We start from the raw sequence: 57,671 nt of genomic DNA, 5'->3' as shown, positions 1-57,671 counted from the left end.
TAAGGCCATTCCTGATCTTTCCAACTCACGCTCGGGAAATAGGAGGACTTAAAGATATCATTATAAACAGGGAAAAATGGATTTCCCCATTCAAGCCAGACATGATAATACCAACTCGCCGTCAAACCAAAACCAATTATGCCGCCTACGGCAAAAAGGCAGAACGCTTTAAATAAAGACCACTTTTTACCATGTATAATAATTACCAACAGACTGATGATTGACGCCACCACAAATAACGCATTGGTTAATTTGAGACCAAATGCCAGGCCAAGCAAAACCCCTGCTATAAACCAATTCAGACCAGGGTTAATACTATTCTTCAGTATCAAATACAGAGCAAAAAGAACTAAAACTGCACTGCTGGAAGAAAAAAACGAAGTGCCAAGCTCACTTATCCACTGAGGTGATAATACACACAATAAAAGTGCAATATATCGGCTATAATTACTCAATTCAAGATTAAGATAAATGGCTAACTGTCTTGAAATAAGCACGACGGCGAATACGCTTAAGAATTGTAACGTGTATAACGATAAAGCATTATAGGGAAAAGAAAGATAGGTATCAGCCAAATATGAAATAACGTTAAAACCAGGATGCATGAAACTTTGTATAAACGCCGGAGCAACATCGCCCGTCCTGCCATGGAGATAGGCATAACCGGTAAAATAATGGTAGTTCAGCAAGTCAAAATTAACATCCTGCCCCCGGGAAACTACAAAAAAAGCCAAACTAATAAACGCAAGCACAATGAATGCGAAATCATATGATAATTTGATACGTTTCATATGTAATCCATTAAAATAACTTTTAAACACGAAAAGAAGATAAAATTGCTAACGGTTTTAATTTCTTAAATATTATTAGCAGTAGTTTTTTCTACCAGCTCATTATAAATTTCCTTATAACTCTCAGTCATGCAGGTCGAAGTAAAAATTTTATCAAAGCGTTCTTTGGCATTCTTGCCAAAAATCTTTGCCTGTTCCGGGTTTTCCCAGAGAAGGGTCATCGCATTTGATAATGCAGACACATTAGCTGGCTTGACAACAATACCCGTTTCATTATGGATGTTGATAAAACTGGTTCCAGTACCAATTTCGCATGAGATCAGCGGCTTACCATACATTGCGCCTTCAAGAAGCGTAATCCCAAACGCTTCAGAGCGTAAATGTGACGGAAACACAACGCTATAGCACAGTTCAAGCAAAGCAGCTTTGTCGGCATCTGGCAAAGCACCAACGAAATGCACATTTTTTAATTTATTAACCTTTGCCAGGTTTTTAAGTTCATTTTCTATCGGGCCGCTACCAATGATAACCAATGGATAATCGAGTTCTTTTAAAGACTGAATGAGGAACTGTAACCCTTTATAATAACGGAATGCACCAATAAACAGGAAAAAGCGTTCACCCACCCGATTCCGCCAGTATTCTAAATGCTCTTTATCAGCCACCGGATATGAAGACTTATCTAAACCATAAGGTATGACTTTGACCTTTTGGCTGTATCTTTGCAAAATCGGACTAGACTGAACATAATTAGGTGACGCTGCGACAATACAATCAACCGCGTTGAGAAAGCGGTGCATGAGCGGAGCGTATACTCGTAGAGCAAGTTTTTGCTTAACAATATCCGAGTGATAGGAAACTATGCAGGGCTTTTTGATCCCTACCATAAAATGGAGTAAATCCATAAAAGGGTAAGGAAAATGATAATGAATAATATCAGCCTGCTTTGCCAGTTGCTTAAAACGTTTGATTGCGCTTAGCGAGAAAGGCGTGGAAGCCATTTCAAAACTCGTCGCGGCATAATTAGCGCAATGGTTTCCTATTTTTTCATTATCAATATTGCCACGTTTGCTTAAAGAAAGGGTGGTAGAAGCAATACCATACTTTGAGCCGGCTTCACTAAGCTGAAAAATAACCTGCTCAATGCCGCCAAAAGAATCGGGATAATAGGTTTTATATAAATGAAGAACTTTCAGCATGAAATTAATATACCTGCTTGTAGGCAATAATTGTCTCTTGTGCGCAACGCTGCCAGGAGAACGTTGAGGCGCGCTGTAGTCCTTTAACACGAGCTTGTTCACGCCATACATCGTCATCGATACTTTTGAGCATCAGCCGACTCAAAGTATCAACATCCATGGCTTCACACGTTAATGCACATTCACCTACGACCTCGGGCAAAGAAGAACTTGTTGAACATACGACAGGAACACCGGAGGCCATTGCCTCCAGAACCGGCAAGCCAAAACCTTCATAAAGTGAAGGGAAGAGAAAACTTTTAGCACCGGCAAAAAGCGAGGGTAAATCGGAAGAAGGGGTATAGCCAAGATAACGCAACCACCCTTCTCGTTCACCACGTTCAAAACGATGGTGCAATTCTTCGCTACCCCATCCTTTAAAACCGCTGATCACGAGGGGAATGCGTTGCCTGATTTCCAGAGGCAGCATTTGATAGGCATCGAGAAGCGTTGTTAAATTCTTTCGAGGTTCTATAGATCCGGTAAATAAACAATATTGAGAGGCGCTTAGCTTATATTTTTGGAGTACAGGCGCGACCTCTTGTGCCCCGGCAGGATAAAACTCACCGCTGCTGGCAAGACTCGCCGTATAAACTTTATTTTCCGGGAGATTAAAATATTCAATCAGTTCACGACGCGTAAATTCGGAGTCGGTAATAAAAATTTGTGCTCGCTTAAGCGTCTGCATTAACTCTTTTTGCATAAACTTAACGCGCTCTACAGGATGGCATTGTGGCCAGGTAAACACCGAAAGATCATGAAAGGTAACGACACAGCGCTCAACATGAGGCGGTAAATAAAAATTAGGGCCGTGATAGATTGCATCTTTATGATGACGAAGAACCTGCGTTTTTAGCCAGGGAGCAGTCAGGCGATAGATTTCAGCGGCAAGCGGGTTTTTACGTAATCGCTGAGTCAACCCATGAGCAGTAGTTTTGTTTTCTACTACCTCTGGTAGTTGGCTGGATAATGTGCGCCCTTTAAGAAACAAAAGCTCAGAGATCTCTGAGCTTTTTGATAAACATTTTGCTAACTCATAAGCATACCGACCAATACCCGTTAAGGGATATTTTATCGAGTCGGTACCAAATATGACTTTCATTCGTTTTCCAACATCCAGCGCAGCGTTTCTTCCAGGGCAGGTACTTCCCAGTCAGGTATGAGCGCGCGTAATTTCTCTGGATTACCGCACAGTGTTTTCACTTCATTTGCACGCACAAAAGCCGGATTAACTTTAATTTCAAGATGGTGACCTGTGATTTTTTCACACAGCTCTACCACTTTTCTTAACGAGTAGGTTCTACCAGAGCATATATTTACGATTTCACCACGTGGTTGTGCTTTAACCAGTTCCACATATGCCTTGCTCAATGCTCTTACATCTGTAAAATCACGCCATACGTCGATATTACCCAGTTCAATCGTAGGTGATTTTTCTTTAAAGTGCTTAACGATTTTTGGCAATAAGAAATTATCCGCCTGACCCACGCCGGTATAATTGAATGGTCGAGTAATAAATATGGGTAATTTATCCAACCAGATCTTCGCCATATATTCCATTGCCAGCTTACTGACAGCGTAGTCATTAGCCGGGTTGGCAGGCGTCGTTTCAGCTAGCTGGCCCTCAGTACTGTTGCCATAAATGTTAGCGCTGCTGGCCAGTAAGACTGCATCCATGGGATGACTGCTATCATAGAGCGCCTGCAATAGATTGCGAGTTCCGACGATATTCACATCGTAAAACGCTTTCGCGTCGCCATGACCCACAAACGCAATGGCGGCTAAATGGATAGCGACATCAGGCTTTATATTTTTGACAACATCCGAGAGCTGAACGGTATCAAGCAAATCGACATGAAAATAGTCAGCTTCATCTGAAGGGGCTGAGCCCAGGCCGTAAACACGATATCCGGCAGCGGAAAGTTCCGCTGCCACATAGCGACCGGTAAACCCATTGATGCCTGTTACCAGGGCTCGTTTGCCGGTGCCTGTCATTAGAAAGAAAATCCTTGCTGATTACGACGCAGGTCTTCTTCTACCATCATCTGGCATAATTGCTCCAGTGTGGTTTTCGGTTCCCAACCCAGAATTTCTTTTGCACGAGCGGGGTTGCCAATAAGTAAATCAACCTCAGCAGGGCGGAAAAACTTCGGATTAACACGCACCAAGGTTTTACCGGTCTCTACATCAATACCCACTTCCTGTTCGTCTTTCCCTTCGAAACGTAACGTGTAGCCCGCAGCTTTGAAAGCCATTGATACGAAATCACGTACGGTTTCAGTACGGTTAGTCGCCAGGACAAAGGTATCCGGCTGATCGGCCTGAAGCATACGCCACATACCTTCAACGTATTCTTTAGCAAAGCCCCAGTCACGTTTCGCGTCCATGTTACCTAATTCAAGCACTTCAGCCTTGCCAAGTTTGATTTTGGCAACAGTATCAGTGATTTTACGGGTGACAAATTCCTGCCCACGCAGCGGAGATTCATGGTTGAACAGGATACCGCTGGAGGCAAAAATGCCATAGCTTTCGCGATAGTTCACTGTCATCCAGTGAGCATAGAGTTTCGCTACGCCATACGGGCTACGCGGGTAGAACGGCGTGTCTTCTTTCTGCGGCACAGCTTGAACCAAGCCGAACATTTCTGAAGTGGACGCCTGATAAAAGCGAATTTTCGGGTTAACAATGCGAATTGCTTCCAGCAGATTTACTGGGCCAATGCCTGTAATTTCTGCGGTAGTGACTGGTTGCTCAAAAGAAACACCCACAAAACTCTGAGCTGCCAGATTATAAACTTCGGTCGCACCCGTATTTTGCAGCAAACGAATGCTTGCGGACAGGTCAGTCAAATCATATTCAACCAGATGAAGATTAGGGTTATTTTTAATACCCAATTCTTCAATACGCCAAAAATTAACTGAACTCGTCCGGCGGTATGTTCCATACACCGTGTAACCTTTATTCAACAGAAGCTCAGCTAAGTAGGCGCCATCTTGGCCTGTAATGCCCGTTACGACTGCAGTTTTCATTTCGTCTTTACCATTATGTTTACTGATGGAAGGGGTTAATTAAAATAATTATTCAGATAATTGTATACGGTTCTGGGTTTCTTATCGCTATAGTAACAAACCCTGTCGACATAATTAAGACCTAAAGCCGAAGAAACACGTGTACTAAGCGGCGATTTTTCCACATCCAAAACGCGATCAAGCTCTTTGTACATTGCATTAGGGAGCTCCTGCCAACCTAAACATTTAAAAATTTGGTTGACGTAAAAAAGAGCTAAATGGCCGCGAGGATGATTGATGGTATAAAAAAGCGGATGATCCCGGTAGTGGTTGCGTATATAGTCCGCAATGCCCTTGACATCCGTCGTCGATTCTTTGCTCTCAAGGGTGCTGAGCGATTTTTCTGCATTTTCCCTGATCGCGTCTTCAGATACATCATCCCAGATAGTCGCAACATCGTCAGGGGCTTCAGAATATTTATCCAGCCAGATATTGCAGTATGCGCTTTTAGTAGGTTTTAAAATCTCACCGCCTAGTGCCCACGGGAAAAGGCCTGTCCAGGCAATATAGGGCACGGTCACAAGTTGCACATCAGGGCGAAGCCGCGTCTGAATAATATGCTCTGGCATTAAAAATTCAGGGTAATCACCGGCTAACTGTTGATAAATGAAAATGTCGATATCATCGTAATCCTTTGACAAAGGCTCGTTACTGGCAATCTGCCGCCAGTTTTCTGTTAAAATAATCTTATAGTCAGGATAGGTTAATTCGATTGCTTTTTTTACCAGAAAACCTTGGCAAGTAAGATAGATACCTACTTTTTTCATTTTTTAATCCCGTGAGGGATGCAGCCATTGACAAAGTTGATAAAATCTTGTACGCCATGCGTATTGAGATAATTATCAATATCAGCGGTGCGCCCACCAATATGTAGTAACTCATCGTTAATGACTGAAGCTAATTCATCTGCAGTGAGGGAATCCTCTACCATGCGAACCGCTTCACCGTAATCCACGAAAGATCCAATTCTGGTGACAATAACATTTTTCTTTAATGTTAAAAGTTGCGGCACGACACCAGAGCTTTCACCAAGACTTTTTTTACGAAGCTGGAGAGCTAAATCAATACTTGCCATTAGACGAAACAGTTCATCTTCATCTGGCGAATCATGAATCTCAATAAAGTCAGGCACTGAGCTGTAGTTATTTTTAAAGAAATCCTCTGCAAGGTAGCCTGCAATGATTAACTTTATTTTTATACCCTTATCGACTAATTTTTGAACCGCTTTAATGATCTTTGGCGTATCTTTACCTGCGTTAGGAAGACCAAATGAACCAATACGAATGTAATCTTCGTCAAGATCATTACTACGTTCAAGTTTAATAGTTGGAACAGGCAAAAAAGTTTCTTTAATAACGATCGGGGTCACAGATCCGAGGTCGGTTTCAGCTAACTGACGCGCCGCTGAGGAGTTAACCCACATCTCATCAACCAACCCGCGATCAACGAAAGGTTTTAATGCATAAATACCATTATCTATTAAATGATGGATATCAAAGACATTTTTGTCATTTAAAAGCTCTGGATCTTTATGCGCATAAGCATCCCGAAGAACTTGCACATAACTCAAATTCAATTCGATACAAACAAGGAATAAGAGATTAAATAAACAAAGGTCGTGAAGATATAATGCACGTGGTGCTGAGGTTTTTTTTGTCGTTAATAACGACACAGCCATTTTAAGGTTATGATCTGAATTCCCTAATACAAAAACCTCTAAGGAATAATCAACCATTTTGGCTGCGTTGACATACGTATCAACAGCAAAAAATTGGGATGGATTATCCTGACTTAATGCTTTTTTGTGTTCAAGCATCACATCAATATCAGGATAATCACCATAAAAATGTGTTTCAATATTATTATTAACAAACGAGATTAATGTGTAATCTGCAATGCCCGTTTGTGCAGGAGGCATTGGTGAAATAACAGCAATTCGTTGGGTCTTTTTATCAACCGCATTTAAAATATTATGGTAGCTCACCAGCTCCATAATATTCATTGCACTGCTATGGACTAGAGGCTCTTGAGTGGTATGAACAGCAGTCGTCTGATGCGCATAAATGGCACGTATCACACTTGCTGCCTTTGGAAAGAAATAACGCAGCACCTTAAAGCCGAACATCTCAATTCTTCTAAACAAAACCCGACTCCTTTATACGGTAATTTTTATTTTGGTAATAACTTGTCAATTATTCTTTGTAATAAAGATGGTTTTTTTGTATTAATAATTTCAATCTGTTTTGTTAACAGGTTGCACTGCTGTTCCAGCATCACTATTTTTTCCGTAAGCTCTTTTCGGTTATTTTCTGAACTAATATTATAAGCATCAGAAAAAGAATTAAACTTATTATCGAAAGTATTTAATTTATCATCGATAGTGGCAACCGAGAAACCATTCCCCTCATTTAGTTGATCAATCCTTTTATCAAGATAACCCACTGTATCATGATATTCTTTATACAATTGACTCAGTTTATCTTCGATAGAAGACAAGTTTTGTGAATTCTCTGATTCAAATTGTTTGACTTTAGCATCAAGGGAATAAATAAAATTAGATGTTTTTTCAACCTGCCCTGACAATTGGTAATGAAAATCAAAGAAATTTTTCTGAAACAGAGAATTTATGAATTTTTCTTCGCGCGGATTGAAAACTAAAAAGGTTTCAATCAGCTTCATCCAGTATTTGATATTAACTGGATGCATATCAATATTACTCGAATCGCTAAGCTGTTCGGCTTTATTCCATAAATCAAGGAATAATTTGAAGTTCCAGCTTGTGTGCGGCGTACTCCAAATTAAAGAAATCCATACTTTTACCTGAGATTCATCATACCAGGTGTCTTGTAAGAATGGATAACGAACCGCAGTAATTTCGTCAGAATGCGCTTTAATGACATCCTGAACAAGAATTATAAAATCGACAAAAACGTTAAAAGGCCAACTCGTTGTACGGATATCAGTCGTGATCGATCCAATATCAATGAAATTCAGTTGCGTATCGTTAGCAAGGAAAATATTCCAGATGCGAAGGTCAGTATGATAGAGGCCATTCTTCTCTAATTCGGTCACGTTTGTTAATAAATTAGAAATTATATCCTTATGAGAAAAATCTCCGCCTGACGCTATTCTGCTGGAAAGCAGTTCGCCTTCAACTTTTTCAAGAACCACGACGCCTTGCCATTTATTTTGAGTACAACTCACAATGGCTGGAATAAAACTGGGGAAAGTATGTCCCGATTTGAAATAGCTGTATTCTTTTTGAAATTCTTGTAAATTATTTTCTTTTTGACCGTTATTGAAGTAATAACATTTAATGACGTTGCTCTCTGAAAAGAAATAACGTCTACTATTCAAATGATATCCATGAGAATATTCATGGGGTTCATCTTTCCATGAAGTAAACTCACCAATATTCACTCCATCGCACCAGAGGTAGTTGCTTGAAAAAATTAAGGGACGCTCAACATCCGATAAATGTGTTGCAAACATCTGAAGCGTATATTGATAGGCGATATTATCAAGATTAGAATAAACATTATCAGGTAATGATTCTGCCCAATATAATGGTTCTTCTTTTAACGCAAGTTCTGTGAGCAATACTTTAGAATTTAGCGCTATTTTATTGATAATTCTTTTCGTTTCATCATAGCCTATTGCATGGCAGACATGATGGAAAACATTTAAGCCCAGAACTAAATCATAAGAATCAGGTTCAAGGGTACTAACAAATGAAGCGATATCATTTTCATAAAATTTGACATGCTCAAAATTATGAAACTCAGCTAACCCCGTACACAATTCAACGTTTTTATCTAAGTAATCGATCCCGACGATTGATTCACTTATTCCAGCCAGATTCAGACTAAAGAAACCCTGGGCGCAGCCCAGGTCAAGCACCCGAATCGGGCGCTGTAAATGCTTTACCAGCAGATTAGCAATATTCATAACGATGGCTAATCTATCACTGGATTCTCTTTCGGCCTCAGAGGTAAAATCCTCGAACCCGAAAATAGGTTGATAGCGCTCGGGAAGCGCTTCAACCAGTCTGTTTATTTTATCACTCACGTTATTGTTCCCAATCGAATTCAGCATTTAAATTACTCAATCCTATGCTCGCCTGCTCGTTAACGACCTGAATCATGATCGAATCATAGCGGCGATCTAAAGGTTTGTCTTCACCATCAATTGAAAACTCAGAAACACCAAGAGAAATAAGATAATTCCCTCTGTTGAGGTCAAGCGGACATCTGAATGAACACTTAATTACTTGACCACTTTTATACGTCCCTGTTGTAACGTCTTTATCAGAACTGATTTCAGAATTGGTACCATACATGATAACCCCATCATGGGTTTTTATCATGATACCAAACACCGGGTGTGTTATATCGCGTTCGAATAACACGTTAAAAACGAAATCGACTTTTGACCCGGTAGTAATAGAGGTTGGGTACATTTTTTCATCAGCGACCACGGCAAAATCAATAATCTTCGCACCGCCAGCACCCCAGCGATACTCAATTTTTTGATATAGCGGGCGCGTATGATAAAGATCTTCGGTTGAAAGTTGTACTTCCAACTTTTTATTATCATCCGACTTTTTAACTTTCTTACTCTTGCCAAATATTTGATCGCGAAATCGATTAACGACATCGCGCGGCTCACCGATCATATCGATGGTGCCATGACGTAATAAAATGGCTTTTTGGCAATGTTTAACGATGTCATCAAGTGCGTGAGTCACAAATAACAGCGTCATGCCTTCCCGGCGATAGCGGTTAATGCGCTGGAAACATTTTGCCTGGAATGCCATATCGCCAACCGATAATGCTTCGTCAACGATAAGCACATCAGGTCGAACAGCCGTTGCCACACTAAAAGCGAGTCGTACCTGCATCCCACTGGAATAAATACGCAACGGTTGATCAATAGCTTCGCCAATTTCTGCAAAGGCTTCTATCTCTGGCATCAACACCTGGATCTGTTCGATGCTGAGTCCCTGTAACTGGCATGCCATAAATACGTTCTGCCGCCCAGTAAAATCAGGATGGAATCCCATGCCTAATTCCAGCATTGCTGCAATGCGCCCGTTTATGGTTACTGATCCGGTGGTCGGTTGTGACGTACCCGTAATGAGTTTGAGTAACGTACTTTTTCCCGCGCCGTTGACGCCAATTATGCCAACGGTCTCCCCTTTGCCTACCGTAAAGGAAATATCTTGCAACACCCACTTAAGATTATGATGCGCTCTTTTTACAGGTGATATCCACTCTAATAACCGTCCAAAACGATTAAAATAAATCTTATATGCTTTTCCAACTTTATTTACAGATATGCTGTCCATTACAGTTCGTCCACCATATCAGCTGAAAATTTTCTAAACATATACATTCCCAATGTACAAAGAACAACCGCTGAAACCGCGACTGGAAGAACAAGTTGCCAATCAGGCCATTTTTGATAAACCATTATCGATTGGTACGAGACGACCAGCTTTGATAATGGATTCAACATAATAATATCTTTAGCCCATTCCGGTACGATATTTACGGTATAAACAATCGGCGTAAACCAGAACCAGAACTGTATCAGGATGGCAATAAATTGACCGATATCCCTGAAGAATACGTTCATCACACCCAATACCATACCCAGACCGATGGTGAACGCAATCTGGATGATGAGTAACGGTATAATGGCGACAATCACTTCATAGGGAAATTGCCCTGTGACGATCAGGAAAATCGAAAATAAGGTAAAGATGATAAGAAAGTTTAAAATTGCCGAGACAACAACAATGACTGGCAAACATATTCTGGGGAAATTCAGCTTTTTCAGCATATTAGCATTTTCAAGGAAAACGCTAACGCTTCGCCCCAAAATCTCAGCAAATAGCCCCCATGTTAACACCCCTGAGCAGAGATAAATGCTGTAGGCAAACGCACCGGTTACGTTCGGCAACTTAGCCTGCATGATCTCAGAAAAGATCAGGGTATAAACAAGAATCAACGATAACGGTTGTAATATTAACCATGCCGCTCCCAGCATACTGGTTTTATAACGCACCTGAAATTCACGCTTGACGCTACCGAGGATAAACCCCCGGTAACGGTATATTGACAATAAAAGGTCTTTCATTTATTACTTTCCAAGCATTAATGTCAAAATTTCAGAGGTTTTATCGTTCATCAACTTAGTATTATTTCTTGATTCAACGTTGAGACGTACTACGGGTTCAGTATTGGAACTACGTAAGTTAAAGCGCCAGCTATCGAACTCAATGCTCACACCATCGGTCAAATCAACATGCGTTGCTTCTGGCTCATAAACTGCCCGGATTTTTTCGATTGCGGCTTTGGCATCATCCAGCTTGTTATTAATCTCCCCGGAAGCAGGAAATGCTGCCATTCGGTCAGCAACCAAGGCTTTCAGGCTGGTATTTTTTACACACAGTAATTCAGCGACCAATAACCAGGGAATCATTCCACTATCGCAATAAGCAAAATCGCGGAAATAATGGTGAGCACTCATTTCACCACCATAAATCGCGTCTTCTTTACGCATACGCTCTTTAATAAAAGCGTGCCCAGTTTTGGACATGACAGGAACACCACCTGCTTTTGTAACGATATCCATGGTGTTCCAGGTCAGGCGAGGATCGTGGATAATCTTGGCGCCAGGCTCTTTTTGCAGGAATGCTTCTGCCAGTAAGCCAACAATATAATATCCTTCAATGAATTGCGCTTCGCCATCAAACAGGAAACAGCGGTCAAAATCTCCATCGAACGCAATACCCATATCGGCGTGATGTTCACGCACAGCATCGGCTGTGTCCTGACGGCATTCTGGCAATAATGGGTTAGGAATACCATTAGGGAAATTACCGTCAGGCTGGTGATGCACTTTGATAAACGTTACCGGCACATTGGCTGCCTGAAAGCGCTTTTCAATTGCATCAATGACATGGCCTGCCGCCCCATTACCGGAGTTAATAACCAACTTCATCGGGCGGTTAAAGTTCTCCAGATTCACATAGCTCATTAAATGATCTACATAGGCATCCAGAATGGTGATTTGCTTATAGCTGCCCCGCTGGCTTTCATCGACTTTTGAAAAATTATTTTCTTCAGCAAGCCGTTGAACATCGCGCAGGCCAGTATCACCACTGATAGGTTTTGCGTTTTCACGAACCAGCTTCATGCCATTATAATTCATCGGATTATGGCTGGCAGTGACCTCAATACCCCCATCAACACCCAGATGGAAAGTCGCGAAATAGATTTCTTCGGTTCCGCTCAGACCAATATCAAGCACGTCTGTCCCGGCATCTCTGAGACCATTGGCCAGAGCTAATTTCAGCGCTTCGCTTGTAAGGCGAACATCACCGCCTACTACGATAGTTTTGGGTTTTAAAAATTCGCCATATGCGCGACCAATACGATATGCAATATCTTCATTCAGCTCTGTGCCCAATTCGCCGCGAATATCATATGCCTTAAAGCAAGTTAATGATGACATCTTAATTAATCCTTAAAATTAGCAACGACCGTATTGGTCAATAATACGAATAATGTCGTCATCGCCCAAATAAGAGCCTGACTGAATTTCTAAAAGTTCCAGAGGTATTTTCCCTGGATTCTCAAGGCGATGCTGAGATCCAATTGGAATAAAGGTTGACTGGTTTTCAGTCAATAAAAACGATTTATCCTGGATTGTGACTTTTCCCGTGCCCGAAAGCATGACCCAGTGTTCTGTACGATGATGATGCATTTGCATTGAAAATGCGGCGCCGGGTTTAACAGTAATTCGGTTTACGTTAAAGCGCTCCGATTGTACAACCACATCGCAACGGCCCCACGGGCGGTAAATTTCTCGATGGCGTTTATACTCACTACGGTTTTGCGCTTTAAGATGTTCAACAACTTTTTTAACATCCTGTACCTGGTCTTTATTTACAACCAGAACGGCATCTTTAGTATTAATAATAACGAGATTATCAACGCCTATTGCAGCAACAAGTTTTTCATCGGTGTTAATGTAGCAGTTGTTGGTATTATGCGTGAACGTATCACCAGTAAGAACATTACCGCATTCATTCTTGTTGCTCACTTCCCACAGAGCAGACCATGAGCCGACATCGCTCCAGTCAGCATCCAGGCTAACAACGACGGCATCTGATGTTTTTTCCATAACGGCATAGTCAATGGACTCATCCGGGCATGCAACGAAGAGTTCTTTATCGACATTAATGAAATCATCACCGTCTTTTGCGTTCAGGATAGCGGCTTTACATGCATCCAAAATATCCGGGCGGAATTTCTCCAGCTCTGAAAGATATTTTTTTGCCCGGAACATAAACATCCCGCTGTTCCAGTAATATTCTCCTGATGAGATATACTCTTCAGCAGTTTCACGATTGGGTTTTTCAACAAAACGGTTAACTTTGAAAGGCGAATCTGACTCAGGGGTGACTTGCTCACCTCTATGGATATACCCATAACCTGTCTCAGGGCCGGTTGGAACGATTCCAAAAGTGACCAGACTGCCTTTTTTAGCATATTCAAATGCCGCCTGTACCGCTTCATGGAAGGCTGCTTTATTATTAATAATATGGTCAGCGGCCAGAACTAATAAAATTGGATCGTCGCCATTCTCGATAGCACTGAGTGCGGCAAGCGCGATTGCTGGCGCAGTATTGCGGCCAACGGGTTCAAGAATAATATTATGAGAAAGTTTATCGATTTGTCTGAGTTGCTCCGCAACCAGGAAACGATGCTCTTCATTGCAAATTACGACGGGTTCTCTTGCATTCACACCATCCAGGCGTACCACTGTTTCCTGAAGCATCGATCGTTGTCCATACAAACGAAGAAACTGTTTAGGATACAGTTCACGTGACATTGGCCATAAACGACTACCGGTTCCACCAGCCATAATCACAGGAAGTAGCATTTTGCAATCCTTAATATTAGTGAATTTGTCAATAACGAGGTATAAATATATCAATCAGGTACGCTACCGCCCCTGGCTTTCGCAACCAGAGCGCGTACGGCTTCGTTGTTTGTTAGTACTCTTGGTAAAAGTTACTGGCGAATCCTCCTGGCCCGTATGCAACGCGGTCAGGAAAACAAGAGTCAGGAATTTTTTACGAAGTGCACTGCACCTGCTGAAAAGTGACAGCGATAGGATAGAACATTTTTTTGCGGAGACAGGACTGATTTCATTTAAGGACCATAAATACTTCTGATATCGGCGCTAACTCAAATTTTAACTAAGCGGTAGATTGCCCGATAATTAAGCCAAACTTATCTACGAAGCGTCTAAATAATGAACGATCGCATTATATGTTGATTTGCAACCGTTCATTTTTAAACGAAAAGCACTGATTATGACAGCATCTTCTTAATGCTTTCCCTAAATTTTTGACCTTCTTTCAGGTTACGTAAACCGTAGTTGACAAAGGCCTGCATGTAACCCATTTTTTTACCGCAGTCGTAACTGTCGCCAGTCATCAGCATCGCTTCAACCGGTTGATTTTTATTCATAGCGGCAATGGCATCCGTTAGCTGAACGCGCCCCCAGGCTCCCGGTTCAGTACGTTCCAGTTCAGACCAGATATCGGCTGAAAGCACATACCGCCCTACTGCCATCACATCAGAAGCCAGCGTCTGCGGCTGATCCGGTTTTTCGATAAAATCGACGATACGCGCCACTTTGCCTTCAGTATCGAGCGGCTCCTGCGTCGTAATAACGGAATACTCGGAGAGATCCCCTTCCATACGCTTCGCGAGCACCTGGCTGCGGCCGGTTTCCTGGAAACGCGCCACCATTGCAGCAAGGTTGTAGCGCAGAGGGTCGGCGGATGCGTCATCCAGCACAATATCCGGCAGCACGACAACAAACGGATTGTTACCGACGACAGGTTGCGCACAAAGAATAGAGTGGCCAAGGCCCAGCGGTTGAGCCTGGCGGACGTTCATGATGGTCACGCCCGGGGGACAGATTGACTTCACTTCCGCCAGCAACTGGCGTTTAACACGTTGCTCAAGCAGAGCCTCGAGTTCATAGGAAGTATCAAAGTGGTTTTCAACCGCATTTTTCGAAGAGTGAGTAACAAGCACGATCTCTTTGATGCCAGCGGCTACGATCTCGTCGACGATGTACTGAATCATTGGCTTATCGACGATAGGAAGCATCTCTTTCGGAATCGCTTTGGTGGCAGGCAACATATGCATGCCCAGACCGGCAACCGGAATTACTGCTTTCAAATTAATCATTATCAATCCCACCTCAAAATGGTCGATGAATTATAGTCTTTTCGCGCTCCAACGCCAGCACGTTTTGTTAAGCGAAACGAACACCCAATTCTACCTCTCCGCTTAGCAGCTTGAAATGTATAAAAAACGTAAAAAACGCAGCGGAGGCCAGGAATATTCGCAAAGTCGCGCATTAAAAAGTCACGGTGATTTTTTGGGTAACCTGAAATTGAGCGCCGAGACATTGATATATTTTTGGTCGATTCGGTCGATATCGACTGATACCTGCCCCTTTTTGTTCACTGCGTTAATATTGCGCAACGAAAGCAATGTCTCATCCCGCGCCATAAACCGCCCGCGAACGTCCTTTCGCAAGTCAAAGTGTAGTCTAAGCGCCGGCCCGTCGCTGGCAGCCTGCATTACATTGATATTACTTAAAAAAAGATGTTGAGGCTTGTTGTGGATTTCCAGCGAAGCGGCTTTCAGGTCAAGGTTGGTTACCGAAACAAATGACGTCGCGTTACCGGATGAAATTTGGATGCCGCGCAGTTTTTTCTCGCTTCGCTGATTATCTAAAAAAACGTTATCCAGCCGGAAATTCTGCGGAATCGACAAATATTTCCCTTTTACCACCCCATAGCCTATTAACAGGCCTGCGCTATTGACCATTTTAATATTTTCGATGGAAAAATTATCGCATCCATATATGGCGACAGTGGCATTGTCAATTCCCGCTTTTTTACTGTAGTCCGGGGTAATATTTTGCGCAGTAATATTACGAATGACAAAATGTTTACCGTTTTCCACATGGACTAATTGCCGGCAGTTTTTGCCGGTTATATTCGCAACGACAAAATGCTTTACCGCCTGGCTTTCCGGGTAGTCGTTGTCGTAAGTACTGCCCGCCAGTCCGATACCAATCCCCCAGTTAGTTTTCCCATTGGTGCAATTGATGTCCTCAACGATGTGATCGGATATCAGTAAGTCGCGATCGTTGATAGCCACGTTCCACTCTATCGCGTCGCCCTGTAAACGGCTGAAATGGCCGTTGGTAATGCGTACGCTTTCGATCTTATTGTGGAAGCCCTGGCGCAGAATCCCATAGTTGGCGTCCTGCACCGTCAGATGGTCAATCGTCAGATTACGCATGGTTTCCGGGGCGCGTCTGCCAATAAAGACCAGCGCGACCGGCCCGAAGCCGCTCATCTTCAGCTGAGTTATCCGGCAGTCCGAGCCGCGGATATCGAGAATCACATTATGGATCTCCGCCCTCCCCTCGCCCGTGACCTGGCAGCGATCGGCTAAAACAAAACGCCCGTTGCCATTGCCTTCGATACGTCCCTTTACCCGTAACGTCTTACCTGCGGGTATAAAGACAGCGCTATTGACGTTGTTGCAGACGACATTCTCAGGCACATCGACAGTCTGCGCCGCCTCAAAGGCGCGCCTGAACGCGTCCGGCCAGTCAGTACGAAAATAGCGTTCGACATTCACGGCGGCGGGGTTTTCAAGCGCACGAGCGACAGGGCTATGGAGAAGGGGAAGAAGCGCCACGGAGCCTGTGGCTTTAAGCAGGGTGCGTCGCGTCCAGGTCTTTTGGTTACCCATAAATCCTCAACGTAATGATAGGGTCTGCAACAAATTCACCAGCTGGTGTTGAATAATTTGCTGATTAAATACGGTTTCTACCTTTGCCCGCGCGCGCTGGCGCAGCGGTTCGAGTTGCGCTTCGTTCAGACTGGCGACCTGCTCAAGCCGGTCTGCCAACGCCATGGCGTCGTTTTCCGGCACCAGCCAGCCGGATTGTTCGCTCTCTATCAGTTCCGGAATGCCGCTGTGCAGGGTCGAGATAACGGGTATTCCTACCGCCATCGCCTCCATCAATGCCACCGGGATCCCTTCCATATCGCCGTCTGCGCCGGTTACAGAGGGCAGTAAAAACAGATCGGCGTCATTCAGCATCGCCCTGACCTCATGGCTGGGTTTAAATCCCGGCATCACAATCTCGTTTTCAAGCTGATACTGCCCGATCAGGGTTCGCAGTCTGCGCTCCCAGGGGCCCATCCCCAGGATGTGATAGCGAAACGGTACGCCGCGCGCTTTAAGCTGACGGCAGGCTTCAATCGCCACATGCAGCCCTTTCTTTTCCGTTAACCGCGCGACGGAAACGATCTGTAGCGGCGAGCCCAGCGTTTTAGCCGGGCGCAGCGTGAAGTTATCCATATCCACGCCCATACGCGACACGGCCAGCTTTTCCTGCGGGCAACCCATCGCCGCCAGCCTTTGCGCCCAGAGTTCGCTAATGGGCAGCATCAGGTCGCCGCGTTTAAATAATTGTTGATACTCCCGGGTATAGTGCTCCAGCACCTGGCGATGCGACACGTCGATCCCGTGGAAAACGGTGGCGATTTTTCCCGCCAGCAACCCCAGTTCGCGGAGCTTAGCGGCGGTGACGCCTGCCGGTCCAAAATGGGCGATAAACACATCCGCCTGATGGCGTCGCGCGCCGGCGCACATTGCCGACAGGATCAGATTGCGGGCCTCATCGCCATAACGCGCCATATTCATGGCCCGCCATACCGAGGGGCGATGCAATCCTTTGGCCGTCCGGAATGCGCGATACTTCAGCTTATTGATCCTGCCTTCCGGCTCATCCAGCAGCCAGGTGGTTTTGTTAGCCAGTTGATACTGTTCAAACGCCGCATGGGTGTGTTGCAAATCCCCTTTATGGATAGCGACGATCTCCACCTCATAGCCCATCCTGATAAAACCGACGATCTGGTTAAGAACAAAGGTTTCCGACGCCACCGGGAATTTCAGTAAAAAGAAGCCGACCTTCATGCTGTCTCCTCAATACGCGCCAGCACCGACTGCACCATACCGATCCCTCTGGCGCGCTCCGCCGCCACCGCGTTGTTAAGCCGTTCATTGATGGTCGGTAACTGGCCTAAGACATCGGCCACCAGACCTTCCAGCGAGCCATCCAGCAGTTGGCGGATATCCACCGCCATTTCCGGCATGCCCAGCTGCTGCATAATGCCAGCCGATTTGTGCTCGTAATTGACGGCGATGGCCGGCGTGCCGAAATTCATTGAGATAATCGCCGAGTGCAGGCGGGTGCCGACGGTCAGTTCGCAGGCCGCGAGCAGTTTGCCCATTTCAAGGTCGTTCAGTTCATCCATCACCACGTGATAGCGCGATGCGTCTTTGATCAGCGCGCGCAATTTCAGCGCCACCATCCGGTCGTCTTTGTTGTAGCTATCGATACCGGTGCAGGTTGACAACGCCAGCACCTGATACCCGGCGTCAATCAACCGGTTCGCCACCCCGGCAAACGCCTGTTCATAAGCCTGTTGCGTAGTGCCAAGCCGCTTATCAAAGGGCGCTAAGTCGCGCAGGGTAATGGCGACGGTTTTGCGCTGCGCCGCCACGCCAAGCCAGTGCTTAACCGCATAGCTGGCGACAAAATCCTCATCATGGGGCGCGACCAGCCAGGCGGTATCCACGCCCTGCTCGACCTTTTGGCTGTCGATCTGGCTTTGGGTCATCAGATCCAGCGACACTTTTTCACGCAGGATCAGGGCGTCGCACTGCCCAAACACATAATTGGCGAGCTGATTGAACTGCGGATCGTGAAAAGGCCCGACGCTGTGGCCGACGATAAACAGCGGCTTATTGGCCATAAAGGTACACAGCGCGTGTTCAAACTGCGGCGTGCCGTACAAATCAACAAAGAACGATCCGCCAACCTGGATAATCGCGTCGTACTGCGCCAACTGCTTCACAAAATTCAAAAACCCCTGCGGAATGGCGATATTGCGCAGTTGCCCATCCCCGGAGGCTTTAGACAGTAAGACCTGGTGCTGATAACGTCGACGCAGCACCTTTTTCACTTTCCCCATCAATCCGGTCGCTCTGTTATGGCGTTTCATCTGCTGATGCAGCGGATCGCTCAGCACCGGGCGATCCAGCAGCCAGGCGGAGCTCACCGGGTAGCGGCTCATGACGTCAACATCCGCGTCCGGCGCCAGCCGGGTAATGGCATCCACGAGGCCGCGCAGGATTGCGCTGTCGCCACGGTTGCCACAAGTATGATTGCCAAGAATTAATAATTTCATAAAGACCTCTTAATGGGGTTGTATGCAGGCCAGACGTCAGCCTGCACGCAGCAGCACTTTGAGTGTTTTGTTGCGACAAAAAGGGCGTTTTACTTCAACAACCAGCGGATGGCGGGAGAGCGCGAGGGTCAACGCCCAGGCCACAATGCCCGCCGTGATTTGCGCGGCGAGCACCATCGCGGGCTGCCAGTGAGGCGCGAGCAGGATACCGGTGAAGTAGCTTGCCGCAACGGTGGGAATAACCAGGCGCAACGGCAGCCACAGGCTGTGTAGATACTCCCGGTAGCTCGGGCCCAGTACGGGTTTGAGCAGCACAAAATAGGTCAGGAACACGTTGACGCTCTGGATAATCAAAAAACCCAGCGTCACGCCGATCACGCCGTTCATCTTGCCGCCGACAATAATCGCCGGAATAAACAGCAAGGTTTTGAACACGTTGAACTTAAAGCTTAACTCTACGCGCGATGTCGCCATCAGCAACGAGCCGACCGGGTTGCCCACGGCGCGCAGGAGGCCCACCACGCACAGCAGTTGCAGCACCGGCACGATATCGATCCATTTTTCGCCAAACAGCAGCGGCACCACCCGTTCAGACACCACCAACAGCCCCAGCAAGGCCGGGAAATTGATCATCCCCACCAACGAGATCAGCTTATAAAAATTGACCCGTAGCCGGACGGTGTCTTCCTGCATTTTGGCGAAGGCAGGAAACAGCACCCGGGTAATGATCGGGTTCAGCTTCGCCGGCGGTACCACCGCCAGATTCCAGGCCAGGTTAAAGCCCCCTGCCGCCGCCGCGCCTAAAATACGCGCCAGCACCAGGGTCGACAGATTCGTGTTGAGATAATTAATCAGGCTATCGGCGGTAAGCCACGCGCCGAATTTCAGATTGGGCGCCACGGCGCGCAGAGAGAACTGGAAGCCGGGGCGGTAAATGTTGCGGCCAACAAAACCAAACAGCGTGGTGCGGACCAGCGTGTTCACCAGATAACCGATAATCGCCATCATGGCGTCAGGCCAGAACCCGGCGCCGAGGGTGGTCACGCTAAAGCCCGCCAGCACCGAACAGGTTTCGATCAGGCCGATTTTGTTGAACTCCAGCTCTTTTTGCATCAGCGCGCGGTACTGCAGGCCGTGGGGAATGACGATAAACGCCAGCGACAGCGTTTTAATCAGCGGGGCTAAATCGGGATTGCGCAGCACCGCCGCCAGGGTGTCGCTGAGCAGGAACATGCCCGCGCACACCGCCCATCCGAGGCCGACATTCAGCCAGTAGAGCGTCGACAGCTCCAGCCGGGTCATGTTTTTACGCTGAATAATGGAATTGGCGATGCCAAAATCCGACAGCGTGTCCGCCAGCGCGATAATCACCAGCGAAATGGTCAGCAAACCAAACTGATGCTCATTCATCATCCGCGCCAGCAACGTCATCTGGATCAGGCCGAGGGCGATAATCGCCACGGTGGACATCGCGGACCACTTGGCCCCGCTAATGGTTTTTTCTCTCAGGCTCATGGACTTTCCTTAGTACGCGGCTTTATTCACGAAGCCTTTAAAAACTGTGAGAAAAACAATGCGGATATCGAACCACAGGCTCCATTCGCGGATGTATTCCAGGTCGAACTCAATGCGCTTTTCCATTTTTTCCAGCGTGTCGGTTTCTCCGCGCCAGCCGTTGATTTGCGCCCAGCCGGTGATGCCCGGCTTCACTTTGTGGCGCAGCATGTAGCCTTCAATCAGCTCGCGATACTGCTCGTTATGCGCCACGGCGTGCGGGCGCGGCCCGACGATGGACATACTGCCGGTCAGCACATTGATGAACTGCGGAAGCTCGTCCAGCGACGTGCGGCGCAGAAAGTTACCCACCGGGGTGACACGGGGATCGTTTTGCGTGGCCTGGGTGACCACGGCGGCGTTCTCCATCACCTTCATCGAGCGGAATTTCCACACCATAATCGGCTTACCGTCCATGCCGTAGCGGGTCTGGCGGAAAATCACCGGGCCTTTGGAGGTCATTTTCACCGCCAGGGCGATACAGCACAGCACCGGCGAGATCAGCAGCAGGATCAGCGAGGCGAGCACGATATCTTCCGCCCGCTTCAGCAGGCGGTTAATGCCGTTAAGCGGGGTATCGAACAGCGGCACCACCGGCACGCCGTTGACCTCATCGGTGCGCGAATGAAGGATATTGAAGGTGAACACGTCGGGGATCAGCATCACCGAGCAGGTGGTGTCGGAAAGCTGGCGCACCAGCTGCCTGATGCGGACCTCGTCGCTCATCGCCATGGCGATATAGATATTGTGGATTTTGCCGCCTTTGGCATCGTCCACTAACTGTTCCAGATTGCCGGCCCAGTATTGCGATACGCCGCCCGGCTGCGGGTCGTGGTACACACCGGCCACGTCAAAACCAAGCCACGGCTCGTTCCGGAAGCTTTGCACCAGCTCCATACCGACCGGCAGCGTCCCGGCGATCGCGACCCGACGGGTGTTATAGCCGCGATTGCGCAGCCAGCCTGCGCCGAAGCGGATGCAGGAACGGCAAACCACCAGCCCAACGGTCGACAGTAAATACCAGGCGAACCACACAGCAAACCGGGTACTAAAATCATCGTTAAAGGCCAGCAGCCCGGCGCTGAATACCAGGCTTAGCGTCCAGTTTTGCAGCAGCAGCGTCAGCTCGGTGGTGATTTTCACGCCACGCCAGGAGCGATAGAAGTCCGTGATCCCGCCGATCATCTGGAACACCACCAGCGTCAACAGCGCAATCAATAAGTACAGGTATAAAAATGGCAAGCCGTTGATTTTGCAGATTATCCATAATCCACCAAACATAATGGCGATATCAGAAAACCGCTGCACCATTGAGATTAACGATGCATTTGTTTTGGCTCGCTCGCGCTTTTTTAGCGTTGTCATCGTTGGTCCTGTTAGTCGCGCTTACGCGCTGGAATGGGGATAAGCGGGGGCGCATATCCGTAAATCACGCTTACGGACATGCGCGAGCAGACTCGCTTTGCTTAAACGCCTCTCCCGTCGCGATCCTCAAAACGCACGATATCGTCCTCTTCCAGATAGGCGCCGGAACGCACTTCAATGAGATCAAGGGGGATCTTTCCCGGATTTTCCAGACGGTGTGGCGTACCAAAGGGGATGTAAATGGATTCGTTTTCACCGAGCAAACGGACTTCACCGTTCATGGTGACCTGGGCTGTCCCCGCTACGACAATCCAGTGCTCGGCACGATGATGGTGCATTCTGAGAGAGAAACCCTCGCCCGGTTTTACCCGAATGCGTTTCACCTGATAGCGCTCGCCTTCGTCGATAGAGTCATATTTTCCCCACGGACGAAAAACTTCGCGGTGGATGTGATGTTCGTGGCGACCATCGGCTTTGAGTTGTTCCACCACTTTTTTCACATCCTGAACCTGGTTGCGGTCGGCGATCAGCACCGCATCTTTGGTTTGCACCACGACCAGATCTTTAACCCCTACAGTGGTAACCAGCCCGGATTCAGCGTAGACATAGCTATTCTCGGTTCGATGGCTGATCACATCACCGTGATGCACATTACCTTCCGGGGTACGGGAGCTGATTTCCCACAGTGAGGACCACGATCCTACGTCGCTCCATCCGGCATTCATCGGCACGACTACTGCGTCATCAGTATGTTCCATTACCGCGTAATCAATGGATTCGTCGGGGCAGGAAAGAAAGGCCTCTTCATTAATGCGCACAAAATCAAGGTCGGGATCAACGGTTTCCATCGCCTGCTGGCAAACCGCCATAATGTCAGGACGATATTTTTCCAACTCTTCAAGATAGCGGCCGGCACGGAACAGAAACATGCCGCTGTTCCAGTAATAATCCCCGCCTGAAAGATACGCTTGCGCAGTGGACAAATCGGGTTTTTCGACGAATTCCGCCACGTCAAAAGCCACTGCATCAACTTTGATTTCTGCCTGGCAAACGCTGCCGCGACGGATATAGCCATAACCGGTTTCCGGGGCGTCAGGCACAATACCGAAGGTCACCAGTTTACCGCCCACCGCCAGGGGGATTGCCGCCTGAACCGCATCATGAAATGCCTGTTCTTCCTGAATGATATGATCGGCGGCTAACACCAACATCAGGGGATCTTCATTTGGGCTGGCGCGCAGCGCCGCAAGAGCCGCTAATGCCACAGCAGGCGCAGTATTGCGGCCAACGGGTTCCAGGATGATGTTTTCAGCCAGTTTCCCCAGATCGCGTAACTGCTCCGCCACAATGAATCGATGTTGTTCATTGCAAATCACCACCGGGTTTTTACACGCCACGCGATCCAGTCGGGAAACCGTCGCCTGAAGCATCGTAAGTTCGCCTTTCAGGCAAAGAAATTGCTTGGGATAAAGAACGCGGGACAGCGGCCATAAGCGGCTACCTGAGCCTCCCGCCATAATAACCGGATAAAGAGTGGACTGATTCATGGCTTAACCCCGTATATGTTCAATAAATTGGCTTAGCACGTTCTCCTTTTCGAGCGTGCGTTCGGCATATTCACGTGCCAGCGTGTTGTTTTCCGGCATTTTTAAAGCGCTCAGAATGCCCTGCTCCAGCGCATCCACCGATTCCGGCTCCACGCACACGGCAATCCCCGGCGTGGTCAGGCAAAGTTGACCGAGTTCCGTGTGCGGTTCGGCGGTGATCACCGCGTTACCGCCCACCGCCAGAATGTTGGTTAGCTTTGAAGGCAATACCGCGTCCGCCGCGCCGCGCCGCTGGATCACCAGATGGCAGTCGGCCAGCGCCAGCAGCGCCGGCAAATCCTCATACGGCTGCAATGGCATAAACTGCACGTTAGTCAGCCCGCGCTGGGCGACCAGCGCTTCCAGCCGCGCTTTACCGCCGCCCTGCCCGACGATCAAAAACAGCCACGGCTGCGAGCGGGCGCGATCCGCCACCGCAATCAGGTTCTCCAGCCCCTGCTTTTCACCGATATTGCCGGAATAAAGCACAATCTTTTTCTCCGCCGGGAGCGCCAGCCGTTGACGCAGCGCCGCCACGTCAGTGGCAGGCACATCGCGAAAGCGCGCCACTTCGGACCAGTTAGGGAAAAAAATGGTGCGTTCGGGCGGCACGCCTTTCTCAGTGGCTTTGTTGATCATGGAATGAGAGATGGTCGAGACGTTATCCACGCCCAGCAGGCCGCTGCGTTCAAACGCGGCCGCCAGCTTCGCCACCGCGCCGCGTTTGCCGCCCGCCATGCCGAGCCCCAGCATGGCGTCCACTTCATAGTCCTGAATATGCAGCAGGGTTTTCGCGCCAGAGAGTTTTGCCAGCAGACGCATACCCGGCGTGCAAAACAGCGTCGGCACCACGCCGATGATGCGGTCCGGCTTCCAGCGGCGCTGGGACAGCAGCGGGAACAGCGAGCTGAGCGCAAAACTGCCGAGGTGCAGCAGACGCTTCACCGTCGAAGGCTGTTTCGGCACATACAGCGGGCAGCGCCACACCGTGGCCGCGCCGGTTTCTTTGCGCCAGCGCCAGGCCGAGTAGTTTTCGCCTACCTGCCAGGCTGGGTAGTACGGCGGCGCGGTAATGACGCGCACGTCATGCCCCTGACGCGTCATCCACTCCACCATCTCGCCGGTGTATTTACCGATGCCGGTTAATTCGGGGGAGTAATTGATGCCGTACACCAGAATTTTCATAACCCCAGCACTCCGTCCTGGAGCGCCTCGTTGAAGTAGGCTCGGGTGTTGTAATGCACCTGTTCATCCTCCGCCAGCGCGGCGGATTTTCTCCAGCAATAGGCGTCATGCTGCTGCACCGGCAAACTGAGCTCGTCTTTACGAACCCGCAGGCGAAAACCCAACACCACGTAATGGGTGGAAAAATCGCCGCCGGAAAAATTGTCATCATAGAAGTGTTGCCAGACACCAAAGAATCGCGCGTCACTCAGACAAAACCCCTGGCCTAATTCTGCCTGGGTTAGGCGACTGAATGCCTGCTCCAGCGATTCGTCTTTTAGCACCCGCCCGCCAGGCACAAACCAGTAGCCCTGGGCGGGGCGGTTAGTGCGTTTGCCCACCAGAAAATCGCCATGCTCGTTTTCTACGATCAGATCCAACGAAATCAGCGGCGTTAAACGCACCACGGTGGAAAACTGTTCATGATCGAGAAACATGATTACCCCCGGAACTGCTGTTGATTTTCCTGAAACCACTGGTAGGTACTGGCAAGCCCTTGCTCCAGTGATACCTCATGAAACCAGCCGAGATTGTGGAGCCGGGAGACATCAAGTAGTTTGCGCGGCGTGCCATCAGGTTTGGTCGCATCAAACACGACACGGCCCCGATACCCGGTTACCTGAGCGACCGTTTGCGCCAGTTCACGAATGGTGCAGTCCACACCAGTACCGACGTTAATGTGCGACAGCATCGGTTCGGTGTTTTCTTCCCATACCTCTTTGTCCAGTTCCATCACATGAATACTGGCTGCGGCCATATCATCCACATGTAAGAATTCACGCATCGGCGTACCGCTGCCCCACACCACCACATCCGGCGCATTACTGATGGTCGCCTCGTGGAAACGGCGCAACAATGCCGGGATCACATGAGAGTTGTTGGGATGAAAATTATCGTTCGGACCATAAAGGTTGGTGGGCATCACCGAGCGGTAATCGCGGCCATATTGCCGGTTATAAGATTCGCAGAGCTTGATGCCGGCAATTTTAGCGATAGCATAAGGTTCGTTTGTCGGTTCCAGCGTCCCTTGCAATAACTCGCTTTCTTTAATGGGCTGGTTAGCCAATTTGGGATAAATGCAGGAGGATCCCAGGAAAAGCAATTTCGCCACGTTATGCGTGTGCGCAGCGTGGATCACATTGCTTTCCATCATCATATTTTCGTAAATAAAATCAGTAGGATAACTATTGTTAGCCACGATTCCGCCCACTTTAGCGGCCGCCAGATAAACCTGATCAATCGCTTCGCTGGCAAAAAACGCGTTCACTGCCTGGGTATCCAGTAAGTTCAACTCATCGCGGGTACGTAAAACCAGTTCGATATCGTCACGCTGCCCCAGCTGGCGAACAATTGCTGAACCCACCATGCCACGATGGCCTGCAACATAAACTCGTTGTTTTTTCATTATCAGGACTCCAGCGCGAGGGCGACTTCATAACCATGAGATTTAAGCAATGCATGCTTTTTGGCCGCCTCGAGATCGGTTTCAATCATATCGGCCACCATTTCCTGAAGCGTAATTTCCGGCTTCCAGCCCAGTTTCTCGTGGGCTTTGGTCGGGTCGCCCAGCAGGGTTTCCACTTCCGCCGGACGGAAATAACGCGGATCGACGGCGATAATCACATCGCCCGGCTTCACGCCCGGCGCGTCATCCCCATTCACCGAGACCACAATGCCCTTCTCTTCCACGCCCTTGCCTTCAAAACGCAGTGTGATGCCGAGCTGCGCGGCGGCCATTTCCACGAATTCACGCACGGAATACTGCACGCCGGTGGCGATCACGAAGTCTTCCGGCTGCGCCTGTTGCAACATCATCCACTGCATTTTCACGTAGTCTTTGGCGTGGCCCCAGTCGCGCAGGGAGTCCATGTTGCCGAGGTACAGGCAGGATTCGAGGCCCTGGGCGATATTGGCAATGGCGCGGGTGATTTTGCGGGTCACGAAGGTTTCGCCGCGGCGCGGGGATTCGTGGTTAAACAAAATGCCGTTGCAGGCGTACATGCCGTAGGATTCACGGTAGTTCACGGTGATCCAGTAGGCGTAAAGTTTGGCGACCGCATACGGCGAGCGCGGATAGAACGGCGTGGTCTCTTTCTGCGGGATCTCCTGCACCAGACCATACAGTTCAGAGGTCGATGCCTGGTAGAAGCGCGTTTTCTTTTCCAGCCCCAAAAAACGGATCGCTTCTAACAGGCGCAGCGTGCCCATGGCATCCACATCGGCGGTGTATTCCGGCGATTCAAAGGAGACCGCCACGTGGCTCATCGCCCCGAGGTTATAAACTTCATCCGGCTGCACTTCCTGGAGAATACGCGTCAGGTTGGTGGTATCCGTCAAATCACCGTAGTGCAGGTGGAATTTGGGGTTGCTGGCATGCGGATCCTGATAAATATGGTCCACCCGTTCGGTATTAAAAGAAGAGGCGCGGCGCTTGATGCCGTGAACTTCGTAACCTTTCTCCAGCAACAGTTCGGCCAGATAGGATCCATCTTGTCCGGTTACCCCCGTAATGAGAGCCACTTTACTCATGATTTACTTTTCCTCTGTTTAAATCGGGCCTGGTGTTAACTCGCCAGACTGCTGTTTACACGCTCGCGAATAATTTCCGCTGGATTACCGCGACAAATCACATTGCCGGGTAACGATTTAAATACGCTGCTCCGCGCGCCGATTACGGTGCCCTCGCCAATCGAAACGCCGGGCGCGACAAACACATCGGTCGCCAGCCAGCATTTGTCGCCAATCACAATCGGTTTGGCATAAATATCAAAATGGGCGCTCAAATAATCATGGCTGCCGGTACATAAATAACTTTTCTGGGAAATAACCGCATTCGCGCCGATGGTAATATCGCCGAGGGTATATAACACCGCGTCATCGCCAACCCAGGCATAATCGCCCAGCGTTAATTTCCAGGGGTAAGTAATTTTTACCGAAGGACGAATCACCACGCCCTTACCAATTCGCGCACCAAACAGTCGTAATAAAAAAGCGCGCCAGCGATAGGCGATTTGCGGCGACCAGGAAAATAAGGTTTTCTGAACCGCCCACCATAACTGAACTTTAACAGGATGCCCGCCACGGAAATTTTTTGGAACCGAGAATTCTCTTAATTCTTGCATCGGTTTTCCTTATCTTTTAATTCACTATTGCGAGGGATTAGAAATTCAGGATGCAGATCTCCCCGCCCTGAAAAGAGCGTAAAATTAATTTCCCTTCGTTAATTAAAATTAATTTTTTTGGTAAAGCGCTTTGGTTTTACCGGTAGTACGTACCCGTAACCAATAAGAAAGCTCAGCCCAAAAACCGGGCACACCTAAAATAGTGCGCTGAACGTTTTTCGCATCCCGGCATAATTCCAGATTATTGGCGGTGGAGACGCCGCCCATTGAAAATTCCGACACCAATCCCTCAAGGCGTTTAAAGGGATAGCCGGCTTTATACAGTTTTGCCGCCAGCGCATAATCAGACGAGACTTTATATTGCAGATCGTAAGGGTGAGATTTTAATCCCTGCATCGGGAAAAATATCGCCTGATGGCTGGCCGGTAAGCTGTGGTAAATATACCAGCCCTGTTTAGCGCTACGCCGGGTTTTACGACCGTTGCCGAAATCCAGCAGCGCATCGCCAATGATCATCGACGGCCGCTGCATCGGGAGCGTCGCCAGCTGGCGCACAAATTGCGCCACGTCAGGGTGAAACACATCCCCGGAGTTTAAAAACAGGGCGTAATCGCCGTGAGCAAGCTGAATGCCTTTGTTCATGGCGTCATAAATGCCGCGATCTTTTTCGCTGACGTAACGTAACGCGTACTGCCCGTTGCGGCTTTTCAGGAATTCCTCCGTGCCGTCTGCGGAGCCGCCATCCACCACAATCCATTCAAAATCGATAGTGGGGTCGACTGCCAGATGCGCCAGCGATCGCCATGTTTTTTCCACCCCGGCAAGATTTTTCCAGGCCACCGTAATGACGCTTAATCGCATTATTCTCTCTCCTGCACGTGAGGCTGCCCGATGGCCTTGCGTAGAATAAACGGGCAGACAATTAAAAAGGCATATTCGGGGCTAAATATCGAACCGGTAAAGAACAGGGAAATCGGCGTAAATAACCATAGCTGCACCCGGAAATTAGGATTATCGCCAAAGGCACGCGCTATCATTTTGCCGACTTTCCACAAATACCAGCCGGTTAAAATAACCGCCAGCCATGAAAAATAAATAATCAACAGATACAGACCATTGTCTATGGTTTTACCGACGTCCGCACCGTTAAATATTCCGAATGACGCCACATATTCGTAAAGCGAACCGAAACGCACCACGCCATCAATATGGGTTAAAGAATAACCGACCATCACCAGTGGGCCGATAATGCGATAATAGGATGACGAGCCTTCTGTCCCTAAATCGCCAATACGGGTGGCAATATAGGGAAACGCAAAAATCAGGCCCACCATAAACACCGCCAGGGAAATAATCGCCAGCGGCAGTTTTTTACGCAGCGCATTTTTGTTGAGATAGTGAAACGCCCACTCCAGCAGATAAAACAGGATAAAGGTCATTACCCCGGAGAACGACCCTGAAAGAATGATACCTGACAGGATCATCGCGTCGGCTTTCGGCGTTTTGAGGCCAAACTGTTTAATGCACAGCCAGATTGAGATTAACGCCAGCGCGAAAAATGCCGGTTCAAAATAGAGCGCCGTGGTTCGCCTGCCGCCAAACTTAATAAAGTTCATGACATAGCTGTTGCTGTAGATCAGATATTTTGAGATGGCCTCCATTAACGAGCTGCCGCCGCTCAAAATAATCTGCGCCATTTCCACACAGGCGATGGCGACAATAATACCCGTCACCAGATAAAACAGCCGCAGCACCTTGCGGTAATTGCGCGGCGACAGGGTCTTAAAGCGAATGCTCCAGGTCATACCGATAATAATCACGATATAGACAAACAGCATGGTCGAGGTGACGTATTTCGAGGCGTCCAGCGACTGACCAAACAGATAGTTGAATAGCGTCAGCCCAGCCCCCAGCCCCAGCGCGATCATCAGTTTCTTCAGGTTGATGCGCTCGACGTACAGCAACAGCAAGACCGGCAAAAACGTCACCACCGTCACGGGAAAGCTCTCGCCCAGTTGCAGCAGCTTGACGTTAACCAGCAGATAAATCAGCGGCAGCAACAGATAGCTACAGACTCTGATAGAACGAGACATACTCCTCCAGCATCTGTTTGCCGCTGTAGGCCTCGCGACTGGCGGTTTTAAACGCCTCGAGAGACAGACCAAAAATGGATCCTGCGATCTGCGCGCGGTTTTGCTGCGCCAGCGCGATCGCGTCCTGCTCATCCACCGTCCGCCCGCCGGATTTTTCCAGCACTTCCCGCGCCGCATCGCTGTGGGTGGCAATCACCGGCACGCCGATGGACAAGGCTTCGCACAGGATCAACGGGTAGTTATCCACCCGTGAGCTAAACAGCAGCGCATCCATCTGGTTCAGCTCGCCCATCAGCTGCCGCTTATCGGTGAGAAAACCGTGGTTCACCACATTGCTGCCTTCAAACGGCGAGAATTTACCGAAGGTGTGGACTTCCACCTTATCCCCCAGCGCGACGATATCGCGCACCAGCTGCTGGCGGGTTTTCCCGTCGTAGCGCAGGTCGTGAGCCACTACGGCGATTTTCGGCGCGCCGCTGGACGGCGGCGGCGGCGGCAGCTCGGCGAGGATCGACTCGGTGGCGACGTCGATGCCGTTATTAATAATCTGGCAGCGGCCCACGCCGTAGATCTGGTTAAATGCCCGGGCAACGTGCTGGCTGGGGGAGATAAACAGGCAGCCAAGCGCCAGCATCTTGCGGAACAGAAAGCGCTTCGCCGCGATTTGCTGATGCGCGCGGTCGATTTTCACCGGCGGATAGTTGGTAAGCGTCGGGCATTTACCGCAGCCGCGCGTCCAGCCGTCGCAGCCGTCGAGAAAGGCGCAGCGCCCGGTCACGCTCCAGTGATCGTGCAGCGTCCAGACCAGCCGGACATCCGGCTTATGGGCGGTGACGCGCTCGGCGAATTCCACCACCTGTTCCAGATTCAGCCAGTAGCTGTGCAGCACGTGGAAATGCAGCACCACCGGTCCGCTGGTACGGGTCACCTTGCGGTATAACCCATTGAGGTTGCCGAACAGGTCGCGGTTAACAAACCGGAACAGCGCGATATTAGCCACCGACGTCAGGCGCGGGGTGTGCTTTTCCACCTGAGCGTACTGCTGATGGCTCACGCTTTTCCTGCCGCCCTTGCCGTAGCCATAGATGAAGCGCGAGGCCAGCCCCTGCTGTAAGGCGCGCTGATGCAGATCCAGCGCCACGCCCGCCGCGCCGCCTTCAGCGAGGCGCACGTTAAATTGCATAATATTCATTTGATTACCTTCACGCGGGCCTTCTCGCCCGTCACCAGCGCGTTATCCGGCACGCTGTCCATCACCACGCTGCCCGCGCCGATGGTGGCGTGATGACCAATGGTGATATCGCCAATCAGGATGGCGTTCGCACCCAGTTCCACGCCGTTGCCAATCACCGGGCAGGCCAGGCTGTCGCCGCCGCGATTGCCGATGGTGACGCCGTGGCGGATCACGAAATCATCCCCCGCCACCACGTTTTTATTAATCACCACCGCGTAGCCGTGATGAATGGTGAAGCGTCGGCCAATGGTCGCCGCCGCCTGGATTTCATAGCCGAACAGGCATTCGGTGACGATCCGGTACAGCACCAGCACCGGCGCGGCCCAAAGATTGTTGATGACGTTTTTCTTGCGCCGCACTGAGCAGAAATGCGCGATGCGATAGGCCAGAACCATGCAGCACGGACGCAGGCTCCAGCTATTAGCGCGGCAGTCTTCCAGCAGCATCATTTCCCCCGCAGGCTGTAGGCCAGCCGTTTGGTATTGCGCAGCGACAGCAGCCTCAGGCAGGTGCGCCAGTTCATTCGCTTATTGCGGATCTGGTACAGGGTAAACAGCTGATACTTCTTGCTGGCCCGATCGAAAATCCCTTTGTGCTTGCGGTAAAACTGGAAGTAACCGGAAAACTGCTTTGCCGATTTGGTGATCTGCATTTCACCGTGGTTGATGTGCAGAATTTGGGTTGCGGCCTCGACTTTCCATGGCTCGCCGTAGCGCAGCACCATGCGCAAAAAAATGTCGTAATCCTGAGCCGCCGCCAGCGAGGTATCGAACAGCGACGCTTTAAAGCGCCACGCCCAGCTGAATACCTGGTTGCCGATGATGTTGCGCTTGTAGAACAGCTTTCGCGACCATGGCGATTTCGGGTACAACGGCAGGCTGGCCGGCTGGGTATACACCTCGCCTTCGCAGACATAGTCGTTGGCGTAGAGAAACGCGTGATCGTTTAGACGATGAGCCTCGCGCAAAAACACCGACAGGCGCTCCGGCGTCCACTCGTCGTCGTCGTCGATGCCGGTAATAAATTCACCGCGCGCCTGCTGGATCGCCTGATTGCGCACCGCACAGGCGCCGCTGTTGATCTCATTGCGCACATAGGTCACGCGCGGATCGTTAAGCTGCGCGACAAACTCGCTGAGCTGCTGCCAGGAGGCGGAACAGTCGTCCACCACAATCATTTCCCAATGGTCGTAATCCTGGCGCAATACCGATTTGATGGCGCGGATCGCCAGCTGCTGGCGGTTCCATGTCGGCATATAGATTGAAATTAAAGGCCGTTGCGCGTGTGCCATGTTCCATTCCCCTGGCGTGAAAAAAAAGCGGTTGATGACGAAAGGCCCCGGCGCGAACCGGGGCGCGGGTTATTTACTGTCCGACTGGTATTCGTACTCGTAATAGCCGTAATCCTGATAGCCGGTGGCGCGGCGGAAGATGGAGTTGAGAATGACCCCTTTCACCGCAATGCCGTTCTGCTCAAAGCGGTTCAGGCTGGTTTCCACCTCTTTCAGGGTGTTAACGGCGTAACGCGCCACCATCAGCGTGGTGCCGGCATGACGTCCGGCAATTGCGGCATCGGTCACCGCCAGGATCGGCGGGGTGTCGATGAGCACCAGGTCGTAATGTTTACTGGCCCAGGCGATCAGCGCGCCAAAGCGCTCGCTCATTAACAGTTCCGACGGGTTGGGCGGCACCTGGCCGCGCGGCACCAGATCGAATCCGGCAATCGAGGTGGGACGCGCGCAGGAGGCGATATCCCCCTGCCCGGCCAGCACGTCCGACAGGCCGTTGACGTTGTTGGTGCCCAGCAGTTCATGGGTGTAGCCCTTACGCATGTCGCAGTCGATCAGCAATACCCGTTTGTCGGTCTGGCTGATCACCGCCGCGAGGTTGGCGCAGACGAAGGTTTTACCGATTGACGGGCTGACCCCGGTGAGCATCAGCACGTTATTGTTGGCCTGCATCATGGCGAAATGCAGGCTGGTGCGCAGGCTGCGGATGGCCTCAATAGCCAGATCTGTCGGGTTGCCCACCGCCAGCAGTTGGCTCTGCTTAAAGCGCTTCACGCCCCTGACGGTTTTGACGCTATCGCGGGCTTTCTGCCATTCCGACAGCGGAATGCTGGCGTATACGCTGATGCCCGACTCTTCCAGCACCTGCGGGCTTTCAATGCCGCGATTAAACAGCGAGCGCAGCAGCACCCCGACAATCGACAGCATCAGGCCCAGCAGAATGCTGCCGAGAATGATTAAGCCTTTTTTCGGTTTCAGCACCCCCGGCTGGGCGATGGCCGCATCGACGATGCGCACGTCGCCCACGGTGCTGGCCTCGGTGATTTTCAGCTCCTGCTGTTTATTCAGCAGTTGCATATACACCTGCTGACCAGATTCCACATCGCGGGTCAGACGCACGATTTCCTGCTGGGTTTCCGGCATGGCGGTAACGCGGTTGTTCAGCCGCCCTTTTTCGTCCTCCAGCGCGCGGCGCTTTTCCAGCAGCGTGCGGTAGGCCGGGTGCGCTTTGGTGTACAGCTTGGAAATTTCCGCCTCTTTAAAGGTCAATTCATTGAGCTGGGCGTCGATATTGACCATGGAATCCAGCACCGCTTTGGCTTCCAGCGGCAGATCGACGGAATCTTTTTTCTGGCGATAGGCGTTGAGTTTATTTTCCGCCTCGTCCAGCCGGGCGCGCACTTCCGGCAACTGCTTCGCCAGGAACGCCAGGCTTTTTGATGCCTCTTCGGATTTGCGCGCGACGTTCTGCTCGAGATAGTTGCGGGTGATGCTGTTTAAAATCGCGCGGATTTGATCCCGGTCTTCGCCGGTAAAGGTCAGGCTCAGGACCCCGGTGTCTTTGCCGTTTTCAGTGACCGTCAGGCTGTTCTTCAACTGATTGATCATGCCGAGGGTGGAATATTTGGTGATCGTAAACTCGCTGCCGGTTTGCGCCTTAATCGCCTTCACCAGCAGGGTTACGCCCTGTTTGTTCAGCGGCTCGCCCACTTTCCCCCGGGCGCTAAACCCGTCGTCGCTGGTCAACTGGTACTGCTGCGGCCCCAGCACTTCGAGAGTAAAGGTGGCTTTCGCCATCCCGGCGGGCAGCGTAAAGGTCTCGACCGCGACCGTATCGTTCTGGCGGCCCATCAGGCGATCCCAGCCCGCGCCAAACAGCGGGAAACTGTTTTTCTCGACCGCGATGTCCAGGTTGAGATCGTCAACGGTTTTGCCCAGCACCAGCCGCGACTGGATCAGCTGGATTTCGGCGTCCGAGGCGGGCGGTTTGTCCGATAACGCGCTGTTGATGTCCTGCACGATGGAGTTGCCGGTGTTTTGTTCGATTTGCACCAGCGCGTCGGCGCTGTAGATGGGCGTGGCGAACATAACGTACACCGTCGCCAGCAGCGCGAACGCGGCGGTGATGCCCAGCACCCACCAGCGGGCTTCGATCACGGTGCCGATCAGGCGCCCGATATCAATTTCATCGTTGCCTTCGGTCGCGGAGGCGGCATTCATTTTTGCTGTCATGGTTATCCCTGCTGAGGTTTCAGTGCCTGCGCCCAACGCCGGGCGGAATCGTCCAGCATCGTGTAAACCGCTTCGAATGCCTCGGCGCTTTTACGATACGGATCGGGGATTTCACGCGCTTCATCCCAGTGACCAAACAGCATCACTTTGCCGCGCATCTCCGGCGCCATATCGCACAGCCGCGCGATATGGCGCTTTTCCATGGCGAGGATCAGATCGTAATCACGGCACATCGCCCCGGTGACCTGGCGGGCGCAGTGCCCCTCCAGGGAAAGCGCATGATCAGCAGCAACATGCGCGGCACGTTCATCAGCGCCTTTACCCACCAGCGCCCCAAGCCCGGCGGAAGCGACTGTTAACTCGGGCTGATAGTGTTTCAGTAGCCGCTCTGCCGTGGGGGAACGGCAAATGTTCCCCACGCACACCACAAGAATTTTGTTGAACATAACGGTTACCAGTTGTGGATATCGCTGGCCGTGTCCGTCATATAACGGACGCCACTGATGGTCGGCAGCAATTGGTTGATCAGACGGTTCCAGCGTGCGACCGGCGCGGTGGTCACGTACACCACGTCATACGGCTGGAGGCGGAATTCCGTCGCCATCACCAGCGAGGTGGCATCGGACATATCAAGCTGGTAGATATTGGCGATTTTGCCGTTCGCGCTGCCCTTGCCTTTCAGCGGACGGATCACGAAGATGCCGCTGGCGTTGGAAGTGGTGAGGTCTATGCCCTCCGCCTGGCCGAGCGCTTCGGTCAGCGTCATGCCGCTGAAGTCCATTTTGAGCGTGGACTGTTTCTTCACTTCGCCCATCACGAAGACTTTCAGATCGTCATTACGCGGTACGAACAGAATATCGCCGGGATACAGCAGGTGATTCTGGCTGAGGTCGCCGTTTTGCATCAGCGCCTGCAACGAAAGGCGCTGCTCTTTGCCGTTATGGGTCAGCACCACGTTGCGCCAGTCGGCGTTTTCGGTCAGGCCGCCTGAGGCGTTGATGGCATCCAGCACCGTCAGCGGCACGTTGGTGATCGGCTGCTGGCCCGATTTATTGACCTGCCCGGAGATGTAGGCTTTTTGCGAGCGGAACGCGGCGATATTAACGTCCACCTGCGGGTCAGCGATGTACTGCGCTAAACGGCCGGTAATATCACTACGGATTTCAGACAGGGATTTCCCCGCGACATGCACTTTACCGATATAGGGATAGAACATGGTGCCATCCGGCTGAACCCAGTTACCCGCGTCGCTGGAGCTGCGGTACTGACCGGCGGGAGTGGTAAGTTCCGGGTGATCCCAGACGGTAACGTTGAGCACGTCCCCTGGCCCAACGCGGTATTGATACTGGGCGATCTCCTGGTCAAGGGACATATTCGGCTGCGCGACAGTCGGGCGCGGGCGCAATTGCTCAACCAGTCTCGGCGTCAGCGGGTAAACGTTAACCATTTTATCCAGGTCAAAATCGGCATCCTGCTGGCGAATAACATCTTTGCCCATTGTCGACATATTACTGCCGGGTAACACCGTACACCCGCTCATTAAGGCGACCGACATTAATAATGGCATCAATTTCAATCTTGGTTTCGTCATTGATTATTTTCACTTTGGCAGAGTATTAATTCCGGTCGGATAAATAAGTGGCTTCCCAACACGCCGATAAACCATGCGCGGAATTTACAATAAAAATAATTGGAATCATTCCTAAAAGCGGACTTAATTAAACGAAGGTTTCGACAGCGTAATTAAAGCTTACCGGGGGCCTCCAGGCACGCTACCGCCCCTGGCTTCCAGCTACCAACTCACTGTAAAAACAGAATGTTAATGAAAACCCTGCGCTAACTGGAATTATCCGAATTGGCGAAAGTTATTTATTGCAGTTTGATGAAAAGGCGTAATGGCAATTAATAAAAAGGCTCCATCACCCCTGATAACCGCAAGGATTGTTACAGCTAAAATTTTGCCAGGCAAGCCTGTAAATACGCCAGAAGCTTTTTTAAGATTAATATGAAGCGCCACAAAAAGTCGTTTTTAGGATTAGCCTCACATTGACACGCCCATTATTTAATATGCCGCTTTATTTATTATTAGGAATATCCTCAGGCTTATTTCTTCGAAAGCAAATAAATAATAAAGGATCAACAATAATAAACCTGAGTAATAAAGCGCCTTATCACCACGGCGTCACGGGGGTGACGAATCACGCTTTTTCATCGGTACAGCCAGTAACAGGCTGCTGTACGCCCTTCATCAGGGGGCTTCGCATTGCATTTTTCGGCGTCATTAACCATGATCGGGTTATCTTTCATTGTTTCATTACAGGTAAACGTTTTTCTATGGAATGGATTGCCGATCCCTCGATCTGGGCGGGGTTAACCACCCTGGTCGTGCTTGAACTGGTGCTGGGTATTGATAACCTGGTGTTTATTGCCATTCTCGCGGAGAAGCTGCCGCCAGGACAACGCGACCGCGCGCGCATCACCGGCCTGATCCTCGCGATGGTGATGCGTCTGGGACTGCTGGCCTCCATCTCCTGGCTGGTAACGCTCACCCGCCCGCTGGTGGTGCTCTACGGCCACGGGTTCAGCGCCCGGGATCTGATTATGCTGTTTGGCGGGCTGTTCCTGCTGTTTAAAGCCACGGTGGAGCTCAACGAGCGGCTGGAAGGCAAAGACCATGAAAACCCCACCCAGCGGCGCGGCGCGAAATTCTGGGCGGTGGTGGCGCAAATCGTCATTCTCGACGCCATATTCTCGCTGGATTCGGTGATTACCGCCGTGGGTATGGTTGACCATTTAGGCGTAATGATGGCCGCCGTGGTGATTGCCATTTCGCTGATGCTGTTAGCCAGCAAGGCGTTGACGCGCTTTGTGAATAACCATCCCACGATTGTGATCCTGTGCCTGAGCTTCCTGTTGATGATTGGCTTCAGCCTGATTGCCGACGGTTTCGGCTTTGCCATTCCGAAGGGTTACCTGTACGCGGCGATTGGTTTTTCCATCATGATCGAAGGGCTCAACCAGCTGGCGATGTTTAACCGCCGCCGCTTCCTGTCGGCCAACATGTCGCTGCGCCAGCGCACTGCCGAAGCGGTAATGCATCTGATCAGCGGAAAACATGAGAAAGCCGAGCTGGACGCGCAAACCGCCTCGCTGGTGGCCGACGCCGCCAGTGTGCCGGTGTTTAACCGCCAGGAGCGGCTGATGATTGGCCGGGTGCTGAACCTGAACCAGCGCAGCGTCAGCAGCATTATGACCTCGCGGCATGATATCGAGCATATCGACATTAACGCTCCCGAAGAGCAGATCCGCCTGCTGCTTGACCGTAATCAGCACACCCGCGTGGTGGTCACCGCTGACGATGAAATTCTCGGCGTGGTGCATATCCTCGACCTGCTCCAGCAGTCGCTGGCGGGGAAACCGCTCGATCTGGGCGCGCTGGTGAAACAGCCGCTGGTGTTCCCGGAAACGCTACAGCTGCTGCACGCGCTGGAGCAGTTCCGCAACGCCCGCACCCACTTTGCCTTTGTGGTGGATGAGTTTGGCTCTATCGAAGGGCTGGTGACGCTCAGCGATGTGATGGAAACCATCGCCGGGAACCTGCCTAATGAGGTGGAAGAGATCGATGCCCGTCACGATATCCAGCGCAACCAGGACGGCACCTGGACCGCCAATGGCCATATGCCGCTGGAGGATCTGGTGCAGTTTGTGCCGCTGCCGCTGGATGATAAACGGGAATACCACACCATCGCCGGGCTGCTGATGGAGTACCTGCAACGGGTGCCTGCCGAGGGAGAAGAAGTCGAGGTAGGGGATTATGCGATTAAGACGCTGGAAGTGGATAATCATCGCGTCCAGAAAGTGATGATTTACGCCCGGGATCCTGCCGAGGCGTCATAACGGCGAAAGGCTGGCCTGCGCAGGCAGGCCAGCCATCAGATTAGCTGTCAATCCCTTTGCTGCGCAGGTACTCTTCGTAACCGCCGGAGAAGTCGATCACTTTCTCAGGCGTGATCTCCACCACGCGCGTCGCCAGCGAGCTGACAAACTCACGGTCGTGAGAAACGAAAATCAGCGTGCCCTGGTACATTTCCAGCGCGGCGTTCAGCGATTCGATGGATTCCATATCCAGGTGGTTAGTGGGTTCATCCATCACCAGAATGTTCGGTTTCTCCATCATCAGCTTGCCGAACAGCATCCGGCCCTTCTCACCGCCGGACAGCACCTTAGCAGGCTTCCTGATATCGTCCTGGCTGAACAGCAGACGGCCCAGAATACTGCGCACCACCTGCTCGTCGTCGCCTTCCTGCTTCCACTGGCTCATCCAGTCGAATACCGTCAGATCGTTGTCAAAGTCCGCAGCGTGGTCCTGGGCGTAATAGCCAATGCGCGCGTTTTCGGACCATTTCACGGTGCCGTGCTCCGGCTCCAGTTCACCTACCAGCGTTTTCAGCAGGGTCGATTTACCCACGCCGTTGGTGCCCAGCACCGCCAGCTTTTCCCCCACTTCCATCAGCAGGTTGAAATTCTTGAACAGCGGGCCCTGGTCGAAGCCTTTGGTGAGCGCTTCCACTTCCAGCGCGTTACGGAACAGTTTCTTGTCCTGTTCAAAACGGATGAACGGATTCTGGCGGCTGGAGGCCTTCACTTCTTCCAGCTTGATTTTGTCAATCTGACGGGCGCGCGAGGTCGCCTGGCGGGATTTAGAGGCGTTGGCGCTAAAGCGGCTGACGAAGGATTGCAGATCGGCGATCTGGGCCTTCTTCTTGGCGTTGTCCGCCAGCAGGCGTTCACGGGCCTGAGTCGCCGCCGTCATGTATTCATCATAGTTGCCCGGATACACGCGCAGTTCGCCGTAATCCAGATCCGCCATGTGGGTGCACACCATGTTCAGGAAGTGACGGTCGTGCGAAATAATGATCATGGTGCTGTTACGCTCGTTCAGCACCTGCTCCAGCCAGCGAATGGTATCGATGTCGAGGTTGTTGGTCGGTTCGTCGAGCAGCAGAATGTCCGGATCGGCGAACAGCGCCTGGGCCAGCAGCACACGCAGTTTCCAGCCCGGCGCGACTTCGCTCATCGGGCCGTAATGCTGTTCAACCGGAATACCGACGCCCAGCAGCAGTTCACCGGCGCGCGCTTCGGCGGAATAGCCGTCCATCTCGCCATACTGCACTTCCAGATCGGCCACTTTATAGCCGTCCTCTTCGCTCATTTCTGGCAGGGAATAGATGCGGTCGCGCTCCTGCTTCACTTCCCACAGCTCGCCGTGCCCCATGATCACCGTATCGAGCACCGTGAACGTTTCGAAGGCGAACTGATCCTGACGCAGCTTACCGATGCGCTCGTTAGGATCGAGAGACACATTGCCGAGGGACGGTTCCAGATCCCCGCCGAGGATCTTCATAAACGTGGATTTTCCGCTACCGTTGGCGCCAATCAGGCCGTAACGGTTGCCGCCGCCAAATTTGACGGAAATATTTTCAAACAGCGGCTTACTGCCAAACTGCATAGTGACGTTGCTGGTAACTAACACGACGATATCCTGCAAGAAATTGTGATAAACGCCGCATTATGCCATAAGTCCGAATTTAAATCGCCCCGCAACGCCCCTGCTATGCTTAGCAGGGTAAGCAAAAAAATGTGATATCATCCACATCCGATTTCCCAGCGCGCAATAATCCACCTATAATGCGCCCCGAAATCGCTAATCTACCGCCGAGTAAGGCTCGACTACACTGCACAAGATGAACATGAAATTACGCACGCTTTTAGTAGCAGCTTTCGCTGTGATCGGTTTTTGCAAAACCGCCAATGCCGTGACCTACCCTCTGCCGACTGACGGCAGCCGTGTTGTCGGGCAAAACCAGGTCATCACGATTCCGGAAGGCAACACCGAGCCGCTGGAATATTTCGCCGCGCAGTACCAGATGGGTTTTTCCAATATGACGGAAGCCAACCCGGGCGTGGACCCTTACCTGCCTAAAGGCGGCACCATTTTAAATATCCCGCAGCAGTTGATCCTGCCGGATACCCCGCACGAAGGGATTGTCATCAACAGCGCTGAAATGCGTCTGTACTACTACCCGAAAGGCTCCAGTACCGTGATCGTTCTGCCGATCGGTATCGGCCAGCTGGGTAAAGACACCCCAATCAACTGGATCACCAAAGTTGAACGTAAGAAAGCAGGCCCGACCTGGACGCCGACCGCCAAGATGCACGCTGAATACGCAGCTGCGGGCGAGCCGCTTCCGGCTGTGGTCCCGGCAGGCCCGGATAACCCGATGGGTCTGTACGCGCTGTACATCGGTCGCCTGTATGCCATCCACGGCACCAACGCCAACTTCGGCATCGGCCTGCGCGTGAGCCACGGTTGCGTGCGTCTGCGTAACGACGACATTAAATTCCTGTTCGAGAACGTGCCGGTCGGCACTCGCGTTCAGTTTATCAACGAGCCGGTGAAAGCCACCGTTGAGCCAGACGGCAGCCGTTATATTGAAGTCCACAACCCGCTGTCCACCAGCGAATCTCAGATTGAAAACAACGAAGTGGTGCCGATCACCCTGACCCAGGCGGTCCAGACGGTGACCACCCAGCCGGATTCCGATCAGAGCATCGTTGAACAGGCGCTGCAAAACCGTTCCGGTATGCCGGTACGTTTGAACTGATTCATCGGTAACGAAAAGAGCGGCTAATCAGCCGCTCTTTTTTTATCCCTGCATGAACACCACCTCCTATGGAGGTGGTTAGCAATAAGTTGGCTCTGCCAATAATGCTACTCATGGGAAAATCCGAATCTGTTATCCCCATAACTGATAAGGATTTAACCATGAGTAGATTCCAGAAAGCATCTCATGTGCTCTGGTGTTGTCAATATCATATCGTATGGACGCCCAAGTACCGATTTCGCATCCTGAGGAACAATGTAGGTAAAGAGGTCTACAGGCAGATAAGGATCTCAAGTGAACAGCTCGGGATAGAAGTGGTGGAATTGAATGTACAGCTGGATCATGTCCATCTGCTGGTAAAAGTACCGCCGCGACTTTCGATTTCGCATGTAATCGGTCACTTAAAAGGTAAAACAGCCCTCCGCTTATTTAGCAAATTCCCCTATCTAAGGAAAAACAAGCTATGGGGAAATCACTTTTGGGCACGAGGTTACTGCGTAGATACCGTAGGTATAAACGAAGAAATGATCAGGAAGTACGTGAAGTATCAGGAAAAGCATGAAATAGAAGAGAGCCAACTTTCACTAAAAGAGGTGTGAAGGGAAGGCTCTCAGAGTCTGGACTTAGTACGCCCCTATGGGGCGAAATCAATGCCACCTGCTATGCAGGTGGTTTTTTACGCCCTGCGCTAGCGCAGCAACGTGAGTAACCCCCATCCTGCCAGCATCCCCCACGCCAGCATCGGCAGCGACCAGAGGTGAAAGCGCCACCAGATGCGGCGATCGCCCGCCATCCGCAGGGCGATCAAATTCGCCAGCGATCCCGGCAACAGGCCGAACCCGCCGATATTGACCGCCCAGGCCAGCAGCATTGACGGCGGTACATAGTTCAGCAGCAGAATGGTGGACGGCACGTTGCTGATAAACTGCGACAGCCCCACGCCCAGCAAAAATAACCCGCCGGGAGCGAGCTGAGTTACGCCAGGCAGATTTTCGCGCAGCGCCGGTAGCTGGATCAGCAGATGCACATCGATAAACATCACGATAAACACCAGCAGCAGGCTCCAGTCGATGTTCACCAGCACATTGCGCGCCATCAGCAAAAAACCCGCTGCGACGACCAGCAATCCCCAGCGCTCGACGTGAAACTCCAGCGAAGCCAGAAACACCAGGTACAGCACCAGGCAGCTCCACACCAGGCGCGGCTTCCACTGATGCTGCTGTTCACGCGCCTGGTAATGCAGCGCCCTGGCCGGGAAAAAGCACCAGCACAGGATCAACAGGCTGAGCACCAGTACCGCGGCCAGCGGCAGCATTTGCCAGATAAATCCGGCAAAAGACATGCCCGAGCGCCCCCACAGCAAAATATTTTGCGGGTTGCCGATGGGGGTGAGCAGCGAACCGGCGTTTACCGCCAGCGCCTCGAAAATAATCAGCCGGGTAACCGGGATGCCGCACAGCTTTTTCAAGGTAATGGTGAGCGGCACCACGATAAACAGCGCCACATCATTGGTTAAAAAAGTGGACAGCAGCGCCGCGCCGAACACCATAAACATCGCCAGTTGACGCTCGCTGGCGAAGCCTTTCACCATGCGCCGCCCCAGCACGTCAAAATAGCCGCTGAGTTCGACGCCTTTGGTCAGCATCATTAATCCGCTCAGGGTAATGATGGTGTGCCAGTCAATCGCGTCAGGCCAGCGCGCGGGGGCAAAGGGAACAAAAAAGCTAACAATCAGGCCAATCAGTAATAAGAGGTGTAAGAAACGGTCGCGTAAAAAGGGACGGAGAAATTGCCGCAGCATTTAGTGTCCCTGGCCGTGTTGTTCGTTGAAACGCTGGAATACCCCGAGGGTCTCTTCGCTGACGTGATGTTCCATGCCTTCGGCATCGCGCCGGGCGGTATCCGGGCTGACGCCGATATTCAGCAAAAACTGCTCGACGATGTGATGCCGTTCGCGGCTCGCCTGGGCAAGTTTTTCCCCTTCCGGCGTTAAAAACACGCCGCGCCAGGGAATTTGCTCAATCAATCCGACCGTTGCCAGCCGTTTGAGCATTTTCGCCACCGTCGGCTGCGAGACGCCTAACCGCGCCGCCATATCTACCTGGCGGGCCTCCCCCACTTCCCGGATAAGATCCGAGATCAATTCGACATAATCATCAATAAGTTCACGGCGGTGGGCTTCGCGAACCTGACGAAACCCTTCAACATGTTCTTCGACATTGACCAGTTGCGTCACTTTTTTACTGTTTGGCTTACCTGCGCGACGACTCATTGTGCTTCCTCATTACTGTGGCGCGATACGGTTATCTCGATCGTAACGCTCATTGTAAACCACAGCCTCGCCAGCACAAAAAATTAACGAATTAGCCATAGCTATAGAATATAGCCTATGCTATATCTGTATGTATTCGCATCAGTGATGGATTTACCGATGTCGGAACCGAGGAGGTAGCCCATGAACGAATTCAAGAGGTGCATATCCGTGTTTAGCCACTCCCCTTTTCAGGTCCGCTTGCTGCTGGTTGATTTAATCTGTGATTATTTCAGGCGTCCGGAACCGAAAGCCCCTGCCAAATAACGGCGTCAGGCTGTTATCTGGCAGCGCCCCTTATGATGAAACTGTCATCATTTTGTAAATTTTTTTGTCTATTTTATTTCCCCCTTTGTTGCCGCTTCTGGCTTGCGCCCCGTCGCTGAGCAATTTTGTAATCCGTCTCGCAAAACAAACCGTTAGCGCCAGTTGATCTTCTTATGACAAGGCTCTATCTTCTTGCAGCCCTGCAATCAAAGCGGCTCGCAGATGCGGTCACGCCCTCTTCTATCCAGCTCCCAGGCAGGCTCTCAATACCCTTAACGCCAGGGTTCACGCATGGCGTTTTGTTGAAGTTGCGATATGAATGTAACGCTAAAAAAATCCTTAACCGCCCGTGGATTCATGCCCGATCCGTGGATGGCTTTCTACTTCCTGCAATCCTTACTGATTAATTACGCGCTGGGTTATCCGTTCAGCCTGCTGTATGCGGTGGCGTTTACCTGCGTCTTACTGCTGCTGTGGCGCGCGATGCCGGTGGGGCAAAAAGTTCTGATCGGCACCTGTTCACTGGTGGCGGCGATGTATTACCCCTTCGGCCAGGCCTATGGCGCGCCGAATTTCAACACGCTGCTGGCGATGCACTCCACCAATATGGAAGAGTCCACCGAGATCCTGACCATTTTCCCGTGGTACAGCTATCTGGTGTCGGTGTTTATTTTCGCGCTGGGCGTAGTGGCGCTGCGTCGTAAAGCCATCGCCAAAAATTCGCCCTGGCGGCATGTTGACAGCTTGTGCCTGGCGGTCAGCGTGGCGGCGGTGTTTGTTGCGCCGTTACAAAACCTCGCCTGGGGCGGCGTGTTTAAGTTAAAAGATACCGGCTACCCTGTTTTTCGCTTTGTTAAAGATGTGATAGTCAACAATCAGGAAGTGATCGACGAGCAGCAGCGTATGGCCCAGCTGTCGCAGATGAAAGACTCCTGGAACGTGCTGGCCGTTAAGCCGAAGTATCATACTTATGTGGTGGTGATTGGCGAGAGCGTACGGCGCGACGCGGTGGGTGCATTCGGCGGCCACTGGAACAACAGTCCATTCGCCAGTTCGGTTAATGGCACGCTGTTCACCGATTATATCGCCGCCAGCGGGTCTACTCAGAAATCCCTCGGATTGACGTTAAACCGCGTGGTGGATGGCAAACCGCAGTTTCAGGATAACTTTGTTACCCTGGCCAACCGTGCCGGCTTTCAGACCTGGTGGTTTTCCAATCAGGGGCAAATCGGCGAATACGATACCGCTATCGCCAGCATCGCTAAACGCGCTGATGAAGTGCAGTTCCTGAAAAGCGGTGATTTTGAAGCGGATAAAAACACTCGCGATGAAGCGCTGCTGAAGATGACCGCCCAGGTGCTGGAAACTGAACGCACACAGCCGCAGCTGATTGTGCTGCATCTGATGGGCTCGCATCCGCAGGCCTGTGATCGGACGCAGGGAAAATACGCCGATTTCGTACAGTCGAAAGAGACCTCGTGCTATCTCTATACCGTGACCCAAACCGATGCGTTGCTGAAACAGCTTTATGGCCAGCTCCAGAACAGCGGCCAGAGCTTCTCAATGGTCTATTTTTCCGATCACGGGCTGGCGTTTAAGGAGCGCGGCAAAGAGGTGCAATATCTGGCTCACGATGACCAGTTCCAGCAAAATTTCCAGGTGCCGTTTATGGTGCTGTCCAGCGATGATAAAGCGCATCGGGTGATTAAAGCGCGCCGCAGCGCTAACGATTTCCTGACATTTTTCTCCCAGTGGACGGGGATAAAAACCAAAGAAATCTCCAGCCGCTACCGGTTCCTGTCAGACCAGAAGGCCGGGCCGGTCTACATCACCAATTTCAAGCTCAGTAAGGTCGATTACGATCATCTGGGCAGCGATGTATTTGAAACCCGCGCCCGCTAACCGTTTACAGCAGGCAAAAAAAATCCGCCCATCAGGCGGATTTTTTATTATCACCGAAGTGATTAGAAGCGGTAACCCACGCCAGCGATCCAGGTGCCGACGTCAACGTTACGGATGCGGCTCTGCTCGTAGGAAACGTCCAGTGCAACGTTTTCCATCGGGTTGAACTGCATACCCGCGCCGTAGGAGAAACCGTAATCGCTGGTGTTGTTGTCAGCGGTGGTGTAGTTACGATCCTGGTATTTGCCGTAGCCAACACCTACAACGCCGTAGATGCTCGCCCAGTCGTTCAGACGGTAAGCCGGACCTGCGGTGATGCCGTAGTACTGGCCTTTACGGTATGCATCGCTGTCGGAACGGTCTTTTTCGGTGTAGGTAAAGGAACCGATGTAGCCCAGCGGGGTGTCATTTTCATAACGATATTTCAGGTTGAAGCCGTTAGCTTTGTTCATTACGCCCTGATAATCGCTCTGAGCATAACCACCGGTCACGGTGCTGGTTGCGGCGCTAGCTGTACCAACGGAAACGGCCAGAACACAAGCCAGTGCTGAAAGACATGCAATTTTTTTCATAACCACCTCAAATGTGCTTCAAGTAAAACTAAAGTATTAAATATACCAAAAACTGATGGGAAACTCTTTGCGATTCAGGCTGTCTAAGCGGGCCGACATGTAACGGAACGTTTCCGACATCCTTTATCTCACTAATAAAACAATTAGTTAACGAAACCGATTCATTATGGGCCCCAACGAATCTTTCAGACATCCAGATAATTCTTAAAACATTCTGTAGCTTTTCTCATCACTTTCCCTACATTCTAGGGCCTGGCGCGCCGTTTTTTTTCAACAAAGCCTCAACCATTACGCATTATTTACATTACACTGCCAGCTTTACTGATAGCTGACACAAATTGACAGGTGCAGGATGCCAACGTTGCCCCGTAAAACGCCCATCTGGGTTCCGATTGTTACCCTCCTTATCGCCATGATTTCCATTCAGAGCGGCGCTTCCCTGGCTAAAACGCTTTTTCCGCTGGTCGGCGCACCGGGCGTGACTGCGCTGCGCCTGGCGTTGGGAACGCTGATCCTGGTGATTATCTTTAAGCCCTGGCGGCTGCGCTTTTCCCGTGAACAGCGCATTCCGCTATTGATGTACGGCCTGGCGCTGGGCGGCATGAACTACCTGTTTTACCTGTCTATTCGCACCGTTCCGCTGGGTATTGCCGTTGCGCTGGAGTTCACCGGCCCGCTGGCGCTGGCGCTGTTTTCTTCACGCCGCGCCGTGGATTTCATCTGGGTGATCCTGGCGGTGTTGGGGATGTGGTTTTTGCTGCCTCTCGGACAGGACGTAACGCATGTCGATCCGCTCGGCGCAGCCTGCGCACTGGGCGCGGGGGCCTGCTGGGCGTTATATATTGTGACCGGCCAGCGCGCCGGGGCCGATCACGGCCCGGCGACGGTTGCGCTGGGTTCATTGATCGCCGCGATTGTTTTTGTGCCCATTGGCGCCTGGCAAGCGGGCGAGGCGCTCTGGCACTGGTCATTGCTTCCATTAGGGATTGGGGTCGCTATCCTGTCTACCGCCCTTCCCTACTCTCTGGAAATGGTGGCGCTGACCCGCCTGCCTACCCGCACCTTTGGCACGTTAATGAGTATGGAACCGGCGCTGGCCGCGTTTTCCGGGATGATTTTCCTCGGTGAAACCCTGACCGGGACACAGTTTCTGGCGCTGTGCTCGATCGTGATCGCCTCGATTGGCTCCACGCTGACCATCAGGCGTGAGCCGCAGATAAAAAGCGTCGATATAAATTAAGGGCTATTATTCCGCATCGTTAAAACAGGTTGCGGAATAATCTTAGTTTTTTGTGAGGATTATTGCTCCCGCCGTTCTGGTTGCGATTGAGAATAATTACCCGGCGACTACATAGTTATTTACGTCTAATTTGAAAATTGCCCCCACAAACATAAAAGATTGATTTTATTGCAATAATGCTGCGCAACGCGTCTCTCGCTATTTAACCGATAGGTATATTCAAAACAGCAGACTTAAAACCCGGTGCTATACTTATTCCCGGTAATTCAATTGGGACATAACATCAAGAGGATATGAGATTATGAGTACCGCTAAATTGGTTAAAACAAAAACTTCTAATCTGCTATATACCCGCAACGATGTGGCAGATAGCGATAAGAAAGCGACTATTGAGTTGCTGAACCGCCAGTTAGTCCAGTTCATCGACCTGTCTTTGATCACCAAACAGGCACACTGGAACATGCGCGGCGCAAACTTTATCGGCGTTCATGAAATGCTTGATGGCTTCCGCACAGCGCTTACCGATCACCTTGATACCATTGCAGAACGTGCTGTCCAACTCGGCGGCGTTGCGCTGGGCACCACCCAGGTTATCAACAGCAAAACGGCCCTGAAAAGCTATCCGCTGGACATCCACAGCGTACAGGATCACCTGAAAGAGCTGGCCGACCGTTACGCCGTGGTCGCTAACGATGTGCGTAAAGCCATCGAAGAAGCGAAAGACGAAGATACCGCAGATATCTTTACTGCCGCCTCCCGCGACCTGGATAAATTCCTGTGGTTCATTGAATCCAACATCGAATAAGCCAGACGTTTTTCTTATTTCACCCCCTCCCTCGCGAGGGGGTTTTGCACTCTTTTGGAGCATCCCTTTTACTTCCCTTCCCTTCCCCTGAGGCGAAACGTTATTTTTTTGTAATAATCCCCTCACACAATCGTTAATGAAAGATTGTTTTCTGGCCATTTTGACCGCTTAATAGGGCGTCTCAACCTGACATCCTGTGACCGCACCAATTTGGAGCACCAAAATGGTGCATTAAGGGCAAATTGCTCCGTAACGTGTGCAAGCCGCCTTTTTCAACTCCATTTAAATCAGCAGGTTGTAATGTTGGCATGAATTTTTCATACTAAGGCTGTCTCGCTGGGGATCGTCCCGTGGATTTAAAAAAGGAAAAGCTATGAAGTCGATTTTGAAAGTGTCACTTGCTGCACTTACCCTGGCTTTCGCCGTCTCTTCTCAGGCTGCTGATAAAAAATTGGTCGTGGCGACCGATACCGCATTCGTTCCCTTTGAATTCAAGCAAGGCGATAAGTATGTGGGCTTTGACGTAGATCTGTGGGCTGCCGTTGCGAAAGAACTGAAGCTGGATTACGAACTGAAGCCGATGGATTTCAGCGGCATCATCCCGGCACTGCAAACCAAAAACGTCGACCTGGCGCTGGCTGGCATCACGATCACTGACGAGCGCAAAAAAGCGATCGACTTCTCCGATGGCTACTACAAAAGCGGCCTGCTGGTGATGGTCAAAGCCAACAACAACGACGTGAAAAGCGTGAAAGATCTGGACGGTAAAGTGTTAGCCGTGAAGAGCGGTACTGGTTCTGTAGATTACGCGAAAGCGAACATCAAAACCAAAGACCTGCGCCAGTTCCCGAACATCGACAACGCGTACATGGAACTCGGCACTAACCGCGCTGACGCGGTGCTGCACGATACGCCAAATATTCTGTACTTCATCAAAACCGCGGGCAACGGCCAGTTCAAAGCGGTAGGTGACTCCCTGGAAGCACAGCAGTACGGCATTGCGTTCCCGAAAGGCAGCGACGAACTGCGTGATAAAGTGAACGGCGCGCTGAAAACCCTGCGCGACAACGGCACTTATAACGAAATTTATAAAAAATGGTTCGGTACTGAACCAAAATAATAATACGCAGACTGAATAACAGCGCCGAACCGTCGGCGCGACTCTGAGGGGCGGCCATTCGCCCCTCTCATTTTGAACCACGGTACAACAGGATATCATCATGCAGTTTGACTGGAGCGCCATCTGGCCCGCCATTCCCCTCCTGATTGAAGGCGCCAAAATGACCTTGTGGATTTCGATCCTCGGTCTGGTCGGCGGCCTGATTATCGGCCTGGTTGCAGGCTTTGCCCGCACGTACGGCGGCTGGATCGCCAACCACATCGCCCTGGTATTTATCGAAGTGATTCGCGGCACGCCGATTGTGGTGCAGGTGATGTTTATCTACTTCGCCCTGCCCATGGCGTTTACCGACCTGCGCATCGACCCGTTCAGCGCGTCGGTGGTGACCATCATGATCAACTCCGGCGCCTATATCGCCGAAATCACCCGCGGCGCGGTGCTGTCTATCCATAAAGGATTCAAGGAAGCAGGCCTGGCGCTGGGGCTGTCGCGTCGCGAAACCATTCGCCACGTGATTTTACCGCTGGCGCTGCGCCGTATGCTGCCGCCGCTCGGCAACCAGTGGATTATCAGCATCAAAGATACCTCGCTGTTTATTGTTATCGGCGTCGCCGAATTAACCCGCCAGGGCCAGGAAATCATCGCCGGCAACTTCCGCGCGCTGGAAATCTGGAGCGCCGTTGCGGTGTTTTATCTGATCATCACCCTCGTGTTGAGTTTCGTACTGCGTCGTCTTGAAAGAAGGATGAAAATCCTGTGATTGAATTTAAAAACGTTTCCAAGCACTTTGGCGCAACCCAGGTGCTGCACAATATCGATTTGAACATTACCCAGGGCGAAGTGGTGGTGATTATCGGGCCGTCCGGCTCCGGGAAATCCACGCTGCTGCGCTGCATTAACAAACTGGAAGAGATCACCAGCGGCGATTTGATTGTCGACGGGCTGAAGGTCAACGACCCGAAAGTCGATGAGCGCCTGATCCGCCAGGAAGCGGGCATGGTGTTCCAGCAGTTTTATCTGTTCCCTCACCTCACGGCCCTTGAGAACGTGATGTTCGGCCCGCTGCGGGTGCGGGGCGCGTCGAAAGCGGAAGCGGAAAAACTGGCTCAGTCGCTGCTGGCGAAAGTGGGGCTGGCGGAACGCGCCCATCACTATCCTTCTGAGCTGTCTGGCGGCCAGCAGCAGCGTGTAGCCATTGCCCGCGCGCTGGCAGTCAAGCCGAAAATGATGCTGTTTGATGAGCCGACCTCAGCGCTCGACCCCGAACTGCGCCACGAAGTCTTAAAAGTAATGCAGGATCTGGCGGAAGAAGGCATGACGATGGTGATCGTGACCCACGAAATCGGCTTCGCCGAAAAAGTGGCGTCGCGGCTGATCTTTATCGATAAAGGCCGGATTGCTGAAGACGGCAATCCGCAAACGCTGATCGAGAACCCACCCAGCCAACGTTTGCAGGAATTTTTGCAGCACGTCTCCTGATACTAACCCCCTCATACGAGGGGGTTTTTTATTGCCCCCGGATTAATCCCCATTTCCCGCCAGGCCCGCACCGGAAACTATACTTAGGTTTTTTGTGTCACTTTCTCAATCCGGAGGAGCCTGTGTCGCGAATTCTTTTGCTGATGCTGATGTTGGTATGCGCCCCATTGCAGGCCGTTTCGCTGCCCGCTGCCGCGGTGGGTGCGGCGGCAACCACGGAAAATAAAACCGACACGCCGCCTCCCGAACCCGATCTGGCAGAGAAAAAAGCCGCCTACGGTGCGCTGGCCGATGTGCTGGATAATGAACAGTCGCGCGCCGAGCTTATCGACCAGCTGCGGCAGGTTGCCGCCACGCCGCCGCCGGAGCCCGTTCCCACACTGACCCCGCCGCCGATTGAAGAAGAAAAAACCGTTCTGGAAAATGTCACCGACATCACCCGCCATTACGGCGGCGAACTGGCGTCGCGTTTCGCCCAGCTGCATCGCAATATCACCAGCGCGCCGCACAAGGCCTTCAATCAGCAAACGTTTATTAACGCTTTTACCCACTTTATCGGGCTGGCGATGGCGGTATTCGCGTTTTACTGGCTGGTAAGGATGGCTGCGAGCCCGCTGTACCGCAAAATGGGCGCGTGGGGGCGGCGCAGAAATCACGACCGCAGCAGTTGGTTCCATCTGCCGCTGATGATTATCGGTGCCTTTATTATCGACCTGGCGCTGCTGTCGCTCACCCTGTTCGTCGGGCAAATTCTTAGCGATATGATGAACGCGGGCAACCGCACCATCGCGCGTCAGCAGGGCTTGTTTCTTAATGCCTTCGCGCTGATTGAATTCTTTAAGGCCATCCTGCGACTGATTTTCTGCCCACGCTTTCCTCAGTTGCGCCCCTTCAATATTAACGATGAGAGCGCCCGCTACTGGAGCTTGCGGCTCAGCGCGCTGAGCAGCCTGATTGGCTACGGTCTGCTTGTCGCCGTGCCGATTATCTCGAACCAGATCAACGTCCAGGCGGGGGCGCTGGCTAACGTGGCGATCATGCTCACCATCACCGTCTGGGCGCTGGTGCTGATTTTCAAAAATAAGCGTCGGATCCAGGAGGATTTAATTCATCTTGCCAACCGCTCGCTGGCGTTTTTTAGCCTGTTTATCCGCGCCTTCGCGCTGGTATGGCACTGGATCGCCAGCGCCTACTTTATTGTGCTGATGTTTTTCTCCCTGTTCGATCCGGGCAACAGTCTGAAGTTCATGATGAGCGCGACGCTAAAAAGCCTGGCGATCATCAGCGTGGCGGCGTTTGTTTCCGGGATGCTGTCGCGCTGGATCGCTAAACGCATCACGCTTTCACCCGAGGTGCAGCGTAATTATCCGGAACTGCAAAAACGCATCAACGGCTGGCTTTCCGCTTCACTGAAACTGGCGCGGATCCTGACGGTGGTTGTGGCAATGCTGTTGCTGCTCAACGCCTGGGGGCTGTTTGACATGTGGCAATGGCTGACCCAGGGGCCGGGCGAAAAAACCGTGGATATTCTGATCCGCATTTTGCTGATCCTGTTCTTCTCCGCCGTTGGCTGGACCCTTCTGGCCAGCCTGATCGAAAACCGCCTGTCTTCGGATATTCATGGCCGCCCCATGCCCAGCGCCCGTACCCGCACCTTGCTGACGCTGTTCCGTAACGCTCTGGCGGTGGTGATCAGTACCATCACCATTATGATTGTGCTGTCGGAAATCGGCGTGAACATTGCCCCGCTATTGGCGGGCGCGGGCGCGCTGGGGCTGGCGGTGTCATTCGGTTCGCAAACGCTGGTCAAGGATATTATCACCGGGATCTTTATCCAGTTTGAGAACGGGATGAATACCGGCGATTTAGTGACCATCGGGCCGATTACCGGCACGGTGGAACGGATGTCGATTCGCTCGGTTGGCGTGCGCCAGGATACCGGCGCGTACCATATTATCCCGTGGTCATCGATTACCACCTTCGCTAACTTTGTGCGTGGAATTGGTTCGTTTGTCGCTAACTATGATGTCGATCGTGGCGAGGATGCGGATAAGGCTAACCGTGCTCTGCGCGATGCGGTGGATGAGGTCCTGCAAAACGACGATATTCGTCCGCTGGTAATAGGTCAGCCGTCGTTTGCCGGAATCGTCGGCCTGACCAATACCGCCTTTACTATTCGCGTCACCTTCACCACTCAACCGCTGAAGCAGTGGACGGTGCGGTTTGCGCTCGACAGTATGGTGAAAAAGCACTTTGATAAAGCAGGGATCCGGCCACCGGTGCAAACCGTCCAGGTGATGCAGCCGGGGCCGGATGCGGCGATGATTAACAGCGAGGCGGCGGCAGGCAGCGCATTGCCGCCTGCCAACCCTACGGTGTAATCAGCGAGCAGCGGACGATGCCCGGCGGGAGCGTTGGGCATCGTTGTGGAAAGTCCAGGCGATAAAGCGGCTCTGCTTCTGGCCCTGCGCCATTTCCACCTTCACCACTTTTTCGACGCCCGCCTGTTGCAGCACGCGATACAGCCCCGGTAGATTGTCCCCTTTCGAGACCAGCGTGGTAAACCACATTACCTGGCGGGCAAAGGCTTTGCTTTCCTCAATCAGCGTGGTGATAAACGCCACTTCCCCGCCCTCGCACCACAGCTCCTGCTGCTGCCCGCCAAAGTTGAGCTGCGCGTTGTCATTCAGCCCCAGGTTGCGGCGTTTGCGCTCGCTGCTGGCGGCGGCGGCGGCCTGGGAATCATGAAACGGCGGATTGCAGAGTGTGGCGTCGTAAAACTCATTCTTATGAATGATGCCGTTGAGGATCGCCCCGGGCGTTTTCTGACGGCGCAGGCGAATCGCTTTATTGAGCCCCGGGTTGGCAAGAATAATCGCATTGGCGCTTTTTAACGCCTCGTCATTCACTTCGCTGCCGGTAAAACGCCAGCCGTATTCATGGTGACCAATCAGCGGATAAATACAGTTCGCGCCGACGCCGATATCCAGCACTGTGGCGTTACGCGGGATCTGACCCTCATTGCTTTGCGCCAGCAGGTCGGCCAGGTGATGGATATAATCGGCGCGCCCCGGCACCGGCGGGCAAAGAAAACCGTCCGGAATATCCCAGTTTTTGACCTGGTAATGGTGGGCCAACAGCGCCCGGTTAAGGGCTTTAACCGCCAGCGGATCGGCAAAATCGATTGTCGGCTCCCCGGCAGGCGAGCGGCGCACAAACGCCGTCAGTTCAGGGCTGGCCTGTTGCAGAGCGGTAAAGTCATAGCGGTTTTGGTGGCGGTTGCGCGGGTGCAGGCCGGGTTTGGTAGTCATCGATTTTCTCCCTGGTGGGCGCGTACAATACCCGCTCGCTGACGCAGGGTAAATATCACCATGCTATTTTCCCGCTCAGGGTGGTGAAAATCGTGGAGTCGGGGCATAACCCCCATGTCAATGTTCAAAAAATGCCCTGTTCGCCAGCAAAAAATGCACATTTACGGTGCGTTTCACCAGGCATGGCGAGATGAATGAAAATTAATCTATAAATTCAATGAATTAAATTTCATTTTACTGTCATGCTTCGTCAAGATATGTTGTTCAAAAAATAAGCACAAGACCGTCAATTTTTTGCGTTGTGTCACATAATTAGCCTCCTACACTTAAAAAGCTGAATCACTAAATCAGCGCTGTGACACTCCAGAGGATGTAATTATGAAAAAATTGCTCGCGTTATCTACCGCCCTTGCCCTTTCTTCTTTCGCCTTTGTGACGCACGCTGCGCCTGTCATGCTGGACAGTAGCTCAAATCAACTCCGCCCCGCCGGTACCGTTTCGGTAAGCGGCGCCCGCGACCTCAGCGATCTGGAAGACAAACTGGCCGAAAAAGCGCGTGAAGAGGGCGCGAAAGGGTACATCGTTAATTCCGCCAGCGGTGATAACACCATGTTTGGTACCGCCACCATCTACAAATAACGCGTCACTCAGTCGGCGATGTCGGCTGCTTTCTTCTCTCCATGACGTTCAGTCAGCCCTGAAATCTCCACCCGTACTGCAGATTTCAGGGTAACCCCTTACTCAGAAGCCCGCGCGACGCAGCGGGCTTTTTTTATACAACCGCGCAAGCGATTGCTATTCAGCGCACCAATATTTGAAACGATGTTGGCAATAAATGCCCTCTTGAGGATTGAGGGTCGAACTGGTTGATGAAACAGCAAATCTCTGAGAGATATGGCTTATAAATCAGTGGATTATCGAATGTTCAAATTTTTAGAACGACGCCGTCAATTTGTTTAGATTTTCTCTCTCGCAAAAAACCGTGATACTTATCACATCGACGGAACAACGTCACATTTACAGAATAACCTACGAGGAATACCTGATGAAAACCACTAAATATGCTGCCGCCGCTCTGATTCTTTCAACTTTATCTTTCGGTGCTTTCGCTGCGCAATCCATCAACCCGGCTGATACCCACGGTTTAGACAAAATCGGCGTAGTCTCCGCTGACGGTGCAACCACGCTGGATGGTCTGGAAGCGAAACTGGCTGCTAAAGCAGCCGCCGCTGGCGCAACCAGCTACGCCATCACCTCTGCAAACACCAACAATAAAATCAGCGGTACTGCGACCCTCTACAAATAATTCAGGTTCGCCAACACATTACCCTCACATTTAGACTCTGCTGTTACCCTTGTTTGCCCGTCCGGCCCTGGACGGGCTTTTTTTTAATCAATAAACGCGATCTTAAGCGCAAACAGCAGCGCCACCACCACCACGCATAAATTCAACTCACGCCAGCGACCGGTAAACACCTTCATCACGCAATAGCTCATAAAGCCCAGGGCGATCCCTTCGGTAATTGAGAAGCTGAACGGCATCATCACCGTGGTAATAAAGGTGGGCACCGATTCCGTGAAGTCATTCCAGTCGACCCGCGCCAGGCTTGCTGTCATTAACACGCCAACAAAAATCAGCGCCCCGGCGGTGGCGTAACCCGGCACCATTTCCGCCAGCGGCGAAAAGAACATCACCAGTAAAAACAGCGCGCCGACCACCACGGCGGTCAAACCGGTTCTGCCGCCCACCGCCACGCCTGAGGTGCTTTCGATATAGGCCGTCACCGACGACGTACCGATGAACGCCCCGGCGACCGAACTTAAGCTATCGACGTACAGCGCCTTATTCATATTGGGGAATTTTCCCTCGCGGTCGATTAATCCCGCTTTATCGGTAACGCCAATTAACGTTCCTGAGGAATCGAACAGGTTAATTAACATAAACGAGAAAATAATCCCCGCCAGATCGAGCGATAACGCGCCGGATAAATCCACCTGCCCCATGACGCTCATTACGCTGGGCGGCGCGGAATAAATGCCGGTAAAATGGACATCGCCAAAAAACAGCCCGCAAAGCGAAGTTATAACAATAGACACTAATACCGCAGCGTGAAACTGGCGCGAAGAGAGCACGGCAATAATAAAAAAACCTAATACGCCCAGTAACACGCCGTGAGAACTTAAATCGCCAATCGTGACCAGGGTGTCTTTATTAGCGACAATCACGCCGGCATTTTTTAATCCCATCATCGCGATGAATAACCCGATCCCGCTGGTAATACCGATACGTAAACTGATGGGAATATTGGCAATCATCCAGTAGCGGATGCGAAACAGGGTCAGTAAAAACAGCCCGACCGCGCCCCAAAATATCGCCCCCATCCCCACCTGCCAGCTCACGCCAATGGCGCCCACAACCACAAAGGCAAAGAAAGCGTTTAACCCCATTGCCGGTGCCAGCGCCACCGGAAGGTTAGCGACGAGCCCCATGGCGATACTGCCGACCCCGGCAATCAGACAGGTGGTCACGAATACCACTTTGGTATCCATTTGCGCCGCGCCCAGAATTTGCGGGTTAACAAACACGATATAAACCATGGTCAGAAAGGTGGTAAATCCGGCAATGATTTCAGTACGCGCCGTGGTGCCGTGTTGGTTGAATTTAAAAAAACTCGCCAGCCCACCGGATTCGGCGGGCTTAATGTCATCCAGCGTATTATTCATTTTTTATATCCCAAAAAGAGCATGGATTAGCGTTGATATTTACAACGATGCGCTTATTTGTAATCCATTCGTCGCTGTTTATTCAGTGATAGTAATCACACCC

Annotated in this window: 52 protein-coding genes (1 of these 52 running past the window's edge); 13 read left to right on the top strand and 39 right to left on the bottom strand. The window is 51.3% G+C overall.

Going from position 1 to position 57,671, the window contains the following annotated elements; genetic code table 11:
• The 33 genes from GV764_RS07825 to GV764_RS07665 form a co-directional block, all read right to left on the bottom strand.
• Nucleotides 1-791, bottom strand: partial view of a DUF7024 domain-containing protein gene (locus GV764_RS07825; protein WP_161659664.1) — the start only. Its footprint begins 1,168 nt before the window's first position; the window shows 791 of its 1,959 coding nt (coding positions 1-791); it begins with the start codon at nt 789-791; the stop codon falls past the left edge of the window.
• Nucleotides 792-856: 65 nt separating this feature from the next.
• Complete coding sequence (locus GV764_RS07820; RefSeq protein WP_161659663.1) at nt 857-1,990, bottom strand: glycosyltransferase family 4 protein; 1,134 nt, start codon at nt 1,988-1,990, stop codon at nt 857-859.
• Between the two features lie 4 nt (nt 1,991-1,994).
• Nucleotides 1,995-3,131, bottom strand: coding sequence for a glycosyltransferase family 4 protein (locus GV764_RS07815; protein ID WP_161659662.1), 1,137 nt, complete (start codon nt 3,129-3,131; stop codon nt 1,995-1,997).
• Nucleotides 3,128-4,024 carry a GDP-mannose 4,6-dehydratase gene (locus tag GV764_RS07810; RefSeq protein WP_161659661.1) on the bottom strand — a complete coding sequence of 299 codons (897 nt, stop codon included), beginning with the start codon at nt 4,022-4,024 and terminating at the stop codon, nt 3,128-3,130. The genes GV764_RS07815 and GV764_RS07810 overlap by 4 nt, the downstream gene beginning before the upstream one ends.
• Nucleotides 4,024-5,058, bottom strand: a complete 1,035-nt coding sequence (gmd, locus tag GV764_RS07805) for a GDP-mannose 4,6-dehydratase (protein ID WP_161659660.1) — start codon at nt 5,056-5,058, stop codon at nt 4,024-4,026. Before gmd (GV764_RS07805) ends, GV764_RS07810 begins: the two co-directional genes overlap by 1 nt.
• Before the next feature lie 35 nt (nt 5,059-5,093).
• Nucleotides 5,094-5,864, bottom strand: a complete 771-nt coding sequence (locus GV764_RS07800; protein ID WP_161659659.1) for a WcbI family polysaccharide biosynthesis putative acetyltransferase — start codon at nt 5,862-5,864, stop codon at nt 5,094-5,096.
• Nucleotides 5,861-7,240: a glycosyltransferase family protein gene (locus tag GV764_RS07795; protein ID WP_161659658.1), complete on the bottom strand. Its 1,380-nt coding sequence runs from the start codon at nt 7,238-7,240 to the stop codon at nt 5,861-5,863. The genes GV764_RS07800 and GV764_RS07795 overlap by 4 nt, the downstream gene beginning before the upstream one ends.
• Before the next feature lie 26 nt (nt 7,241-7,266).
• Nucleotides 7,267-9,165: a methyltransferase domain-containing protein gene (locus GV764_RS07790; RefSeq protein ID WP_161659657.1), complete on the bottom strand. Its 1,899-nt coding sequence runs from the start codon at nt 9,163-9,165 to the stop codon at nt 7,267-7,269.
• Between the two features lies 1 nt (nt 9,166).
• Nucleotides 9,167-10,444, bottom strand: coding sequence for an ABC transporter ATP-binding protein (locus GV764_RS07785; protein WP_161659656.1), 1,278 nt, complete (start codon nt 10,442-10,444; stop codon nt 9,167-9,169).
• Nucleotides 10,444-11,238, bottom strand: a complete 795-nt coding sequence (locus GV764_RS07780; RefSeq protein ID WP_161659655.1) for an ABC transporter permease — start codon at nt 11,236-11,238, stop codon at nt 10,444-10,446. The genes GV764_RS07785 and GV764_RS07780 overlap by 1 nt, the downstream gene beginning before the upstream one ends.
• A 3-nt stretch (nt 11,239-11,241) precedes the next feature.
• The gene (gene cpsG, locus GV764_RS07775; protein WP_161659654.1) at nt 11,242-12,618 is read right to left on the bottom strand and encodes a phosphomannomutase CpsG; all 1,377 of its coding nucleotides are present in this window, start codon (nt 12,616-12,618) and stop codon (nt 11,242-11,244) included.
• Nucleotides 12,619-12,636: 18 nt separating this feature from the next.
• Entirely contained in the window at nt 12,637-14,052 is a 1,416-nt protein-coding gene (locus GV764_RS07770) for a mannose-1-phosphate guanylyltransferase/mannose-6-phosphate isomerase (protein ID WP_161659653.1), read from the bottom strand.
• 434 nt (nt 14,053-14,486) lie between these two features.
• The gene (gene galF, locus GV764_RS07765; RefSeq protein WP_161659652.1) at nt 14,487-15,377 is read right to left on the bottom strand and encodes a UTP--glucose-1-phosphate uridylyltransferase GalF; all 891 of its coding nucleotides are present in this window, start codon (nt 15,375-15,377) and stop codon (nt 14,487-14,489) included.
• 180 nt (nt 15,378-15,557) lie between these two features.
• Nucleotides 15,558-16,964, bottom strand: a complete 1,407-nt coding sequence (wcaM, locus tag GV764_RS07760; RefSeq protein ID WP_161659651.1) for a colanic acid biosynthesis protein WcaM — start codon at nt 16,962-16,964, stop codon at nt 15,558-15,560.
• A 6-nt stretch (nt 16,965-16,970) separates the two neighbouring features.
• On the bottom strand, nt 16,971-18,197 hold the full coding sequence (gene wcaL / locus GV764_RS07755) for a colanic acid biosynthesis glycosyltransferase WcaL (protein WP_161659650.1): 1,227 nt from the start codon (nt 18,195-18,197) through the stop codon (nt 16,971-16,973).
• On the bottom strand, nt 18,194-19,474 hold the full coding sequence (gene wcaK / locus GV764_RS07750; protein ID WP_161659649.1) for a colanic acid biosynthesis pyruvyl transferase WcaK: 1,281 nt from the start codon (nt 19,472-19,474) through the stop codon (nt 18,194-18,196). Before wcaK ends, wcaL begins: the two co-directional genes overlap by 4 nt.
• Nucleotides 19,475-19,510: 36 nt before the next feature.
• On the bottom strand, nt 19,511-20,989 hold the full coding sequence (locus GV764_RS07745; protein WP_161659648.1) for an MOP flippase family protein: 1,479 nt from the start codon (nt 20,987-20,989) through the stop codon (nt 19,511-19,513).
• A 9-nt stretch (nt 20,990-20,998) separates the two neighbouring features.
• Nucleotides 20,999-22,393, bottom strand: coding sequence for an undecaprenyl-phosphate glucose phosphotransferase (wcaJ, locus tag GV764_RS07740; protein ID WP_161659647.1), 1,395 nt, complete (start codon nt 22,391-22,393; stop codon nt 20,999-21,001).
• A 101-nt stretch (nt 22,394-22,494) separates the two neighbouring features.
• Complete coding sequence (cpsB, locus tag GV764_RS07735) at nt 22,495-23,940, bottom strand: mannose-1-phosphate guanyltransferase (protein ID WP_161659646.1); 1,446 nt, start codon at nt 23,938-23,940, stop codon at nt 22,495-22,497.
• 3 nt (nt 23,941-23,943) lie between these two features.
• Entirely contained in the window at nt 23,944-25,164 is a 1,221-nt protein-coding gene (wcaI, locus tag GV764_RS07730) for a colanic acid biosynthesis fucosyltransferase WcaI (RefSeq protein ID WP_161659645.1), read from the bottom strand.
• Nucleotides 25,161-25,640 (bottom strand): GDP-mannose mannosyl hydrolase, encoded by a 480-nt coding sequence (locus GV764_RS07725; protein ID WP_161659644.1) that lies wholly within the window; start codon nt 25,638-25,640, stop codon nt 25,161-25,163. Before GV764_RS07725 ends, wcaI begins: the two co-directional genes overlap by 4 nt.
• 2 nt (nt 25,641-25,642) lie before the next feature.
• Nucleotides 25,643-26,608, bottom strand: coding sequence for a GDP-L-fucose synthase (gene fcl, locus GV764_RS07720; protein WP_125292415.1), 966 nt, complete (start codon nt 26,606-26,608; stop codon nt 25,643-25,645).
• Between the two features lie 2 nt (nt 26,609-26,610).
• A complete protein-coding gene (gene gmd / locus GV764_RS07715; RefSeq protein WP_161659643.1) occupies nt 26,611-27,732 on the bottom strand; it encodes a GDP-mannose 4,6-dehydratase in 1,122 nt (373 codons plus the stop codon).
• Nucleotides 27,733-27,767: 35 nt separating this feature from the next.
• Nucleotides 27,768-28,325, bottom strand: a complete 558-nt coding sequence (gene wcaF, locus GV764_RS07710) for a colanic acid biosynthesis acetyltransferase WcaF (protein ID WP_161659642.1) — start codon at nt 28,323-28,325, stop codon at nt 27,768-27,770.
• Between the two features lie 108 nt (nt 28,326-28,433).
• Nucleotides 28,434-29,186 (bottom strand): colanic acid biosynthesis glycosyltransferase WcaE, encoded by a 753-nt coding sequence (gene wcaE / locus GV764_RS07705; RefSeq protein WP_161659641.1) that lies wholly within the window; start codon nt 29,184-29,186, stop codon nt 28,434-28,436.
• Nucleotides 29,186-30,418 (bottom strand): colanic acid polymerase WcaD, encoded by a 1,233-nt coding sequence (gene wcaD / locus GV764_RS07700; RefSeq protein ID WP_161659640.1) that lies wholly within the window; start codon nt 30,416-30,418, stop codon nt 29,186-29,188. Before wcaD ends, wcaE begins: the two co-directional genes overlap by 1 nt.
• Nucleotides 30,393-31,610, bottom strand: coding sequence for a colanic acid biosynthesis glycosyltransferase WcaC (gene wcaC, locus GV764_RS07695; protein ID WP_161659639.1), 1,218 nt, complete (start codon nt 31,608-31,610; stop codon nt 30,393-30,395). Before wcaC ends, wcaD begins: the two co-directional genes overlap by 26 nt.
• Entirely contained in the window at nt 31,607-32,095 is a 489-nt protein-coding gene (wcaB, locus tag GV764_RS07690) for a colanic acid biosynthesis acetyltransferase WcaB (protein ID WP_161659665.1), read from the bottom strand. Before wcaB ends, wcaC begins: the two co-directional genes overlap by 4 nt.
• A gap of 2 nt (nt 32,096-32,097) precedes the next feature.
• Complete coding sequence (wcaA, locus tag GV764_RS07685; protein ID WP_161659638.1) at nt 32,098-32,943, bottom strand: colanic acid biosynthesis glycosyltransferase WcaA; 846 nt, start codon at nt 32,941-32,943, stop codon at nt 32,098-32,100.
• 69 nt (nt 32,944-33,012) lie between these two features.
• Nucleotides 33,013-35,172 carry a tyrosine-protein kinase Wzc gene (gene wzc, locus GV764_RS07680; RefSeq protein WP_161659637.1) on the bottom strand — a complete coding sequence of 720 codons (2,160 nt, stop codon included), beginning with the start codon at nt 35,170-35,172 and terminating at the stop codon, nt 33,013-33,015.
• A gap of 2 nt (nt 35,173-35,174) precedes the next feature.
• Nucleotides 35,175-35,618 (bottom strand): low molecular weight protein-tyrosine-phosphatase Wzb, encoded by a 444-nt coding sequence (gene wzb / locus GV764_RS07675; protein WP_161659636.1) that lies wholly within the window; start codon nt 35,616-35,618, stop codon nt 35,175-35,177.
• A 5-nt stretch (nt 35,619-35,623) separates the two neighbouring features.
• Nucleotides 35,624-36,763, bottom strand: coding sequence for a polysaccharide export protein (locus tag GV764_RS07670; protein WP_161659635.1), 1,140 nt, complete (start codon nt 36,761-36,763; stop codon nt 35,624-35,626).
• A 255-nt stretch (nt 36,764-37,018) separates the two neighbouring features.
• On the bottom strand, nt 37,019-37,189 hold the full coding sequence (locus GV764_RS07665) for a hypothetical protein (protein ID WP_161659634.1): 171 nt from the start codon (nt 37,187-37,189) through the stop codon (nt 37,019-37,021).
• A gap of 317 nt (nt 37,190-37,506) precedes the next feature.
• Between GV764_RS07665 and GV764_RS07660 the strand changes: the two genes are divergently transcribed.
• Nucleotides 37,507-39,069 carry a TerC family protein gene (locus tag GV764_RS07660; protein WP_161659633.1) on the top strand — a complete coding sequence of 521 codons (1,563 nt, stop codon included), beginning with the start codon at nt 37,507-37,509 and terminating at the stop codon, nt 39,067-39,069.
• Nucleotides 39,070-39,109: 40 nt separating this feature from the next.
• Here GV764_RS07660 and GV764_RS07655 read toward each other — a convergent pair whose 3' ends face one another.
• Entirely contained in the window at nt 39,110-40,705 is a 1,596-nt protein-coding gene (locus GV764_RS07655) for an ABC-F family ATPase (RefSeq protein WP_161659632.1), read from the bottom strand.
• A 211-nt stretch (nt 40,706-40,916) separates the two neighbouring features.
• On the opposite strand from GV764_RS07655, the gene ldtB reads away from it, so the two are divergent.
• Together ldtB and tnpA are read left to right on the top strand one after the other, a co-directional pair.
• A complete protein-coding gene (gene ldtB / locus GV764_RS07650) occupies nt 40,917-41,837 on the top strand; it encodes a L,D-transpeptidase (RefSeq protein WP_161659631.1) in 921 nt (306 codons plus the stop codon).
• Between the two features lie 161 nt (nt 41,838-41,998).
• Nucleotides 41,999-42,436: an IS200/IS605 family transposase gene (gene tnpA / locus GV764_RS07645; protein WP_161659630.1), complete on the top strand. Its 438-nt coding sequence runs from the start codon at nt 41,999-42,001 to the stop codon at nt 42,434-42,436.
• Between the two features lie 89 nt (nt 42,437-42,525).
• Here tnpA and GV764_RS07640 read toward each other — a convergent pair whose 3' ends face one another.
• Together GV764_RS07640 and mntR are read right to left on the bottom strand one after the other, a co-directional pair.
• Complete coding sequence (locus GV764_RS07640) at nt 42,526-43,638, bottom strand: SLC13 family permease (RefSeq protein WP_161659629.1); 1,113 nt, start codon at nt 43,636-43,638, stop codon at nt 42,526-42,528.
• Nucleotides 43,639-44,109 carry a manganese-binding transcriptional regulator MntR gene (mntR, locus tag GV764_RS07635; RefSeq protein ID WP_161659628.1) on the bottom strand — a complete coding sequence of 157 codons (471 nt, stop codon included), beginning with the start codon at nt 44,107-44,109 and terminating at the stop codon, nt 43,639-43,641. It lies immediately after the preceding gene.
• Between the two features lie 183 nt (nt 44,110-44,292).
• Between mntR and mntS the strand changes: the two genes are divergently transcribed.
• Nucleotides 44,293-44,415, top strand: a complete 123-nt coding sequence (gene mntS, locus GV764_RS07630; RefSeq protein WP_161659627.1) for a manganase accumulation protein MntS — start codon at nt 44,293-44,295, stop codon at nt 44,413-44,415.
• 315 nt (nt 44,416-44,730) lie between these two features.
• Nucleotides 44,731-46,317 (top strand): phosphoethanolamine transferase, encoded by a 1,587-nt coding sequence (locus GV764_RS07625; protein WP_161659626.1) that lies wholly within the window; start codon nt 44,731-44,733, stop codon nt 46,315-46,317.
• A 62-nt stretch (nt 46,318-46,379) separates the two neighbouring features.
• On the opposite strand, the gene ompX is transcribed toward GV764_RS07625, so the two are convergent.
• Nucleotides 46,380-46,889, bottom strand: coding sequence for an outer membrane protein OmpX (gene ompX, locus GV764_RS07620; protein WP_125292432.1), 510 nt, complete (start codon nt 46,887-46,889; stop codon nt 46,380-46,382).
• Between the two features lie 352 nt (nt 46,890-47,241).
• Between ompX and rhtA the strand changes: the two genes are divergently transcribed.
• From rhtA to ybiO, 6 genes are all read left to right on the top strand, one after another.
• Nucleotides 47,242-48,129, top strand: a complete 888-nt coding sequence (gene rhtA, locus GV764_RS07615) for a threonine/homoserine exporter RhtA (RefSeq protein ID WP_161659625.1) — start codon at nt 47,242-47,244, stop codon at nt 48,127-48,129.
• A gap of 301 nt (nt 48,130-48,430) precedes the next feature.
• A complete protein-coding gene (gene dps, locus GV764_RS07610; protein WP_125292434.1) occupies nt 48,431-48,934 on the top strand; it encodes a DNA starvation/stationary phase protection protein Dps in 504 nt (167 codons plus the stop codon).
• Nucleotides 48,935-49,307: 373 nt separating this feature from the next.
• The gene (gene glnH / locus GV764_RS07605; RefSeq protein WP_161659624.1) at nt 49,308-50,054 is read left to right on the top strand and encodes a glutamine ABC transporter substrate-binding protein GlnH; all 747 of its coding nucleotides are present in this window, start codon (nt 49,308-49,310) and stop codon (nt 50,052-50,054) included.
• A 100-nt stretch (nt 50,055-50,154) separates the two neighbouring features.
• On the top strand, nt 50,155-50,814 hold the full coding sequence (gene glnP, locus GV764_RS07600; protein WP_161659623.1) for a glutamine ABC transporter permease GlnP: 660 nt from the start codon (nt 50,155-50,157) through the stop codon (nt 50,812-50,814).
• Nucleotides 50,811-51,533 carry a glutamine ABC transporter ATP-binding protein GlnQ gene (glnQ, locus tag GV764_RS07595; RefSeq protein WP_002434736.1) on the top strand — a complete coding sequence of 241 codons (723 nt, stop codon included), beginning with the start codon at nt 50,811-50,813 and terminating at the stop codon, nt 51,531-51,533. The genes glnP and glnQ overlap by 4 nt, the downstream gene beginning before the upstream one ends.
• Nucleotides 51,534-51,655: 122 nt before the next feature.
• The gene (ybiO, locus tag GV764_RS07590) at nt 51,656-53,914 is read left to right on the top strand and encodes a mechanosensitive channel protein (RefSeq protein ID WP_161659622.1); all 2,259 of its coding nucleotides are present in this window, start codon (nt 51,656-51,658) and stop codon (nt 53,912-53,914) included.
• Here the strand turns inward: ybiO and rlmF are convergent, their stop codons facing one another.
• Nucleotides 53,915-54,844 carry a 23S rRNA (adenine(1618)-N(6))-methyltransferase RlmF gene (gene rlmF / locus GV764_RS07585; RefSeq protein WP_161659621.1) on the bottom strand — a complete coding sequence of 310 codons (930 nt, stop codon included), beginning with the start codon at nt 54,842-54,844 and terminating at the stop codon, nt 53,915-53,917.
• Nucleotides 54,845-55,222: 378 nt separating this feature from the next.
• Between rlmF and mcbA the strand changes: the two genes are divergently transcribed.
• Both mcbA and ybiJ read left to right on the top strand, forming a co-directional pair.
• Nucleotides 55,223-55,483, top strand: coding sequence for a DUF1471 family periplasmic protein McbA (gene mcbA / locus GV764_RS07580; protein WP_161659620.1), 261 nt, complete (start codon nt 55,223-55,225; stop codon nt 55,481-55,483).
• A 406-nt stretch (nt 55,484-55,889) separates the two neighbouring features.
• Nucleotides 55,890-56,150 carry a DUF1471 family protein YbiJ gene (ybiJ, locus tag GV764_RS07575; RefSeq protein ID WP_161659619.1) on the top strand — a complete coding sequence of 87 codons (261 nt, stop codon included), beginning with the start codon at nt 55,890-55,892 and terminating at the stop codon, nt 56,148-56,150.
• 83 nt (nt 56,151-56,233) lie between these two features.
• On the opposite strand, the gene GV764_RS07570 is transcribed toward ybiJ, so the two are convergent.
• Complete coding sequence (locus GV764_RS07570) at nt 56,234-57,568, bottom strand: NCS2 family permease (protein ID WP_161659618.1); 1,335 nt, start codon at nt 57,566-57,568, stop codon at nt 56,234-56,236.
• Between the last annotated feature and the right edge of the window lie 103 nt (nt 57,569-57,671).

Origin of the sequence: Atlantibacter hermannii, from assembly GCF_009907385.1 — a bacterium.
GTDB lineage: Bacteria > Pseudomonadota > Gammaproteobacteria > Enterobacterales > Enterobacteriaceae > Atlantibacter > Atlantibacter hermannii_A.
This window is presented reverse-complemented; position numbering and strand designations above follow the sequence as displayed.

What these genes read in the sequence shown, in the direction of transcription:
- GV764_RS07785 (WP_161659656.1), bottom strand. Translation starts at nt 10,444, where the DNA reads ATGGACAGCATATCTGTAAATAAAGTTGGAAAAGCATATAAGATTTAT.
- tnpA (WP_161659630.1), top strand. Translation starts at nt 41,999, where the DNA reads ATGAGTAGATTCCAGAAAGCATCTCATGTGCTCTGGTGTTGTCAATAT.
- wcaF (WP_161659642.1), bottom strand. Translation starts at nt 28,325, where the DNA reads ATGCAAGAATTAAGAGAATTCTCGGTTCCAAAAAATTTCCGTGGCGGG.
- cpsG (WP_161659654.1), bottom strand. Translation starts at nt 12,618, where the DNA reads ATGTCATCATTAACTTGCTTTAAGGCATATGATATTCGCGGCGAATTG.
- mcbA (WP_161659620.1), top strand. Translation starts at nt 55,223, where the DNA reads ATGAAAAAATTGCTCGCGTTATCTACCGCCCTTGCCCTTTCTTCTTTC.
- GV764_RS07625 (WP_161659626.1), top strand. Translation starts at nt 44,731, where the DNA reads ATGAATGTAACGCTAAAAAAATCCTTAACCGCCCGTGGATTCATGCCC.
- glnP (WP_161659623.1), top strand. Translation starts at nt 50,155, where the DNA reads ATGCAGTTTGACTGGAGCGCCATCTGGCCCGCCATTCCCCTCCTGATT.
- rlmF (WP_161659621.1), bottom strand. Translation starts at nt 54,844, where the DNA reads ATGACTACCAAACCCGGCCTGCACCCGCGCAACCGCCACCAAAACCGC.
- GV764_RS07570 (WP_161659618.1), bottom strand. Translation starts at nt 57,568, where the DNA reads ATGAATAATACGCTGGATGACATTAAGCCCGCCGAATCCGGTGGGCTG.
- GV764_RS07815 (WP_161659662.1), bottom strand. Translation starts at nt 3,131, where the DNA reads ATGAAAGTCATATTTGGTACCGACTCGATAAAATATCCCTTAACGGGT.
- rhtA (WP_161659625.1), top strand. Translation starts at nt 47,242, where the DNA reads ATGCCAACGTTGCCCCGTAAAACGCCCATCTGGGTTCCGATTGTTACC.
- ybiJ (WP_161659619.1), top strand. Translation starts at nt 55,890, where the DNA reads ATGAAAACCACTAAATATGCTGCCGCCGCTCTGATTCTTTCAACTTTA.
- cpsB (WP_161659646.1), bottom strand. Translation starts at nt 23,940, where the DNA reads ATGAATCAGTCCACTCTTTATCCGGTTATTATGGCGGGAGGCTCAGGT.
- fcl (WP_125292415.1), bottom strand. Translation starts at nt 26,608, where the DNA reads ATGAAAAAACAACGAGTTTATGTTGCAGGCCATCGTGGCATGGTGGGT.
- GV764_RS07770 (WP_161659653.1), bottom strand. Translation starts at nt 14,052, where the DNA reads ATGCTACTTCCTGTGATTATGGCTGGTGGAACCGGTAGTCGTTTATGG.
- wcaE (WP_161659641.1), bottom strand. Translation starts at nt 29,186, where the DNA reads ATGCGATTAAGCGTCATTACGGTGGCCTGGAAAAATCTTGCCGGGGTG.
- GV764_RS07660 (WP_161659633.1), top strand. Translation starts at nt 37,507, where the DNA reads ATGGAATGGATTGCCGATCCCTCGATCTGGGCGGGGTTAACCACCCTG.
- wcaC (WP_161659639.1), bottom strand. Translation starts at nt 31,610, where the DNA reads ATGAATATTATGCAATTTAACGTGCGCCTCGCTGAAGGCGGCGCGGCG.
- gmd (WP_161659643.1), bottom strand. Translation starts at nt 27,732, where the DNA reads ATGAGTAAAGTGGCTCTCATTACGGGGGTAACCGGACAAGATGGATCC.
- GV764_RS07640 (WP_161659629.1), bottom strand. Translation starts at nt 43,638, where the DNA reads ATGCTGCGGCAATTTCTCCGTCCCTTTTTACGCGACCGTTTCTTACAC.
- galF (WP_161659652.1), bottom strand. Translation starts at nt 15,377, where the DNA reads ATGATTAATTTGAAAGCAGTAATTCCGGTTGCCGGTCTGGGCATGCAT.
- wzb (WP_161659636.1), bottom strand. Translation starts at nt 35,618, where the DNA reads ATGTTCAACAAAATTCTTGTGGTGTGCGTGGGGAACATTTGCCGTTCC.
- glnH (WP_161659624.1), top strand. Translation starts at nt 49,308, where the DNA reads ATGAAGTCGATTTTGAAAGTGTCACTTGCTGCACTTACCCTGGCTTTC.
- wcaL (WP_161659650.1), bottom strand. Translation starts at nt 18,197, where the DNA reads ATGAAGGTCGGCTTCTTTTTACTGAAATTCCCGGTGGCGTCGGAAACC.
- GV764_RS07670 (WP_161659635.1), bottom strand. Translation starts at nt 36,763, where the DNA reads ATGACGAAACCAAGATTGAAATTGATGCCATTATTAATGTCGGTCGCC.
- GV764_RS07745 (WP_161659648.1), bottom strand. Translation starts at nt 20,989, where the DNA reads ATGAGCCTGAGAGAAAAAACCATTAGCGGGGCCAAGTGGTCCGCGATG.
- dps (WP_125292434.1), top strand. Translation starts at nt 48,431, where the DNA reads ATGAGTACCGCTAAATTGGTTAAAACAAAAACTTCTAATCTGCTATAT.
- ompX (WP_125292432.1), bottom strand. Translation starts at nt 46,889, where the DNA reads ATGAAAAAAATTGCATGTCTTTCAGCACTGGCTTGTGTTCTGGCCGTT.
- GV764_RS07810 (WP_161659661.1), bottom strand. Translation starts at nt 4,024, where the DNA reads ATGACAGGCACCGGCAAACGAGCCCTGGTAACAGGCATCAATGGGTTT.
- wcaI (WP_161659645.1), bottom strand. Translation starts at nt 25,164, where the DNA reads ATGAAAATTCTGGTGTACGGCATCAATTACTCCCCCGAATTAACCGGC.
- wcaK (WP_161659649.1), bottom strand. Translation starts at nt 19,474, where the DNA reads ATGAAATTATTAATTCTTGGCAATCATACTTGTGGCAACCGTGGCGAC.
- GV764_RS07780 (WP_161659655.1), bottom strand. Translation starts at nt 11,238, where the DNA reads ATGAAAGACCTTTTATTGTCAATATACCGTTACCGGGGGTTTATCCTC.
- wcaA (WP_161659638.1), bottom strand. Translation starts at nt 32,943, where the DNA reads ATGGCACACGCGCAACGGCCTTTAATTTCAATCTATATGCCGACATGG.
- gmd (WP_161659660.1), bottom strand. Translation starts at nt 5,058, where the DNA reads ATGAAAACTGCAGTCGTAACGGGCATTACAGGCCAAGATGGCGCCTAC.
- wcaM (WP_161659651.1), bottom strand. Translation starts at nt 16,964, where the DNA reads ATGGGTAACCAAAAGACCTGGACGCGACGCACCCTGCTTAAAGCCACA.
- wcaD (WP_161659640.1), bottom strand. Translation starts at nt 30,418, where the DNA reads ATGTCTCGTTCTATCAGAGTCTGTAGCTATCTGTTGCTGCCGCTGATT.
- GV764_RS07800 (WP_161659659.1), bottom strand. Translation starts at nt 5,864, where the DNA reads ATGAAAAAAGTAGGTATCTATCTTACTTGCCAAGGTTTTCTGGTAAAA.
- mntS (WP_161659627.1), top strand. Translation starts at nt 44,293, where the DNA reads ATGAACGAATTCAAGAGGTGCATATCCGTGTTTAGCCACTCCCCTTTT.
- wzc (WP_161659637.1), bottom strand. Translation starts at nt 35,172, where the DNA reads ATGACAGCAAAAATGAATGCCGCCTCCGCGACCGAAGGCAACGATGAA.
- wcaJ (WP_161659647.1), bottom strand. Translation starts at nt 22,393, where the DNA reads ATGACAACGCTAAAAAAGCGCGAGCGAGCCAAAACAAATGCATCGTTA.
- mntR (WP_161659628.1), bottom strand. Translation starts at nt 44,109, where the DNA reads ATGAGTCGTCGCGCAGGTAAGCCAAACAGTAAAAAAGTGACGCAACTG.
- GV764_RS07725 (WP_161659644.1), bottom strand. Translation starts at nt 25,640, where the DNA reads ATGTTTCTCGATCATGAACAGTTTTCCACCGTGGTGCGTTTAACGCCG.
- GV764_RS07820 (WP_161659663.1), bottom strand. Translation starts at nt 1,990, where the DNA reads ATGCTGAAAGTTCTTCATTTATATAAAACCTATTATCCCGATTCTTTT.
- ldtB (WP_161659631.1), top strand. Translation starts at nt 40,917, where the DNA reads ATGAACATGAAATTACGCACGCTTTTAGTAGCAGCTTTCGCTGTGATC.